This is a genomic window from Gracilimonas sp. BCB1, assembly GCF_040117685.2.
GTDB lineage: Bacteria > Bacteroidota > Rhodothermia > Balneolales > Balneolaceae > Gracilimonas.
The window spans coordinates 1-57671 of record NZ_JBEDYP020000013.1 but is presented as its reverse complement, the minus strand read 5'-3'; the positions used below and the strand labels follow the sequence as shown (position 1 = coordinate 57671).

Annotated in this window: 51 protein-coding genes (1 of these 51 running past the window's edge); 33 read left to right on the top strand and 18 right to left on the bottom strand. The window is 43.4% G+C overall.

Annotated elements, in window-relative coordinates; all coding sequences use genetic code 11:
* Both upp and ABFW99_RS09550 read right to left on the bottom strand, forming a co-directional pair.
* On the bottom strand, positions 1 to 400 hold the 5' portion of the coding sequence (gene upp, locus ABFW99_RS09555; protein ID WP_349354353.1) for a uracil phosphoribosyltransferase. Its footprint begins 227 nt before the window's first position; the window shows 400 of its 627 coding nt (coding positions 1-400); its start codon is at positions 398 to 400; its stop codon lies off the left edge, out of view.
* 2 nt (positions 401 to 402) lie between these two features.
* Positions 403 to 2046, bottom strand: coding sequence for an alanine/glycine:cation symporter family protein (locus tag ABFW99_RS09550; RefSeq protein ID WP_349354352.1), 1644 nt, complete (start codon positions 2044 to 2046; stop codon positions 403 to 405).
* A gap of 297 nt (positions 2047 to 2343) precedes the next feature.
* On the opposite strand from ABFW99_RS09550, the gene ABFW99_RS09545 reads away from it, so the two are divergent.
* From ABFW99_RS09545 to ABFW99_RS09515, 7 genes are all read left to right on the top strand, one after another.
* On the top strand, positions 2344 to 2637 hold the full coding sequence (locus tag ABFW99_RS09545) for an HU family DNA-binding protein (protein ID WP_349354351.1): 294 nt from the start codon (positions 2344 to 2346) through the stop codon (positions 2635 to 2637).
* Between the two features lie 476 nt (positions 2638 to 3113).
* Positions 3114 to 6011, top strand: coding sequence for a lamin tail domain-containing protein (locus tag ABFW99_RS09540; protein ID WP_349354350.1), 2898 nt, complete (start codon positions 3114 to 3116; stop codon positions 6009 to 6011).
* 33 nt (positions 6012 to 6044) lie between these two features.
* A complete protein-coding gene (locus tag ABFW99_RS09535) occupies positions 6045 to 6254 on the top strand; it encodes a PID-CTERM protein-sorting domain-containing protein (protein WP_349354349.1) in 210 nt (69 codons plus the stop codon).
* 71 nt (positions 6255 to 6325) lie between these two features.
* The gene (locus tag ABFW99_RS09530; protein WP_349354348.1) at positions 6326 to 7153 is read left to right on the top strand and encodes a nitrilase-related carbon-nitrogen hydrolase; all 828 of its coding nucleotides are present in this window, start codon (positions 6326 to 6328) and stop codon (positions 7151 to 7153) included.
* 79 nt (positions 7154 to 7232) lie between these two features.
* A complete protein-coding gene (locus ABFW99_RS09525) occupies positions 7233 to 8447 on the top strand; it encodes a 2'-deoxycytidine 5'-triphosphate deaminase (protein ID WP_349354347.1) in 1215 nt (404 codons plus the stop codon).
* The gene (locus ABFW99_RS09520; RefSeq protein ID WP_349354346.1) at positions 8444 to 8671 is read left to right on the top strand and encodes a hypothetical protein; all 228 of its coding nucleotides are present in this window, start codon (positions 8444 to 8446) and stop codon (positions 8669 to 8671) included. Before ABFW99_RS09525 ends, ABFW99_RS09520 begins: the two co-directional genes overlap by 4 nt.
* A gap of 56 nt (positions 8672 to 8727) precedes the next feature.
* Positions 8728 to 9426 (top strand): RsmE family RNA methyltransferase, encoded by a 699-nt coding sequence (locus tag ABFW99_RS09515; RefSeq protein WP_349354345.1) that lies wholly within the window; start codon positions 8728 to 8730, stop codon positions 9424 to 9426.
* 66 nt (positions 9427 to 9492) lie between these two features.
* On the opposite strand, the gene ABFW99_RS09510 is transcribed toward ABFW99_RS09515, so the two are convergent.
* Complete coding sequence (locus tag ABFW99_RS09510; protein ID WP_349354344.1) at positions 9493 to 10647, bottom strand: lycopene cyclase family protein; 1155 nt, start codon at positions 10645 to 10647, stop codon at positions 9493 to 9495.
* A gap of 143 nt (positions 10648 to 10790) precedes the next feature.
* Between ABFW99_RS09510 and ABFW99_RS09505 the strand changes: the two genes are divergently transcribed.
* Entirely contained in the window at positions 10791 to 11810 is a 1020-nt protein-coding gene (locus ABFW99_RS09505) for a threonine aldolase family protein (RefSeq protein WP_349354343.1), read from the top strand.
* Between the two features lie 169 nt (positions 11811 to 11979).
* A complete protein-coding gene (locus ABFW99_RS09500; RefSeq protein WP_349354342.1) occupies positions 11980 to 12435 on the top strand; it encodes a nuclear transport factor 2 family protein in 456 nt (151 codons plus the stop codon).
* A 77-nt stretch (positions 12436 to 12512) separates the two neighbouring features.
* Here ABFW99_RS09500 and ABFW99_RS09495 read toward each other — a convergent pair whose 3' ends face one another.
* Positions 12513 to 13409 carry a 3-methyladenine DNA glycosylase gene (locus tag ABFW99_RS09495; RefSeq protein ID WP_349354341.1) on the bottom strand — a complete coding sequence of 299 codons (897 nt, stop codon included), beginning with the start codon at positions 13407 to 13409 and terminating at the stop codon, positions 12513 to 12515.
* Between the two features lie 113 nt (positions 13410 to 13522).
* Between ABFW99_RS09495 and ABFW99_RS09490 the strand changes: the two genes are divergently transcribed.
* From ABFW99_RS09490 to ABFW99_RS09420, 15 genes are all read left to right on the top strand, one after another.
* A complete protein-coding gene (locus tag ABFW99_RS09490; protein ID WP_349354340.1) occupies positions 13523 to 14389 on the top strand; it encodes a UbiA family prenyltransferase in 867 nt (288 codons plus the stop codon).
* Positions 14390 to 14663: 274 nt separating this feature from the next.
* Positions 14664 to 15287, top strand: a complete 624-nt coding sequence (locus ABFW99_RS09485; RefSeq protein ID WP_349354339.1) for a thioredoxin family protein — start codon at positions 14664 to 14666, stop codon at positions 15285 to 15287.
* Between the two features lie 80 nt (positions 15288 to 15367).
* Positions 15368 to 16546 carry an aspartate aminotransferase family protein gene (locus tag ABFW99_RS09480; RefSeq protein WP_349354338.1) on the top strand — a complete coding sequence of 393 codons (1179 nt, stop codon included), beginning with the start codon at positions 15368 to 15370 and terminating at the stop codon, positions 16544 to 16546.
* Positions 16547 to 16701: 155 nt separating this feature from the next.
* On the top strand, positions 16702 to 18063 hold the full coding sequence (locus tag ABFW99_RS09475) for an NAD-dependent succinate-semialdehyde dehydrogenase (RefSeq protein ID WP_349354337.1): 1362 nt from the start codon (positions 16702 to 16704) through the stop codon (positions 18061 to 18063).
* Between the two features lie 135 nt (positions 18064 to 18198).
* On the top strand, positions 18199 to 19920 hold the full coding sequence (locus ABFW99_RS09470; RefSeq protein WP_349354336.1) for an NAD+ synthase: 1722 nt from the start codon (positions 18199 to 18201) through the stop codon (positions 19918 to 19920).
* A 99-nt stretch (positions 19921 to 20019) separates the two neighbouring features.
* Positions 20020 to 20463 (top strand): hypothetical protein, encoded by a 444-nt coding sequence (locus ABFW99_RS09465; protein ID WP_349354335.1) that lies wholly within the window; start codon positions 20020 to 20022, stop codon positions 20461 to 20463.
* A gap of 58 nt (positions 20464 to 20521) precedes the next feature.
* On the top strand, positions 20522 to 22027 hold the full coding sequence (locus ABFW99_RS09460) for a LysM peptidoglycan-binding domain-containing protein (RefSeq protein ID WP_349354334.1): 1506 nt from the start codon (positions 20522 to 20524) through the stop codon (positions 22025 to 22027).
* A gap of 4 nt (positions 22028 to 22031) precedes the next feature.
* On the top strand, positions 22032 to 23675 hold the full coding sequence (locus ABFW99_RS09455; protein WP_349354333.1) for a S41 family peptidase: 1644 nt from the start codon (positions 22032 to 22034) through the stop codon (positions 23673 to 23675).
* Between the two features lie 3 nt (positions 23676 to 23678).
* Complete coding sequence (locus ABFW99_RS09450; protein ID WP_349354332.1) at positions 23679 to 24530, top strand: PHP domain-containing protein; 852 nt, start codon at positions 23679 to 23681, stop codon at positions 24528 to 24530.
* 1 nt (position 24531) lies between these two features.
* On the top strand, positions 24532 to 25002 hold the full coding sequence (ribH, locus tag ABFW99_RS09445) for a 6,7-dimethyl-8-ribityllumazine synthase (RefSeq protein WP_349354331.1): 471 nt from the start codon (positions 24532 to 24534) through the stop codon (positions 25000 to 25002).
* 74 nt (positions 25003 to 25076) lie between these two features.
* Positions 25077 to 25904 carry an isoprenyl transferase gene (locus ABFW99_RS09440; protein WP_349354330.1) on the top strand — a complete coding sequence of 276 codons (828 nt, stop codon included), beginning with the start codon at positions 25077 to 25079 and terminating at the stop codon, positions 25902 to 25904.
* A 28-nt stretch (positions 25905 to 25932) separates the two neighbouring features.
* Positions 25933 to 28392, top strand: coding sequence for an outer membrane protein assembly factor BamA (gene bamA / locus ABFW99_RS09435; RefSeq protein ID WP_349354329.1), 2460 nt, complete (start codon positions 25933 to 25935; stop codon positions 28390 to 28392).
* Positions 28392 to 28928: an OmpH family outer membrane protein gene (locus tag ABFW99_RS09430; RefSeq protein ID WP_349354328.1), complete on the top strand. Its 537-nt coding sequence runs from the start codon at positions 28392 to 28394 to the stop codon at positions 28926 to 28928. Before bamA ends, ABFW99_RS09430 begins: the two co-directional genes overlap by 1 nt.
* A gap of 53 nt (positions 28929 to 28981) precedes the next feature.
* Positions 28982 to 29500: an OmpH family outer membrane protein gene (locus tag ABFW99_RS09425; RefSeq protein ID WP_349354327.1), complete on the top strand. Its 519-nt coding sequence runs from the start codon at positions 28982 to 28984 to the stop codon at positions 29498 to 29500.
* Between the two features lie 23 nt (positions 29501 to 29523).
* On the top strand, positions 29524 to 30072 hold the full coding sequence (locus ABFW99_RS09420) for an OmpH family outer membrane protein (RefSeq protein WP_349354326.1): 549 nt from the start codon (positions 29524 to 29526) through the stop codon (positions 30070 to 30072).
* Positions 30073 to 30127: 55 nt separating this feature from the next.
* Here ABFW99_RS09420 and ABFW99_RS09415 read toward each other — a convergent pair whose 3' ends face one another.
* Complete coding sequence (locus tag ABFW99_RS09415) at positions 30128 to 31240, bottom strand: vWA domain-containing protein (protein WP_349354325.1); 1113 nt, start codon at positions 31238 to 31240, stop codon at positions 30128 to 30130.
* A 145-nt stretch (positions 31241 to 31385) separates the two neighbouring features.
* Here ABFW99_RS09415 and ABFW99_RS09410 point away from each other — a divergent pair, with 145 nt between their 5' ends.
* Positions 31386 to 31973: a ribonuclease HII gene (locus ABFW99_RS09410; RefSeq protein ID WP_349354324.1), complete on the top strand. Its 588-nt coding sequence runs from the start codon at positions 31386 to 31388 to the stop codon at positions 31971 to 31973.
* A gap of 7 nt (positions 31974 to 31980) precedes the next feature.
* Here ABFW99_RS09410 and rodA read toward each other — a convergent pair whose 3' ends face one another.
* The 13 genes from rodA to ABFW99_RS09345 form a co-directional block, all read right to left on the bottom strand.
* Positions 31981 to 33231 (bottom strand): rod shape-determining protein RodA, encoded by a 1251-nt coding sequence (gene rodA, locus ABFW99_RS09405; protein WP_349354323.1) that lies wholly within the window; start codon positions 33229 to 33231, stop codon positions 31981 to 31983.
* Positions 33224 to 35095, bottom strand: a complete 1872-nt coding sequence (mrdA, locus tag ABFW99_RS09400) for a penicillin-binding protein 2 (RefSeq protein ID WP_440707486.1) — start codon at positions 35093 to 35095, stop codon at positions 33224 to 33226. The genes rodA and mrdA overlap by 8 nt, the downstream gene beginning before the upstream one ends.
* A 6-nt stretch (positions 35096 to 35101) precedes the next feature.
* Positions 35102 to 35572: a rod shape-determining protein MreD gene (gene mreD / locus ABFW99_RS09395; RefSeq protein WP_349354321.1), complete on the bottom strand. Its 471-nt coding sequence runs from the start codon at positions 35570 to 35572 to the stop codon at positions 35102 to 35104.
* Positions 35569 to 36411, bottom strand: coding sequence for a rod shape-determining protein MreC (mreC, locus tag ABFW99_RS09390; protein WP_349354320.1), 843 nt, complete (start codon positions 36409 to 36411; stop codon positions 35569 to 35571). The genes mreD and mreC overlap by 4 nt, the downstream gene beginning before the upstream one ends.
* A 14-nt stretch (positions 36412 to 36425) precedes the next feature.
* Positions 36426 to 37490 carry a rod shape-determining protein gene (locus ABFW99_RS09385; protein ID WP_349354319.1) on the bottom strand — a complete coding sequence of 355 codons (1065 nt, stop codon included), beginning with the start codon at positions 37488 to 37490 and terminating at the stop codon, positions 36426 to 36428.
* A gap of 146 nt (positions 37491 to 37636) precedes the next feature.
* Entirely contained in the window at positions 37637 to 39211 is a 1575-nt protein-coding gene (gene purH / locus ABFW99_RS09380; protein ID WP_349354318.1) for a bifunctional phosphoribosylaminoimidazolecarboxamide formyltransferase/IMP cyclohydrolase, read from the bottom strand.
* Between the two features lie 18 nt (positions 39212 to 39229).
* Complete coding sequence (gene purN, locus ABFW99_RS09375) at positions 39230 to 39814, bottom strand: phosphoribosylglycinamide formyltransferase (RefSeq protein ID WP_349354317.1); 585 nt, start codon at positions 39812 to 39814, stop codon at positions 39230 to 39232.
* Between the two features lie 79 nt (positions 39815 to 39893).
* Positions 39894 to 40982 carry an AI-2E family transporter gene (locus ABFW99_RS09370; RefSeq protein WP_349354316.1) on the bottom strand — a complete coding sequence of 363 codons (1089 nt, stop codon included), beginning with the start codon at positions 40980 to 40982 and terminating at the stop codon, positions 39894 to 39896.
* Positions 40982 to 41671: a regulatory protein RecX gene (locus ABFW99_RS09365; RefSeq protein WP_349354315.1), complete on the bottom strand. Its 690-nt coding sequence runs from the start codon at positions 41669 to 41671 to the stop codon at positions 40982 to 40984. Before ABFW99_RS09365 ends, ABFW99_RS09370 begins: the two co-directional genes overlap by 1 nt.
* Positions 41655 to 42716, bottom strand: coding sequence for a recombinase RecA (recA, locus tag ABFW99_RS09360; protein ID WP_440707499.1), 1062 nt, complete (start codon positions 42714 to 42716; stop codon positions 41655 to 41657). The genes ABFW99_RS09365 and recA overlap by 17 nt, the downstream gene beginning before the upstream one ends.
* 129 nt (positions 42717 to 42845) lie before the next feature.
* Positions 42846 to 43214, bottom strand: a complete 369-nt coding sequence (locus ABFW99_RS09355) for a four helix bundle protein (protein ID WP_349354313.1) — start codon at positions 43212 to 43214, stop codon at positions 42846 to 42848.
* Between the two features lie 226 nt (positions 43215 to 43440).
* A complete protein-coding gene (locus tag ABFW99_RS09350; protein ID WP_349354312.1) occupies positions 43441 to 44628 on the bottom strand; it encodes a kynureninase/PvdN C-terminal domain-containing protein in 1188 nt (395 codons plus the stop codon).
* A gap of 71 nt (positions 44629 to 44699) precedes the next feature.
* On the bottom strand, positions 44700 to 45479 hold the full coding sequence (locus ABFW99_RS09345) for a tryptophan 2,3-dioxygenase (protein WP_349354311.1): 780 nt from the start codon (positions 45477 to 45479) through the stop codon (positions 44700 to 44702).
* A gap of 643 nt (positions 45480 to 46122) precedes the next feature.
* Between ABFW99_RS09345 and ABFW99_RS09340 the strand changes: the two genes are divergently transcribed.
* The 8 genes from ABFW99_RS09340 (at position 46123) to ABFW99_RS09305 (ending at position 57552) form a co-directional block, all read left to right on the top strand.
* A complete protein-coding gene (locus tag ABFW99_RS09340) occupies positions 46123 to 49266 on the top strand; it encodes a TonB-dependent receptor (RefSeq protein ID WP_349354310.1) in 3144 nt (1047 codons plus the stop codon).
* A 31-nt stretch (positions 49267 to 49297) separates the two neighbouring features.
* Positions 49298 to 51415 (top strand): hypothetical protein, encoded by a 2118-nt coding sequence (locus ABFW99_RS09335; RefSeq protein ID WP_349354309.1) that lies wholly within the window; start codon positions 49298 to 49300, stop codon positions 51413 to 51415.
* An 8-nt stretch (positions 51416 to 51423) separates the two neighbouring features.
* Complete coding sequence (locus ABFW99_RS09330; protein ID WP_349354308.1) at positions 51424 to 52428, top strand: PorV/PorQ family protein; 1005 nt, start codon at positions 51424 to 51426, stop codon at positions 52426 to 52428.
* 15 nt (positions 52429 to 52443) lie between these two features.
* Positions 52444 to 53718, top strand: a complete 1275-nt coding sequence (locus ABFW99_RS09325; RefSeq protein WP_349354307.1) for an IPT/TIG domain-containing protein — start codon at positions 52444 to 52446, stop codon at positions 53716 to 53718.
* A 64-nt stretch (positions 53719 to 53782) separates the two neighbouring features.
* The gene (locus ABFW99_RS09320; RefSeq protein ID WP_349354306.1) at positions 53783 to 55165 is read left to right on the top strand and encodes a T9SS type A sorting domain-containing protein; all 1383 of its coding nucleotides are present in this window, start codon (positions 53783 to 53785) and stop codon (positions 55163 to 55165) included.
* Positions 55166 to 55233: 68 nt separating this feature from the next.
* Positions 55234 to 57000: a family 10 glycosylhydrolase gene (locus ABFW99_RS09315; RefSeq protein ID WP_440707485.1), complete on the top strand. Its 1767-nt coding sequence runs from the start codon at positions 55234 to 55236 to the stop codon at positions 56998 to 57000.
* A gap of 25 nt (positions 57001 to 57025) precedes the next feature.
* The gene (locus ABFW99_RS09310; protein WP_440707484.1) at positions 57026 to 57136 is read left to right on the top strand and encodes a hypothetical protein; all 111 of its coding nucleotides are present in this window, start codon (positions 57026 to 57028) and stop codon (positions 57134 to 57136) included.
* 146 nt (positions 57137 to 57282) lie between these two features.
* A complete protein-coding gene (locus ABFW99_RS09305) occupies positions 57283 to 57552 on the top strand; it encodes a hypothetical protein (protein WP_440707483.1) in 270 nt (89 codons plus the stop codon).
* Positions 57553 to 57671: the final 119 nt, after the last annotated feature.

The window sequence follows — 57671 nt, the reverse complement described above, 5'->3', positions numbered from 1 at the left end:
CAAGCATGGGGTCAACAACCAGTGTGTACGCTCCTTTTAAGCCGCCGGGAAAATTGTGGTAATAGTTTACCGGCTCATGGCTTTCTTCGTCTCTATACACCCCAATGTGCCCGACCTTAGCATCGGGCATAAAGCTTATGATGCCATCCACCAGACTAAGACCGGCCCGGAGTATAGGTATCACAAAAACTTCGGCTGCCGGCTTGTAACCGGTCGCAGTTTGGATGGGAGTTTCCACATCATATTCCTGAAGTGGGAGATCGGTAAGAGCCTCAGCTGCGAGGATAGTACCGATGGTTCCCATAGCCCGACGGAAGGGAGCGGTCTCTGTATTTTTATCCCGAAGGATACTCAGGTACCGCTTTACGACCGGATGATCTATTTCAGTGACCATGTCCATACTTAAATTTCACCTTTAGCTTCGAGCTCATCCATTTTGTTGAAGTACTTCTTACTTGCTACAGCAACAGAGCCTGAAAGGGCAAACAGGGCAATGATATTCGGGAAGGTCATCAAACCAAGTGCAATATCACCGATTGCCCAGACCGTAGCCAGCGGGAATATGGCCCCGAGGAAGTGCATCCCCAGATACACGACTTTATAGTAAATAATGGATTTGTCGCCTGCCAGATACTGTATGGATCTGTCCCCGTAGTAACTCCAACTGATGGCCGTAGAGACTCCGAATAGGAGCACGCATATGGTTACGATATAATCACCGTAAGGGAAAATAGGTGCAAGACCCTTCTTGAAACCAAGGGATGTAAGCGGGGCTCCGTTTTCAATAATGCTTGTGTAGATATTATCAACTTCTTCACCGGCTTCATTGGTGAAAACACCAACACCGTCAACCATCACAAGGGTACCTGAGAAGGCAGTAGTCTGATCTTCATCAATAAAGAACTTACCGGTAGCGAAATCATTTCTCTCAACGGTACCGTTAACAGGCTCACCATCTTCAATCATCAGGGTATTGCTTCCATCGGTAATTTCAACCGCATTATTACTGTTTCCGGGCTCATAAACCATGTCGTGGCGCTCTTCCCAAACTCCGGTACTTACAATTACCAGTCCGGTCATAGTACAAACTACAATGGTATCAATAAATGGTTCAAGGAGTGCTACCACACCTTCACGAACAGGTTCTTCTGTTTTTGCAGCACCGTGAGCAATCGGGGCTGAACCCTGTCCGGCTTCATTGGAAAATAGTCCGCGCTTGATACCCCAAACCAAAGTAGTAAGGAATAATCCTGAACCCACACCAAACAGCCCTGCTTCAGGAGTAAAGGCAGAAGTAAAGATGGTTCCAAAAGCGGGGATCACGTCATCTGCATTGATAGCAAGAATAATAAGTGCACCCAACACATAAATAAGGGCCATAATTGGCATCAGGCGAGAGGTAACCTGCCCAATACGCTTGATACCACCTACAATCACGATACCTACAAAAGTAGCGGTAAACAATCCGGAAGCCCAGCTTGGGATCTGGAAGGTGCTGTACATGGTGTCAGCAACGGTGTTGGCCTGAACGGCATTACCGGTGAGGAATGAACAAATTACGGCCATGGCTGCGAAAAAGACGGCCAGCCATTTCCAGTTAGAACCGAGTCCCTTTTCGATATAATACATAGGACCACCGGAAACGGAACCATCGGCGTTTTGAATTCGGTATTTAACAGCAAGGGTACATTCTGTGTATTTAATAGCCATACCAAAAAAGGCGGTAACCCACATCCAGAAAAGAGCACCCGGTCCGCCATAATGGATGGCAATAGCTACACCTGCAATATTACCGATACCTACGGTTGCTGAAAGAGCGGTGGTGAGCGCCTGGAAGTGATTGACGTCACCGGTATCATCAGGGTTATCATAAATTCCCATTACGGATTTTATACCATGGGCAAAGCGTCTTATTTGTACAAAACCAAGACGAAGGGTAATGAAGATTCCAAATCCCAACAGCACCACAACCATGATAGGAAATTGTTCCGGGGTTGACCAAACCAGGTTGTTTAGCCAGTTTACAACTTGTTCAAATACTTCCATGAATAAAATTTTATAGGTTAAGAATATGTTAAGAGGGCAGGCTGAAAGTAAAAAACATTTGGGAATATTAAAGGGTTAACATTTGTGAAAGCTTTGGAGGGTAGCAGCGTGTATCAACGTAATACATTGTTAAGAGTAAACGGAATGGGGAAAAGCAGTGTTTACTCTCAGTGAATCATAAAATGACAAAGTTAACTCCGTATTTTGTTCAAGTACGTGAACGATTTCTCGGAAGCTTTGTTTTCATTATTGTATTTTTAAAAACCATAGATAAATTAATAAACAACCTTTTAGATTATGACTAAAGCAGATATAGTAGATGTAATTTCTTCATCTGTAGGGTTAACGAAAGTAGAAACTGAGGCGGTGGTTAACGGTTTTATGGAGACTGTTATTGACGCAATGAAGAGAGGCGAGAATATTGAGCTGAGAGGATTTGGCAGTTTTAAAGTTGTTAAACGAGCTCAGAGAGTAGCCCGTAATCCAAAAACAAATGAAGAAGTTATTGTGCCGGAACAATTTGCACCGGTGCTGAAAATGTCTAAAGATTTTAAAGAAGCAGTTAACGAAGCACACATGGTTGAAAATTGATTTAGAAAACCTGATAAAACTTCTTATTTTCTGAATTGTTCGAACAACAGTAATTTTTATAAAACAATATGTAGGTGAGTATTTATGCCAAGCGGTAAAAAAAGAAAGCGCGCCAAAATAGCCAAGCATAAGCGTAAAAAGCGTCTGAGAAAAAACAGACACAAGAAGAAAAAGTAAGATTTTATAAGGCTCCGGTACGGAGCCTTTTTTGTTTATTAAATATTAGAATTGAAAACCGGATAGCTGATATCCGGTTTTTTTGTTTTGGACAGAAAATCCCTAAAGACTCGCAAAGTTTTATTAGAACTCTATAATATTTGTTCGGGAGAGGGATAATAATGCTGAATAGTGTTTTTTTAGTAAGGGTAATGAACAACCTTGGGCAGTAAAACGAGTGTTGTCTTTCAAAATCCGGTTATACATCCTCTTCAAAATCTAAGAGGGTTCAGGTAGCAATCACTATTCAGATCATTTCTATGAAAAATATTACGAAACTGCTTTTTACACTTTCACTGCTTCTAAGTTTTTCTTTGGGGGTGCTGGGGCAAGTGAGGATAAATGAGATACGAGCAGATGATGCAAGTTCTGATGATATTGAATTTATTGAGTTGATTGGAGTCGCAGGAACTGATATTACCGATTATCAAATTTACCATGTAAATGGCAGTGGTGATTCAGAAATATTTACTCATACCATAGGGTCATTTACCATTCCGGATGATGGCATCACGGACAATGATTCGAATTCATTAGGTTTTTATGTTTTGGGTGCAAGTAGCTTTTCTACAGGTACTGATGAATCTACCTCTGGTTCGTTACAGAATGGACCGGACGGTATAATTCTTTACAATGCATCAGGTGATGTAATTGACGCTGTAGCTTGGCAAGGTGCCGGTGACATAAGCACAGATATTACGACCACAGGTAGTTCTTCAGCTGATAATTATTTACATGTTACCAGTGATGATGATAGTGGAGATAATAGTCTCCAAGCACCGGATGATGTTGTTGGAGATGATGGCAGTGGGTGGACTTTAGCTTCAGCAACAATCGGGTCTTTAAATGATGGTCAAACAAGTGGCTCGATCGTACTTGAGTCATCTGTCAAATCAGAACCAGCAAACCACGCCTCTTCTTTCTCAGCTTCGGGGTCTATAAATTCTGTAGATTTATCGTGGACTGATGCAACCGGCTCCCCATTACCGGATGCCTATCTGATAAGGGTAAGTGATGTGAGTTTTGGATCGATTTCAAGTCCGAGTGATGCAACAGCGGTTACTGACGATTCGGACCTGTCCGATGGATCAGGTGCACTGAATGTGGCTATTGGGGAAGAATCAGCTTCTTTCACAGGTCTGGATGAAACAACAACCTACTACTTCAAGATCTTCCCTTACACAAATTCAGGTTCCGATATCGATTATAAAACAGATGGTACGGTTCCTGAAGATGATGCCACTACTTTAGAAACTCCGGATATTATTTTTAATGAAATTTTAGCCGATCCTGATGGTTCAAGTGGTGATGCTAACGGGGACGGAATCGTTGATACCGATGATGATGAATTCATTGAATTGGTCAATTATGGGGCTACGGATTTAGATATCAGTAATTGGGTTTTTTCTGATAACAATACCGATAGATATACTTTCCCAGCTTCGACTACATTAAAGCCTTTGCAAGCGGCAGTAATATTTGGTGGAGGTACACCGACAGGAGATTTTGGGAACAGCTTTGTTGATTCTACTTCTTCATTAGGACTCAACAATTCAGGTGAAACAATAACTCTGAAAAATGGGTCAGGAATTGAGATTATTAGTTTGACCTATGGTTCAGAAGCCAACAGCGATGAGTCAATCACAAGAAACCCTGATTTAACGGGTAGTTTTGCACAGCACGAAACCGCTGATACCAAAGACGCCTCCTCCTTTTCTCCCGGAACCCGAATTGATGGCACTTATTTTCAGCCATCTACCGTAATTACCGGCAGTGCGGGCTGGCGTTTGCTTTCCCTTCCGGTTGAGGATGGAACCGTAGCCGATATTTCGGATAACACCGCGGTTCAAGGGGTATCCGGTGGTGATAATTCAGGATCAGATCCTAATTTCTTTTACAACCCTGCTTTTGATGGTTCCGATCAGTCAGACTATTTGGTTCCAACTAATACAACTACTCCATGGGGGGATGGGTTAGGCTTTTTCCTTTATTTCTTTGATAACTCCACAGCAGGAAGTTCACCGCTGCCGATCACCCTTGATGCTTTCGGGAATGCACCTGATACAGATGTACAAGTAACAGTATCCGATACCTGGACACTGGCCGGAAATCCTTATAACAGTAATCTCTCCATCGATGATATTTCAGGGGATGATGGTGGTAATGGCGTAAATGACGGACTAATGAGTCCTGTTTACCTCTATGATTCGTCAGGCTGGGTGACAGTCAATTTGGGAAGTGGTTATGTAATAGGAGACTGGAGTGGTTTTTTTGTTCAAAGATTTAGCAGCTCTACCACTCAGTTAACTATGCCGACTTCAGCTGCTACAACGGATACGGTTAAACTTTCCAAGCTGGATACCGGCACTAATTTCCGCCAGGTTGACCTGTTACTGGAGGCTCCGGGCGGTTTATCGGATCAAACCAATAAGCTCTACTTTTCGGACCATTCTACTTCAGGAAAAGATGGTTTTGATGGAGGGAAATTAACACCCATGAATGGTTCGCCTTACATGGCTTTTGAAAACGATTTTGGGAATGGGAAAGAACTGTTGGTTCAGGATGCACGTCCTCTGAATCCGGCCGAAGAAATGTGGTACGAACTGGTTATCGGTGATAACGGAATTTCCGGTACTTATACCCTAACCTGGCCGGAATTAAAGAATATTCCGGAGGATTGGGAATTTACTTTGAATGATTATGAAACCGGCGAATCCGTAATAATGGCTCCGGGTACATCCTATACTTTTGAAGTAGAAGCAACACAGAAACAAAAAAAGACGAAGACTTTTCGGGTCTCAACTGCACAAGCAAAGCCAGAGGATGTTAGCTCGCGATTCTCAATTGTTTTGAAAACCAGTACAACAACAAGCACAGAACAGGTGGATACCCCGGAATCTTTTGCACTTCGACAAAACTACCCGAACCCGTTTAACCCGAATACTACAATCGAGTATAGTGTGTCGGAGCCGGCACCGGTTATACTTACCGTGTATAATGTGATGGGACAACAAGTTGCCACGCTTGTCAATGAAACAAAATCGGTGGGCACTTACCGGGTGAGCTGGAATGCAACTGATATGGCAAGTGGTATATATCACTACCGCCTGCAGGCCGGAAACCAGGTATTGATTCGTCAAATGACCTTAATTAAGTAATTGCAGTTAGTCTGCTCTAATTATTCCCTGACTATGAAATCACTGATCTATTTTTCTTTAGCTATTGTGTTCACTCTTCTGTTCACTACTGTTCTATTTGCTCAGCCTTCTGCACCCATGAATCCAACGCAAGCACCTATTGATGGGGGCTTAAGCCTGCTTGCAGCAGCCGGAGGAGGGTACGCCATCAAAAAGCTCAGAGACCGAAAAAAGAGATTGATGAAAGAAGAGCAGAAGTTCTGATTCATTTCTACATAATGTTTTTTTCTTATTAGCTTCCCCTACACGATACGATTCATTTATTCCCGTTTTATATGAAAGTTGCCCTCATTCAACAATCCTGTTCTGAGAACAGAGATGAGAATCTTAAAAAAGGAATTGAGTTGGCAAGGAAAGCAGCCAAGGCAGGTGCTAATGTCATTTGTTTTGCTGAACTGGCTTTTGAGCCTTTCTATCCTCAGTTTCAAAATCCGGAGAAACCATCTGAGCTTGCAGAATCCATTCCGGGAAAAACTACAGATGCCTTTTCAGAGCTGGCAAAAGAATTTGGCGTGGTTATTATCTTAAACCTGTATGAGAAAGATGGTGATGATCTTTACGATAGCTCTCCGGTTATTAATACAGAGGGCTCTATTATAGGAACAACGCGGATGGTTCATATCACCGAATATGCCTGTTTCCATGAGCAGCAGTATTACACGCCGGGTGACAATGGAGCTCCCGTATACGATACGCCTTTTGGAAAAATTGGTATAGCCATATGTTACGACCGGCACTACCCGGAGTATATGCGAGCTCTTGCCTTGGCCGGAGCGGACATAGTTTTTATTCCACAGGCCGGTTCAGTAGGCGAGTGGCCGGAGGGATTGTATGAGGCTGAGGTGAGGACGGCTGCTTTCCAGAATGGATATTTCGTGGCTTTGTGCAACCGTGTGGGGGAAGAGCCTAAGCTTACTTTTGCCGGGGAATCATTCGTGTGCAATCCTGCCGGTGAAGTAATAGCCAGGGCAGGTGAAGGAACGGAGGAAATATTATACGCTGAGCTTAACCTGAAAGAGATAACCGAATCTCATGCTAAGAATTTATTTTTAAGAGATAGGCGCCCCGAATTGTATGGTAAATGGCTAACCCAACAGAAATGAAAATGGATATTCACTATTCAATATTGAATATTCGGGTGTGGTCGTTATCTTCAGTCGAAAATAAGCACGCTATTTGACTATGCCCGAGACTCTGAAAGAAGTTCAGCTTCGCACAAAAGGAATTTTACCGGTCCAAAAACTCAAGTTACTTCATGCACTTGGTATCATTTCATCTGACTCAAACTACCCCATTCAGGATGATCAGTTTCAACCCAACTCCATAGATCTGCGCCTTGGTGAAGTGGCCTATCGTGTCCGCTGTAGCTTTCTTCCCGAAAATGATTCCGTGGAAGAGAAGGTGGAAAAACTGAAAATGTATGAAGTGCCCATCACCGATGGAGCTGTTCTTGAGCAAAATTGCGTGTATATCATTCCTCTGCTTGAAGAGCTGAACCTCCCTGAATCAAACAATACGATTCAGAAAGGAATGTTGAACGGGAATAATGAAAAGAGTGAGGTTAAACTGGGTATGGTTGAAAATCTTTCTGCTAAGGCAAACCCCAAAAGCTCAACCGGCCGGTTGGATGTATTCACCCGTGTGATCACCGATTATTCCCATCGTTTTGAAGAAGTGACCCCGGGTTATTGTGGAAAGATGTACCTGGAAGTGGTACCCAAATCATTCTCAATTAAAGTGAAAACCGGGCAAAGGCTAAATCAGCTGCGCGTTCGGCATGGATTTGAAGTACTTCCCGACCAGGATTTACTACGGGTACATGCAGCAGATCCTCTCTTATTTGATGAACACAGAGAGCCTGTTTCCATGGAGAAGATCAAGGTTAAGCAAGGCCTTTTTATGAGTGTAGACCTGAAGGGGAAGAAAGGTGACATCATCGGATACAAGGCGAAGAAGCATAACAATTATATTGACCTGGAAAATATCGGCCACTACGCGGTAGAAGAATTTTGGGAGCCGATTTATGCCCAACAGAACGATCAGCTTATTCTGGAACCGGAGGCTTTTTATATTTTTGCATCCAAAGAACGAATCCGGGTTCCGGCTCATCTTGCCTGCGAAATGATGGCCTATGATACCGGGTCGGGCGAATTACGAACACATTACGCGGGGTTTTTTGACAGCGGCTTTGGCGGATCGGTTGAAGATCAGGGAGCAAGAGCGGTACTTGAAGTCCGGTCGCATGATGTCCCCTTTATGATTGAGGATGGCCAGACCATGTTCAGCATGCAGTTTGAACCCAATGCTGAGAAACCGGATTTTGTGTACGGTGAGGAAATTGACAGTAACTACCAGGGGCAGGATTTAAAGTTAGGTAAGCATTTTAAGCAACCATGAGCCGATATTTAGTCAACCGATGTATTTGCCACAGCAGAAGCTTCGAAGAAGTTAAGTTACATGCTGAAGAGAACGGGATTACATCCGTTGAAGAACTTCAGGCTGATGACTTCTGTAGCTGCGGGTGCGGACTTTGCATTCCCTATATCGAGTTAATGTTCGAAACCGGTGATACGGAATTTGAGCCCGGAGCGTACTACAAAAAAGCTTCAAACGCAGATTAACTGCTCTGCTCGGTGATCCGGTGGTTTCCCGATTTACATTAAGCTTAGTGAATTGAATGATGGACAACGTATTTTTTGCACATCCTGAACACGTATCTGCAAACCGACTGGAATTGGTTGATCAGGAAGCAACGCATGCCTCCAAAGTATTGCGGTTTAAGGCAGGAGACGAGTTGTACGCTTCTGATGGCAAGGGGAATGTGTATAAAGCTCAGGTTTCATCCATCTCCAAGAAATCAGTATTCGCGAATATCCTGGAAACCCATTCGGAAACGGAGCCAACGAATAAGAAAGTGCTGGTTTTTGGAGCTATAAAAAAAAGAGACCGGCTGGAATTTGCTGTTGAGAAGGCGGTGGAACTTGGAGCATGGGAAATATGCATCTTTAATGCCGATCATTCCGAGCGATCCAGAATAAATGAAGACCGAATGCAATCCATCGTATTAAGTGCTTTCAAACAAAGCAAAAGAAGGTGGCTGCCTGAGGTTACCTATCAAAGCTCCCTGGATGAGGTTCTCGAATATTATACCAACTACCATACAATCATGGCCCATGTGGAAGCAGATGCTCATCATCCTGAAAGCTTAAGTCACGATAAGAATTTACTACTTGTAGGACCGGAAGGAGGCTTTTCTGAAAGGGAAGTAGAGTTAGCTAAGAAGAAGAATACTCAAATGATCTCTTTAGGGAAGAACAGGCTCAGGGCAGAAACCGCAGCACTTGCCATGCTTTCTCAGTTTTTGTTTACTACATAAAAAAACCGGCTGTAACCGGGTTTTTATTTGTGAATTCAGCCAAATTATCTTTACAGGCTTATCATTTCATAAATTCTTCCAGATAGCCTTAAAAAAGGGGATATAAGGTACGGAGGACATTATTTTTAAATCCTGACGCAGATTGGTGTCTTCACCAAGAAAACGAAAAATTTCATCAAAATTATTCTTCTTGAAAAGGGACCTGAACACTCTGAGGCTGTCGTTGGTAGAGTTGGAAAGGATATGGAGCAGCAACAGATCGTAATACCGATACTTTAGCTTAGACTGTTGAGGAGGAAGCGGTTCAAATCCCTGAATAAGGTTCTGTGCCAATTTTTGAGTGTAGTCCTGAATGCGGGTAAAAGTGTAGCCTGTGCTGGGTTTGGTTTGTCCTCCTACCGAACCCAGGTTGATGATGTTCTTGTCATAATAGGGTAAATGAGGACGGTCTTCCATAGGAATTTCCCCATATTCTTTACGTCTGATCTCATAATGATCTCTGTCAAGCCCGAGCTCATGCAGGAGGTAATGCTTAATCTTCTTTTTATATTTCTTCTTTTTTAGCACGTCTTCCGAAAAGACCGTGAACTCCAACAGAGCTTTGTTCTGTGTGTATGGCAATACGTACATAAAACCAACGCCGGGTTCAAAATCATTGTCAAAATCCATGATGGTAAAGGTCTCCGGGTCAAAAGCCGGCTCAAAGGTTTTGATTTCCCATCCCAAAAAATGTTGTATAAGCGGGTATTTGATTTGCGACCGGTCAAGGTCTTTGGGTTTCATGATGCTTTGGAAAATATGGTTGGCAATGTAACTGTCGCCTCCCTTGGTAAGCATAACCGCCTTACTTTGATTGGAAGAAAAATCAAGGATGTTGTCTTCAAGGAGATCAAAGTTTTTGTGCTTCTTTAACTCACTAAGTACATATTCCCTGAAATCCCCGCTGCGTATGCAGTAATAGCTGTATTCATTGAGGTAGCGGAAGGTGTTGTAGTCTAAAACCGAAACCCAGGTTTTCTTCCATTTCTTGTAGATGATATCACGGAATGGAGGTTCTTTGTTAGTCCAGAAACACCAGGTTTTATCATTGGTGGGTGCAAAGGTTGAGTCCGTTACCAGTACTTCCCCTTTGTAGTTCCCTTTAGCCAGGTACCAGGCAAGGCTGAGTCCGGAGAGTCCTCCACCTGCAATTATTACATCGTATTTGGCTTCAACCTTCAATACAGATAGCCTCCGGCTTTACTGAGTAACCCGAAAGAGTGAGCTGAATTTTTATACTTTTTTTCATGAGCTGAGTGAGCGTTACTTATGTTCGCGTCAGGTATTGATTATATTCCTTGAAATTGAAAAAGCAAAATGAAAGTATGATTGATTTACGCAGCGATACGGTAACACGACCGACTCCCGAAATGCTAAAGGCTATGACAGAGGCAGAGGTTGGGGATGATGTGTTTGAATCTGATCCGACGGTAAATAAATTTCAGCAGAGAACAGCCGCTCTTTTTGGGATGGAAGCCGGACTGTTTGTGCCAAGTGGAACCATGAGCAATCAGCTGGGCATTAGGGTGTTAACCGAGCCCGGAGACGAAATTCTGATTGATGAAAACGGTCATATTTTCAACTATGAGACCTCGGCAGCTTCAGCACTATCAGGGGTTCAGGTTACCACATTACAGGGTAAACAAGGGAAGTTGAGTCGGGCTGTTCTGGAAGATAAAGTCAGAGGTAATTTTGACTGGGAGCCCAGAACAAAGGTAGTATGTATCGAGAATACGACTAATAAAGGAGGGGGTGTTTGCTACTCAAAGGAGGAATTGAGCGAGATTAAAGACTTTGCGGATGAACATAATCTGGCCGTTCATCTTGATGGGGCGCGTATCTGGAACGCCATGACTGCTACAAATATCGGCCCGGAATATTTTGGTACCATTGCCGATACCATCTCGGTTTGCTTTTCGAAAGGATTGGGGGCTCCGGTTGGGTCTATGCTGCTCTCCTCAAAAAAGAACATTGCCAAAGCCCGGCGCTACCGTAAAATGTGGGGCGGAGGAATGCGACAAGTCGGGCTGCTTGCAGCCGCCGCTGAATACGGAGTGGATAATCACTGGCCGCTTCTCAAAGATGATCATCGGAGAGCCCGGGATGTGGCTGAAACCATTTCCAACTGTAGCAAACTCTCCATCGATATGGACAACCTGCAAACCAACATTCTCATTTTTGATGTATTGGAAGGGAATGCGGTTTCTGCTATCGAAAAACTCCAGGAAGAAGGCATTGTTATGATTCCTTTTGGCCCCAAGACCATTAGAGCAACCTTCTATTTCGAAATTGGTGATGAAGAAGTGGAACAACTAAAAGCCGTTTTGAAGAGATTATTCGGGTGATAGGGTGAGGGAGCTGTTATTAATAATATAATTTGAACAAATTCACCTTATCACCTTATCACCTTATCACCTTATCACCATATCACTTTATCACTTTACCAACTCATGTAACTATTTGGTTCGTACAACGTGTTGAAATACTGTTAACTCTCACCAAATCTACATAACTATGAAAAGATCTCTACTGATAAGTTCTGTTTTTGTGTTTGCACTGCTGCTGGTTGGCATAAATGCCACCGAATATATTGCCAAGGAAGAAGAAGCTGTTAAAGAAGTTATTCTGAACGGCTATGTTCACGGGGCATTCAATGAATTGAATCCGGAAGCGATGGCAGAAACCTTTCATAAAGATTTTGCCATCTTTTCTGTAGATGGAGAAGAAATCGGCAGGTACCCGATCTCGAATTGGATTGAAAGCACAAAGAACCGAAAAGAAAGTGCTGAATTTGATCCGGAAAACAATGTCTGGGAGCCGGAATTCACAAACATCAGCGTGACCGGAAATGCCGCATCCGTAGAATTGGAATTACATCACAAAGGAAAGCACGTGTTTACCGATTACCTGTCGTTGTTGAAATTTGAAAGCGGCTGGAAAGTGGTAGCCAAAGTGTATCACAGGCATTAGTGATGTGGTGATAAAGTGATTTGGTGATGGGGGATTCGAAAATTATCACCCAATCACCACTTCACCATATCACTCAATCAATCCACTTTTTGTAATACTTCTCTCATCTTCTCAATGATTTTCTCGCGGATTGGGAGCCCCTTTCGAAAGATCATTTCCTGCTTTTGTTTGTATTCCTTTCTGCCGGCTTCCGTCTCAATTTTGATGGGCTCCAGCCCTTGCTCTCTTAAATCGTAGGGGCTGGCCTGCATATCGATGTGCCTCGCTTCAACAGCCAATTCAAAGGCATCCAGTATCAGTGAACTGGAAATCCACGGGTACATTTTGAACGCCCATTTGTACAAATCCATATTGGAGTGAATACAGCCGGGCTGCTCGGTCTCATGAAAATTATCCCGTGAAAGTTCAAAACGGTTCATCGGTTTTGCAGGACTTGTGAAGAAGCGGAATGCATCAAAATGAGTACAGAGCAACGGGCGGGATTCCACAAATTCAGCCAGCTCATCCGGCTCCATACGCATGGGAACCTGATCGTGACGAGGATTGTCGGTTTTATATACCATGGCCCATTCATGCATCCCAAAACAGCCAAAGGATGGCCGGCTGGATTGAGTGTTCTCGAGCATCTGTAACATCCATTTCAATGAGGAAATACGTTTTTCAGGAAAGAGGGAAGGATCAATGAATGCTATATCGCCGTCATCGGTAAGCTCACTTACTTCCGGCAACAAATCGAAACTTGAAAAGGAAAGAGATACCCCCATTCCGGGCGACCACCTCCGTAAACCCGAAGGCCGAAAAGCATAGTATTCAAAAAGAAAATCCATGACCGGGTTTTTCTCCTGTCGGGATCGCGCCTCCAGGTAATCATCCAGCAACTCATTTACTCGTTGTTCATGAGCTTCCTTTTCCTGCAGCCATTCGGACTCAGCAACCAGTTTTTGATTCTCAATTTGTTTCGTCTCTGCTAACATGTCAGAAAGATAAGGAATGATTATTCAGGAATTAAAAAATCAGATTTAAAATGATAGATTAGAATAAACTTTGATACACTATCAATCATTTAAATCAATCTGGACCGGTAAATTTGAAACAGATACTCAATTTCTTTATTCATCTTCGGCTGCACTACCAGTTTTTTATTCTTTCCGGGGGATATTTAATCGCTGCACTTTTTGTGGATTCCGTGAAATGGGATCAATTCGGACTTCAATTCTTGAATGTGCATGTGCTGTTATTTGGGGGCGCTACGGCCTACAATTCCTGGTGGGATAAGGATGAAGGACCCATCGGCGGACTGATATCACCCCCGAAAATGAAAAGCTGGATGTGGCCGGCTTCCATGATTATGCAATACGCAGGCTTAGCGTGGGCGATGACGGTTGGGTGGAATTATGCGATCATTTATGCCGTCAGCATGTTGTTTTTTTGGTTGTATTCAACCCCGCTTGCCCGGTGGAAAGGGAAACCAATCCTTAGTATTGTAGCCATTGGCGTCAGCACCGGAACAAATTCGTTTTTTTTGGGATACCTGGCAGCAGGCGGCTATCCGATTACTTTTTCTGAAGATCTTATAGCCATCGGAGTGGCTGCAATAATTCTGAGTTTGTACCCGGTTTCACAGATTTATCAAACAGAGGAAGATGAAAATCGTGGCGACCGGACTTTTGCAGTTCGGTATGGAATACAGGGAGTGAAATATTTTTTTAGCCTGATGTTTCTTGCGGGAGCTTCCATGCTTTCTGCGATGTTATATATTCAGAATGAGCAGTTAGGTCTGATTTTTGGAGGAGTGACTTTATCAGCCTATGCAGTGCTTAGCACCTTTGTTTGGAAACTGGAAGGCAATCAGGATGAATATGATACCGTGATGAAAATGAAATTTTTTGCTTCTCTTAGCTTCGTCGCTTTCATAGGCGGAACGTTGGTGCTACAAATTCTTTTTCAAAACTAAGTTCGATTGGCAGTTGCACCTGATTTATCTCCCGGCCCTATAAAACCCTTCCAGAATTATGGCAACCTGTTTAATTCAAGCGAATGGGCTTAACTCTGGAAGGGTTTTAGGGTATGAACGCTTTTACTTCTTCATATAATCTCCAAATATATTCGTTTTCATTGAGTACGATTGAAGTAAGAAAACAGCTTGTAGAAGCTTCTAAATAATCGATTATTTAATGAAGTGACATACCAAATCAAATACATTTTAAGAAAGACGACTTACAAATAGCATGAAAACAGCAGTAGATTCAATAATAACGAGAGAGCTCATTGAGAATGCGCATTCCTTTGAGGAGTACACCGACTTGGTACAGCAATTATTTGACGATGGCCGGACAACCAATGATGATAACCGTCCTGACATGCTGGAGTACACCAAGTTGAATATTCACCGCTCTTCTAAATGGAATAAGAGGGCAAAAATCTCAGAGGAGCTGCAGAGGGAGCTCAGTGACTTTCCGGGAAAGATGATATGGCTGGTCATTACTGAAGGCTGGTGTGGTGATGCCGCTCAATCGTTACCTTTCATACACAAAATGTCCGAGTTATCAGACAACATCGATCTTAAACTTATTCTGAGGGATCAATACCCGGAAGTAATGGACGAGTTTCTGACCAATGGGTCACGATCTATTCCCAAGGTAATCGCGTTGGATCATGAAACGCTGGAGGTTCTGGGTACATGGGGTCCCCGGCCAAAAGAAATCCAGGAAACTTATATGGGTGAAAGAGCAAACCCTGATATCGAAAATAAAATAGCTACTCAAAATCTGCACTTGTGGTATGCCCGAAACAAAGGGAAGGCCATGCAGGAAGAATTCCTCCAGCTTCTGGATGAATGGAAGAAGGACTAGCTGAACCTGAATCGGTAAGACACTTAATTTATTTTGTATTACTTGGCTATCTTGGAGCAAATCATAGCTAAATCCCAAAAGTGTTAGACAAATTCCTCAAGTACATAGCTCAAACCAGTGATGCACCCATGGGACTGGAAATTTCTCATGCCGAAGGTCCCTTTTTTTATACCACAGACAATAAAAGATATGTTGATTTTATTTCCGGGATAGCAGTGAGCAGTCTGGGGCATCGCCATCCCAAAGTAATTGAGGCTATACACAAGCAGGTAGATAAGCACCTCCACGTGATGGTATATGGCGAATTTGTTCAAAAACCCCAGGTAAATTTTGCCGGTCTGCTAACGGCCAATCTTCCCGAACAGTTGAACCAGGTTTATTTTGTAAACAGTGGAACAGAGGCTACCGAAGGGGCGCTGAAGCTTGCGAAGAAATACACCGGTCGTACTAAGCTCATCGGTTTTAAGAACAGTTATCATGGGGATACGCATGGTTCGTTGAGTGTGACCGGGCGGGATGTTTACAGAGATCCATATTTACCGCTCTTGCCGGATGTTCATTTTCTATCATTTAATTCGAAGGAAAATCTCGACTTGATAGATGACGATACGGCGGCTGTAATCATGGAACCTATCCAGGGAGAAGGTGGGATCATTCCCGCTGATAATCAGTGGTTGCAGGAAGTCCGCCAAAGATGTGATGAAGCAGGTGCCTTACTCATCTTTGATGAAATACAATCCGGCTTTGGTCGCACAGGAAGCCTGTTTGCCTTTGAGGAATACGAAGTAGTCCCTGATATCCTGTGCCTGGCTAAAGCAATGGCAGGAGGAATGCCGATGGGGGCCTTCGTTTCATCCGCCGAAATTTTTCAAACCTTTAAGTACGACCCGCCACTGAATCACGTAACTACTTTTGGGGGACACCCGGTTTCTGCGTCTGCCGCATATGCTAACCTGAAAGAACTACTATCGGGCAATTATTTACAGCGAGCCAAGGAAATAGAGCAAATCACCAAAGAAAAATTGAGGGGCATCGGAATTGTGGAAGTTAGAGGCAAAGGAGCTATGCTTGGGCTTCAGCTGGAAAGTTGGGATTTAACCAAAAAGGTTGTTGAAGATTGTTTTGAGAATGGCATTTTACTTGGATGGACCCTTCACTCCAATACCCTAATCCGCCTGGCACCGCCTTTAATTATCGAAGATGATTTACTTCACGAAGTACTGGATAAGATTTTGGAATCCGTAGGAATGCATTCCTGACAGATCATGGATAACACTGCACAAGACTATTTTCCGAATCAGGGACATCCTGAAATCCTATAAATCATGGTTCAACTTAAGGAACACAGCAGTGGAATTTCCGTTGTCTGCCAGATGTTAGGGAATCAAGAAATAGAATTCACAAATCTAAGATTATGAAAACCATCAACCCGACTACCGGAAACGTCATCAAAGAATATGATGAGATGAGCTTTGATGAAGTGGATGAGATTATTCAAAAAGCGAATGCAGCTCAGGCTGACTGGAAAAAAATCGCTTTTGAAACTCGAGGATCTTATCTCAAAAAAATTGCTAACATTCTGAGAGAGCAGAAGGAGGAGTTGGGTAGGCTGATGGCCGAGGAGATGGGGAAGCCTCTTCAACAGGGTATCGGAGAGGCCGAGAAATGTGCCTGGGTTTGTGAATACTATGCTGAACATGCCGAAGAGTTTCTCAAAGATGACGCGGTAAAAACCGATGCATCCAAAAGTTATGTGACCTTCAATCCGCTGGGTGTGGTGCTGGCTATCATGCCGTGGAATTTTCCATTCTGGCAATTATTTCGGTTTGCAGCACCGGCGCTCATGGCCGGGAATGGCGCTGTTCTCAAACATTCGGAGAATACTACCGGCTGTGCTTTAAAGATTGAAGAAATCATCCATGAAGCTGGAATTCCAAAAGATTTATTTCGAACGATTGTGCGGGATAAATCCACTATGAAAGAGGTCATACAACACGAAGGTATTGCTGCGGTAACCCTTACCGGAAGCACCCGGGCCGGAAAAGCAGTAGCAGCCCAGGCCGGTGAAATGCTGAAGAAAGCCGTCCTCGAGTTGGGAGGAAGTGATCCTTCCATCATCCTGAGTGATGCAGATACTAAAGCCAGCGCTGAGACCAGCGTAAATTCAAGGCTGCTGAACAGCGGGCAAAGTTGTATTGCGGCTAAGCGTTTTGTTGTGGTAGAGGATGTGTATGACGAATTTCTGGCAGAATTCACAGCATTAATGAAGTCCAGAAAAGTAGGGGACCCTTTTGAGGAAGATACCGATGTAGGTCCACAGGCAAGGATTGACCTCAGAGATCAGCTTCACGAACAGGTTCAGGAAAGTATAAAGAATGGAGCTGAATTAGTGTTGGGAGGAGGAAAACCGGAGGGTAAAAGTGCTTTTTATCCGGTAACTATTCTCAGCAACGTGAAACCCGGTATGCCGGCCTATTCGGAAGAGTTGTTCGGTCCGGTGGCAAGCATCATTAAAGTGAAGGATGAAGAAGAAGCCATTCGGGTTGCCAATGACACAAATTATGGATTAGGTGCTTCGGTCTATTCACAGGATGTGGAACATGCAGAAGAAATTGCAGCTACAAAACTGGAAGCCGGCTGTTGCTTTGTAAATGATTTTGTTAAATCTGATCCCCGCCTGCCTTTTGGGGGAATTAAAAATTCCGGCTACGGAAGAGAGTTGGGACTGTATGGTATCCACGAATTCGTAAACACCAAAACGGTTTATGTTAAGTAAAAAATAATATGGTGATTGGGTGATAAGGTGATTTGTTTTGATCGTTCACTCATCACCCTAAATCACTTTATCACTTCATCACCTTATCACTTAAGCCCCAAACTCCTTATCTTGAATCGAATTAATTAAGAGACTGTGCGCATACGACTTCAACAACTCAACCCGACGATTGGGGATTTAACCGGAAATCAGGAACTGATTCTGTCAGCCATTCGCAAAGCTGAGAAAGACGGAATTGAATTATTATTGCTTCCTGAATTAGTAACATGCGGCTACCCGCCAATGGACCTTATGGAGCGCAGGGTATTTAGGGAATTGCTTTACAAAATGAATCGCGAAATCATTGATTCTACGGGAGAAACTACGGTTATATTTGGATCAATTACGGAGAATATGACGGGTAAAGGCCGAAGCTGTTTTAATTCAGCTATTGTGGCACAGCATGGAGAAGAGGTGACAAGAGTTCATAAAGCGCTGCTTCCAACCTATGACGTGTTTGATGATCTCCGTTATTTTGAACCCGGTAATGAATTTGAACCTGTGGTAATAAAGGGTTTTCCATTCGGAATTACCGTTTGCGAGGATATCTGGTTTAACGACAATGATATTCAGTACCACATTTATGATGTAAATCCTGCTGAAGTATTGGCTAAGAAAGGGGCAAAAGCCATTATTAATATCTCGGCTTCTCCGTTCAATAAAGATAAGCCGGTATCAAGAAAAAATATGCTTCAGAACCATGCCCGGAAGCTGGGTACTCCTCTTTTTTATGTGAACCAGGTAGGGGGGCAAACTGAACTTCTGTTCGATGGAGATTCCCTCGCTTTTAACGGCTCGGGTGAGATGAAAGCACGTTCAAAGAGGTTCGAGCCTGATTACGTTGATGTTATCTTCAATAAAGAAAATCAAACAGTTGAAGCAGTAACAGATGTTGAAGCCAATTTCGAAACTCCGGCTAAAGAACAAGTTATGTTCGAAGGGTTGGTGATGGGGGTGCGAGACTATCTGAAAAAGTCTAAAGCAGCAGATAAGGTAATTTTAGGCTTGAGTGGCGGAATCGATTCGGCGTTAGTCTGTACAATAGCTAAAGAAGCATTGGGTGCAGATAATGTGAAGGCTGTAACGATGCCGTCTGAGTTTTCATCAGAGGGTAGCGTATCGGATTCCGAAAAACTGGCACAGAATTTGGGAATAGAAATGCTCGAAATCCCCATAAAGGGTATTTACGAGGAATACCTGAATGCCTTATCCCCGGTTTTTCAGGGAACAGATTTCAATGTAGCAGAAGAAAATCTGCAAAGCCGTACCAGGGGCGACTTATTGATGGCAATCGCCAATAAGTTCGGCTACATGCTGTTGAATACAGGCAATAAATCTGAAATGGCTGTTGGCTATTGCACGCTGTATGGGGATATGGCCGGAGGATTATCTGTTATTTCCGATGTGTATAAAACCGAAGTTTATGATATTTGCCGCTGGTTAAATGAAGAGTATTATGGGAAAGAAGTAATTCCGGAAGCCATTTTAACCAAAGCCCCAAGTGCTGAATTGCGACCCGATCAAAAAGATTCAGATTCTTTGCCCGACTACGGAACTTTAGACACCATTCTGAGATACTACCTGGAGGAACAACGATCGAGAGAAGAAATCATCAGCAGCGGTATAGACGAGCACATCGTAGATAAAGCCCTCCGATTGGTAGATTTAAATGAACACAAACGATTCCAGGCGCCGCCCGGGTTAAAAGTGTCTGCGAAAGCCTTTGGAACCGGACGCAGGTGGCCATTGGCACAACAATGGACCGGACAGGAGAAGAAAATCATTCAATCCGGAAAAATTCGAAAAGAAGGGCGCTAATTCCGTGTTTTTTACGTTGATGGTGCCGTGAGTTCTACTCTCCCAATTCTATACAATAATTAGTACTTTAGACAATCATTTTAAAATCATCTCTAATACATGTTTAAGAAGTTACGAAAAACGGCTATTGCCATAACCTGTTGTATGTTTATTGCCCCGGGCATTTCTGCTCAGGACACCACTGCAACACTCGATTTGAAAGAAATGCCTTTGCGGCTTTTGGATTACAAAAGTCCTATGCAAGGCTTGCAGGAAGGTGATGGTATTACCCAGCAACCGGCCATGCAGGAACTGGATAACTTCCAGAAAGATATTATGAGCCGAATTTCAGATATCTACCGCATCCACATAAAAGCGATGGAAGCTCAGGTTGGTAACGACCCTCTGGAGGCAGAAGCACAAATAAATGATGCTGTAGCAGCCACGCAGGGGCTTTTGGATGATTATCCTGAAATTCGGGGTGACCGGAGATTTACCGAACTCTACCGATCTGTAATTTCAGAATACCGCCAGTTTTTACGGGATTACGGAAGTTGGAAATGAACCTGAAGGAGAGATTTTTGCAATTCAGGAAGAGCTTTTTTCCGAAGATGACAGCTGGATGAACGAAGACTATGACTTCCCGGACGACCTGCCATTGAATAAGACGGACGTTCCTCTCATCCAGAATGATAAGGTAAATCGACACCTGGTTTATTATACACTACGCCGCCCCGAAGTAATGGAGACCTGGTTACAGCGTGCGGTTAAGTACCAGCCCATGATGCGCAAGATATTCAGAGAAGAGGGCGTGCCTGAAGAGCTAACTTATTTAGCTTTTATAGAAAGTGGCTTAAACCCAAGCGCACGTAGCTGGGCAGCCGCTGTTGGAATGTGGCAATTTATCCGGGCAACCGGTTCTGTTTATGGGCTGGAAGCCAATTGGTGGATTGATGAGCGACGTGATCCTGAAAAAGCAACCCGTGCAGCCGCACGTCACTTAAGAGATCTATATAATATTTGGGGTGACTGGCATCTTGCAATGGCGAACTATAATATCAGTCCGCGTGGGCTGAAACGAGCTATTAACAGAGCGGGTGGTGTTGAAGATTATTGGGCAGCTTATCCATACCTGCCAAGAGAAACCCGTGGATATGTCCCCGGTTTTATAGCAACTACTATGATTGGGATGAACCCGGAAGAGTTCGGCTTTCAGAAAAGCTACCCCGGCGAGCCTTATTCCTATAAAGTTGTGGAAGTAGATGGCTTGATGGAATTAGCTGACTTAGCGGATGCTGCCGGTATCACAACCGAAGAGTTGAAAGAATACAATCCGGAACTACTTCGGTGGGCTACACCTCCGGGCGGGAAGTATCCGCTAAAACTGCCCGTTGAGACTGATCAGGAAGAGTTTTTAGCTAACTACCAGGAAATTCCTAAAGAGAGCCGAAGCCAGAATATTACCATGCATACCGTTCAGAGGGGAGAGTCGCTGGGAATCATTGCCCGTAAATATGGAACTACGGTAGCCGGGCTGTATGGTTCCAATGAAAACCTGTCCAGTACCATTTATCCGGGACAGAAGATTGTAGTACCCCTCCCTCAGGGAAGTGCCACACAAATTTCAGCCAACAAACCCACCAACCAGCAGCGAAGTGTAACCACCAGAAGATCATCTTCATCTCAGGTGAGTGCTCCTGCAAATTCAACAGCAGTGACCTACAAAGTGAAAACAGGAGATACGGTAGGGCATATTGCCGAATGGTATGACGTGAGGGCCTGGAATATCCGTACATGGAACGGAATCGGGAACACCATTCGGGTGGGGCAGTCGCTTACCATTCATGTGCCAAACAGCCGAAAGAGCCATTACGAAAAAGTAAACGAAATGAGCTACTCTGAGAAGCAGGCTATAGAGCGTAAGCAGCGTCGCGGAGAAGATATTTTCATCGCATCCGCCACCTCAACAGACAGCGACAATTATACCACCTATACCGTTAAGCAAAACGACACACTCAGTGAAATTGCTGAAAGTTTTGGGGTAGGCCTGAGTCAGTTAAGAAGCTTGAATAATATTTCCGGTAACCGGATTTATGTAGGTCAGACCCTTAGAATATCTGCCAATTGATTTTATGACCAGGAAAGGGAAATATAAAGCCACGTTTGCTACTGCACTTATTGTGCTTGCTTCAGCGGGGATTGCCGCACAACAAACGGATATCTATTTCCTGATCAAAAAAAACTTCAGCATTTTCAGCAATGCTTATGAAAATGTGGCTCTTGAGTACGTGGATGAAGTAGATCCGGAAATACTCATGCGAAATGGTATTGATGCCATGCTCGAGACATTGGATCCGTACACCGTTATGTTCAATGAATCTCAGAATGAGCAGGCTGAAATCATGTCGAGAGGTAATTATGCCGGTATTGGTATAGAGGCCGGTTACAGGGATGGTGAAGTTGTTGTGATAGCGCCAACTGAAGGCGGGCCGGCAGAACAAGTCGGTATAAGAGCAGGAGATGTGATTGTTGCCGTTGATGGAGTGTCTACGGAGGGTCTTCAACCTGAAGAGGTAAATGCACTTACCAGTGGTGAGGTTGGCTCTGATGTGACCATTTCCATAGAACGATTTGGGCTCGATCAAACGCTGGATTTCACGCTTACCCGCCAGCGGATTGAAGTCAGTAATATTTCTTACTCCGGACTAATCGGCGAGCAAAATAAAACCGGTTATGTGAGGCTCACTCAGTTTGGTAGCAATTCTGCCGAAGAAGTAAGGCAGGCTATGATCAGTTTAACCGAAAGTACTGATCTTGAGGGTTTGGTGATTGATTTACGAGACAATCCTGGTGGTATTTTACAGGAAGCTGTAGGCATTATTGATAAGTTTATTGAGCCGGGAATTACCGTTGTTGACATTCGGGGAAGGGTGGCTGAGTATAATCAGACGTTTGCCACACGAGAGCCTGTAATGTTTGACAAACCGGTGGTGGTTTTGATGAACGGAGGTAGCGCAAGTGCATCTGAAGTAGTTGCCGGAGCGCTTCAGGATCTGGACCGGGCATTGATAATCGGAGAGCAGAGTTTTGGAAAAGGACTGGTGCAGGTGGTTAAACCATTGCCCTATAATACTTCTCTGAAGATTACTATCTCCCGTTATTACATCCCAAGTGGCAGGAGTATTCAGTCTATTCAGTACACGCATCAGGGCAGGAATTCGGCTGTGATGAATAAGGGTTCATCCAAAAGAGAATTTAAAACCCGAAATGGAAGAACGGTTTATGAGGGTAGAGGGATTGAGCCTGATGTAGAGTCCGGTAAGGATGAATTGAGTATTCTGGAAGTGGCCCTGCTCCAAAAGGGTATGTATTTCGATTTTGCCACTGAGTATGAGGCTACACATGATTCCTTCCGCTATGAAGAGTTACCTGATCAGGTCTTTGAAGAATTTAGAAATTACCTCACTGAAAATGACTTTGACTTCACCACCGACTCCGAGAAATTACTCGATGAATTGTCTGTCCAACTTGAAGGCATTGAAAGAGCTGAAAGTCAATTAAACGGGCTGAGAACAGCTATTTCCAGAGAAAAAGAAAAACAGTTTACAGAAGATGAAGTTGACATCCGCAGAAATCTGTATCTCGAGTTGGTTTCCCGGTATGAGGGGCAAACCGGAAGGGTGGGGGCCGGACTAAAATCTGACCCTGATGTACTTAAAGCTCTTGAGTTTATAGCCAACGAAGTGGAAATGAGTAAGCTGCTGTCAGGGGAATAACGAATGCCTCTCAAAGCAGACTTACATATCCATACCACCTGCTCTGATGGACGCTTAACACCCGAAGAAGCTGTGCAGGTGGCGAAGGATAAGAACCTTGCCAGCTTGGCGATAACAGATCATGATACCTGTCAGGGCTATTTTAAAGCTGTTGATAAAGCCGATGAACTGGATATCGAACTCATTCCCGGTGTGGAGATTACATCCGTTCTTGAGGGGAAAGAAGTCCACATTCTTGCCTATTATTTTGATCCGGATACCAATTACCTGGAAGACTTTCTGAACGAGCAGAAGAAAGCCCGAAAGAACCGGATCAAAGGTATTATTAATACGGTGAAGAAATCCGGTATTGATGTTGAGTATGATGAAGTTTGGGCGGAAGCTAACGGAGCCAATATAGGCCGCCCTCATCTTGCACGGGTTCTAACCCAAAAAGGATATGTGAGTAGCCCTAAAGAGGCTTTTATTAGGTATCTGAGCAATCAGAAGCTGGGTTCTATTGAAAGCACCTATCCGGATTACCGCGAAGTGATTGAAATTATCAAAAATGTGGGCGGAGCCAGTGTGGTTGCACATCCCGGAAGGCTTTATTCTTCCGATGAAATGCAGGCCTTCGTTGATGCGGGTATTGATGGTGTTGAATGTATTCATCCCAGCCATAATTTCAAGCTTCAGAAAAAGTACACCGAGTTTTGTGAAGAGCATGGTTTATTGATGACGGGTGGCAGTGACACCCATGAAGGAACCGGTGCCGGTTATACCAATATGGGAGTAGTCACCATTGCCTACAAGCATATTGAGAAGATGAAGAAAATGACGGAACAACGAAAAAAAATTACGGAAATAAAGAGTTAGTATGGCAGTAGAGTTAATAGAAGGGGAAACAAATCCCGGAAAAGTGAAAATTGGCATTGTGGTATCAAAATGGAATTCTATGATTACCGACAAAATGCTGGATGGAGCTTTAAAAGCACTGAAAGGAAATGGGGTTGCCGAATCGGACATCACTGTGGTAAAATGCCCCGGGTCCTATGAAATACCCTTAACCGTACAAAAAGTACTTGAGCACCGCGATGTGGCGGGTGTAATCGCCCTTGGAGTTGTAATAAGAGGAGGGACACCGCATTTTGATTACGTGTGTGATGCAGTAAACCGTGGAATTACCGATTTAATTTTAAAACATAATAAACCCGTGGCCTTTGGAGTTTTAACTACCGATGATGTTAAACAGGCTATGGAACGAGCCGGCGAGAAGGGGAATAAAGGCGGAGAAGCCGCTTTGGCCCTTTTGGAGATGATATCAATGGAACAAAAACTAACTTCCTGAAAAGATTATTTACCTTGATAAAGGACAAGCAAAGCTCTAATTTTCAAAGCTTCAAAAACAGCCCGAAAAATCACTTGAAAGAGCTTACTTTAACAAACACTGTACAGACTGAAGACGATAAGAAGAATCAGGATATCCTGAAGGACTCAGGTGAAATTCCTCTTCATATTGCCATAATTATGGATGGCAACGGTCGGTGGGCGAAAAGTAAAGGGAGTATCCGGCTACATGGCCATAAAGTCGGAGTTGATTCGGTTAGAGACATTACAGAATCGTGTGCTCAGCTGGGTGTTAAATATTTAACCTTGTATGCTTTTTCAACAGAAAACTGGGGTCGTCCATCTGCCGAAGTACAGGGCTTGATGAGATTATTGGTTTCTTCACTCCGAAAAGAGGCTGAAAACCTGAATAAAAACGATATCAGGCTGGCAACTATTGGCCAGATGGATCGCTTTCCGAAGAATTGCCAGAATGAGCTTCAGGAGGCTATTGAGCTCACCAAAGATAATAAGCTGCTGGAATTGTGTCTTGCGCTGAGTTATTCAGGACGTTGGGATATCACCGAAGCAGTTAAGAAAATAGCCCATCATGTAAAGGAAGGCCGCTTAGATCCGGATCTTATCAATGACCAAATGATAAGTGATCACCTTTCGACCGCAGATGTTCCTGATCCGGATTTGATAATCCGTACCAGTGGTGAGTATCGAATCAGTAATTTTCTATTATGGCAGCTGGCCTACTCCGAACTCTACATTACGGAAACCTACTGGCCGGATTTCAGAAGAGATGAATTATACGAAGCGATTCGTTCCTACCAGCAAAGAGACCGAAGGTTTGGGAAAATTCCATCATCCAAAGACGAAAACTCCTATTCATCTCGTTTAGTTAACAAAAAATCATAAGCATTAACCAAAAGGCGTGTTGTTACTTTTGAAAAGACTACTTTTTGCAACTTTATTGACGTTCGGCTTCACTTCTCATCTTTTACAGGCTCAGGATATTGAAATAACCGACCCGACTACCCTTACCCCGACCGAATATCAAATTATGGAGGTTACGGTTGAAGGAAATAAAAATACCCGCGAACAATTCATCAAGAACGCAAGTACGTTGGTTGAAGGAAGCTCCATTACCTATCCCGGTGGTGATAAACTTACGAGGGCAATCAGCCGTTTATACCGATCCGGGCTATTTTCTGATATTCAGATTTTTGTAACTGATCGAACATCTACCGGGATCAGTTTTCTAATCAAAGTAGAAGAACAGGCTCGTATTCTGGAGTACAAACTAAAAGGGATCAAGCGGTCGGAACGGCGAGACCTGGAAGATTTGCTGGTATTAACCCCCGGAACAGTAATTACCGAATCTGCCATTGGTCAGGCCAAGAACACGATCCGGCGTTTTTACGAAGATAAGGGATACTGGTACACCGAAATCGAAACCAGCACTAAAGAAGTGGAAGGGGTGGAAGACCGGGTTCGCCTCATTTTTGATATAAAACCGGGAGACAGATTAGAAGTTAAGGATATTGTTTTCAAAGGTGCTGATGAGTTCAACAACAGGAAGCTGCGTCGTCAAATAAAGCCACTGAAAGAAGATGCCTGGTGGAAAATTTTTGGTAAAAAGGTATTTAAAGAAGAAGAATTTGAAGAGGGTAAAGAAAGCGTCTTAACCTTTTACCGGGAAAATGGATTCACCGATGCCCGAATTATTAAAGATTCGGTGTACACTTATGAGCATGACGGACTGTTCAAAGATAAGACGGGGCTCAGAGTAGTTGTAACAATAGAGGAAGGCCCGCAATATAAGGTTCGGGATATCACCTGGGATGGAAATACGGTTTATTCCAATGAAACCCTCACACAGGTACTGGGTTTTGAGAAAGGGGATATTTTCAACCAAAATAAATTTGAAGAAAATTATAGCTTTGGCGAAAGCAGCGTAAGCAGTCTGTACCAGAACAACGGGTACCTGTTTTTCCAGGCCGTTCCAAATGTAACGAAGGTTGCAGAAGACTCTCTGGATATCCACTTTGATATTTATGAGGATGAGATTGCCACCATCCGCCACGTAAGTTTCTCCGGAAATACACGAACTCACGATGATGTGGTTCGCCGTACGCTGAGAACAACGCCTGGAAATCGCTACAGCAGAGACGCTGTTATCCGAACTATCCGTGAGCTTGGAACACTCGGCTTTTTTGATCCCCAAAACATTCAGCCCGACATCCTGCCAAACCGAGAAGATAAAACCGTTGACATCAATTACCGCTTAGACGATAGCCAGAGCACAAGTAACTTTGAGTTTTCAGGTGGTTACGGTGGTCCGAGCATTGGTGTGATTCTCTCTGCCAGGGTTAACTTCAATAACTTCTCGTTAAAACGTGCTTTTGAAGATGGCGGCTGGACTCCGATTCCTTCCGGCGATGGTCAAAAATTATCGTTGGGCGTTCAGGTTACAGGAACCGGTTATCAGAGTTATAGCTTCGGTTTCCAGGAACCATGGTTTCGGGGCAAGCCTACTTCAGTTGGGGTGAATGTATCCTACAACTTGCTGAACTACAGAGGTTCTACCGAAAGAAATGAGCTGTTTTCAAGCTCCGTATCTATGGGTAAGCGATTGAAGTGGCCGGATGATTATTTCTCAACACAGTCCATAATCGGATACCAGCTATACAATATCGAAGGAAACTCATCTTTCCTTGCTGACGGAACTTCCAGTCTGTTAACTTTTGAACAGGTGTTGGAGAGAAACTCCGTTGATAATCCTATATCACCGATGACGGGTTCTAAGTTTACACTCTCGTTTGAAGCTGCACCTCCACTGCCTGGATTCTCTGAGTATTACAAATTCAGAACAGCCTACCAGCATCACGTACCGGTTGTTGAAAAATTGGTGTTAACCAGTCAGGTGCAATACGGATACATCGGTTACTTTACTGATGACAAGCGAAGTGAGCTGAATAAATTTTTGGTTGGTGGTACACAGTTACAACAGCGTCAAAGCTTTTTGTATGATAACATTGACCTGCGTGGTTACCCCGGTGGAACCACAACCAGTATTTCACCCATTGTAGATGGGCAGAAAGTGGCAGGTACTATGTTTAGTAAGTACTCACTGGAAATGAGATATCCGGCCGTTTCAAACGAACAAGTCCAGATTATTCCATACGTTTTCACCGATGCAGGTAACTCATATCTTGACTTCAATGATTTCGATCCCTTCCGTGTAAAAAGGTCGGCTGGTTTGGGAGTTCGGTTATATCTTCCTGTGTTGGGCTTGGTTGACCTGAGTTACGGTTACCGACTTGATGGTGTAACAGTACCAAACAGTGCTAATGTGCAGCCCGGGAAATGGGAATTCTTGTTTAATATAGGAGCACCATTCTAATGCGATTGTTTAAGTATATACTTATTCCTTTTCTACTGGCCGGACTTTCTCAGTCTTTATGGGCTCAGGAACAGAAAATCGGATTCTATGAGTCAGATTATATTCTTCAGCAGATACCCGAGTATGAAGGGATTCAGCAGCAGCTTGATTTATTGAGCACCCAGTGGAAGGAACAAGTTGAAGAATTGGAAAATGAAATTCAGCAGCTTCAGGAAGATTACGAAGCCAAGGAAATACTATACACCGATGAGATTCGTAATCAAAAGAAGCAGGAAATTGCCCAGAAGAAGAAGCAGAAAGAACAATTTCTTGCTCAAAAATTTGGTCCGGAAGGTGAGTATTTTTCAAGGCAGCGTGAATTGTTAGAGCCTATCCAAAGGCAGGTATTTACAGCTGTAAGAGCGGTAGCTCAGCAACAGAGTTTTGATTTTGTATTCGACCGTTCGGGCGACATTTACATGGTGTATGCCAATAATGAATACAATTTAAATGATGATATTTTGTTGGAACTGGGAATCGAGGTTGAAGAACAGTAACGACAAATGACGGAAAAAACTTTTAAATTAGAAAAAACGACAGACCCACAAACATGAGTAAAAGAATTACTGCAATTATCCTTTTCTTGAGCGTTTTTGCGCTCCAGGATGCTATGGCACAGGTTAAAATCGGATACACCAATCCAGCCCGTGTTCTTAGTCAACTTCCTGAAGTAGAACAGGTTGACGAACAAATTAATGCCCTGATTGACCAAAGAGATGAGGAGCTTGCTTCGAAAGCTACCGACCTGCAACAGATTTTCTCTAACTATGAGTCTTCCATGGCTAATCTTTCTCAGCAGGAAAGAGCGGTTAAAGAACAGGAGCTGATGGAAATGAATCAGGAGTTTGAGCAGGATCGTGAGACCATGATGAATGAAATTCGCCAGAAGCGAAATGAGTTAATGGCTCCGATTATCGAAAAGATGAACACAGCTATGGAAGAAGTTGCTGAGGAGATGGACCTTGATTTGGTACTGAACGAAGGGACTTCTTATGGAGACGCTATCATCTTTTTTGCAGATAACGAAGGTCTTGACATTACCGACAAAATTATAGCAAAATTAAAATAATCAAAGCCAATAAAACGATACTAATGAAGAAATTAAGCTTATTACTTGTTTCCTTTTTGATTGCCTTTTCATCTATAGATGTTGCCAAGGCACAGGAAGCAGAAATGAAAATCGGTTACGTAAACCCGCAAGCTGTACTTGCTAAAATGCCTGAAATGGCTGCGATCCAGAAAAGACTGCAAAATTTTGCTGAGCAGAAGCAACAGGAACTGCTGCAAAAAGAACAGGATTTCCAACAGCAGGTTGCTGAGTATGAGCAAAAAGCCGGTGTAAGAACTCAGGAAGCAAATCAAAGAGAGCAAGAGCGTTTGGCTCAACTGCAGCAGGATTTAAGCACTGCTCAACAACAAGCCGAGCAAGCGCTACAGCAACGCCGCCAGGAGTTGTTAGGTCCTATGTTCACTCAAATTGGAACTGCGATTGATGCAGTTGCTAAAGAGAAAGGCCTGAGCTATGTACTGAACACAACAACTTCCAGTGGTGATCTGATCATTCTGTATGCTTCTGAAGAATATCAGGCTGAATATGATATCACTGATGCGGTAATGCAAGAGTTGGGCGTGTTCAACTAAGCCATTATTTAGTTAAGAATAGGTTATAAGCCGTTCATAATTGGACGGCTTTTTTTTATTTCACATTCTTTTTACGATTCTGGATATAGTCTTCAAAGATATATCCGCCTAAATTATCAAGAGAGGCAAAATAGGCTTTTCCTTTATTAGCTTCGGTCATTTCGCGGACAAAGCTTTGCAGGTATGGATCCTGGGCAATCATAAAGGTGGTAATAGTAATTTGGTCTCTGCGGCATTTAACGGCTTCATCCAGCACCTTATTTACGATTTTACGATCCAGCCCAAAGCTGTTTTTGTAAAGCCTGCCATTCTCAATAATACAGGATGGCTTTCCGTCTGTGATCATAAATATCTGTTTATTGGCGTATTTCTTTCGCTGCAGAATATGACGTGCCACTTCAAGACCTTGTTTGGTGTTGGTGTGATAAGGTTCCACTTTTAAATACGGGAGGTCATCTACCGAAATTTTCCAGGCTTCGTTTCCAAAGGCTACGATGTCAAGGGAATCCTTGGCATAGTTGTTCATGATAAGTTCTGAGAGGGCCATAGCCACTTTCTTAGCTGGCGTAATACGGTCTTCTCCGTAAAGTATCATAGAGTGGCTCAAATCGATAAGCAGAACGGTTGCGTTGGATGTATAGTGATCAGTTTCATAGACTTCAAGGTCGTCTTCCTGTAGGTTGAAGGCATCGATGCTGCTATGGTTCAACATGTTCAGCATAGTTCCCACGCTGTCTATTTGCCCGATATCGTCGCCCCGGTTCCATTTTCGGGTTTCCGGTTGACGTTCCATGCCCTTTCCTGTGTGGGGTGTTTTATGAGACCCCACTCCGCCTTTTTCCAGGTTTTTGAATATTTCTTCCAGCGATCGTTTTCTGAGGCTTCGTTCAGTTTTTCTGGTCATGATGAAGCCGGTACTGTCTTCATCGCTTTCTATATAACCGCGTTCTTTAAGCTCATCGATGAAGTCTCCCAGAGAATAACCGTCATCAAACTGTCCGGTAATATCATATTCGTTATCGAGATCGGTAAGCCATTTCAGAGCCTGCTTAACATCCCCACTGGATATGGTGAGCAGCTGTTGAAATAAGTCCCACAAAGTATCGAACGGAGATTTACCATTTGTCTTTGCAAACCGTTCATCCCACTCGAAATATTTAAAATGCATAATCGGATCCCTTTTTCATACCAAATACGAAGCGGGGCAGATGAGTTCCATTAATTCAGAAAAGAATTAATTACATGAATATATTCTATGTGAAATCAAGCAACGAAAAAATACTATCATCGACCGGTTAAAATTTGAACGACAGTTGTGGGAGGAAGGCTACACGCATGTAATGGGATTGGATGAAGTAGGGCGCGGATGCCTTGCCGGTCCGGTTGTAGCTGCCGGAGTAGTGTTCCATCCGGATACTAACATTCCGGAGATAAGAGACAGTAAAGATACGGGAGAGGAAGAGCGATTAAGACTGGCCGAGCAAATTAAACAAGAGGCTTTGTTGTGGACGGTTCAGGAGGGAAGTATTGCTGAGATTGATAAGTTGAACATTTTGTGGGCTTCACTCCATACTATGCAGAAGTGCGTTGATGCAACTAAAATCACTCCGGATTATTTATTAGTTGATGGAAATCGATATATCAGTTCTTTGATTCCTTACACATGTTTAGTAAAAGGGGACGACCGGTCTATGAGTATTGCAGCAGCGTCAATTATTGCAAAGGTTTACCGGGATGATTTGATGCGAAAACTCCACGAAGAGTTCCCGGAATATGGTTGGGATACAAACGTTGGTTATCCCACGGTTGCTCATAAAAAAGGGTTAAAAGAGTTTGGTTATACAGCCTATCACCGGACCTCCTTTAAGTTGGGCACTTCCATAAAGAGATCGTCAAAGTAGACCAGCTCTACCGGTAGATGCTGAAATCCCGTTTATAAAAATCCATATTTAAACATATGGCAAGCATAAGGGTGTTGGTGATGAATGCTGACCCACCATAACTTACAAATGGAAGCGGCAAACCAATTACAGGAAGAAGGGCAGAAGCACTACCCACATTGATGAAGAAATGGACAAAAAAGACCGAGGCAATACTTACAGTTACAAGCTGTGCAAAAGGATGCTTATGACTTCCTGCCATGTTCAACAGGCGTATGAATAAGAAGAGAAAAGTTATAATTACAATAGCGGCCCCGACAAAGCCAAACTCTTCCCCGATCACACAAAAAATAAAATCGGTCCACTGTTCCGGCAGAAATTTGAGCTGAGTTTGTGTTCCCTCTAAAAATCCTTTGCCTGTTAATCCACCTGATCCAATTGCTGTCTTAGCCTGAATCACATTCCAGCCGGCTCCTGTAGGATCGTAAGCAGGATTTGTGAATGCTGCAATTCGGGCAATTTGGTGAGGTTGTAATAGTTGGGTAAGCGCTAATTGTACCCCTGAGGTAGTCAATAACCCGGTGATGAGAGACGTAATGGATAACCAGATCCGCCGTTGAATAAAGAAGATTGCAGCTGTCAAAATTACCGCTGCAATCACTCCATAATACCATTCTATAACCGATAAATAAGCGATTATGGCCGGAGAGATGATGAAGAGGGAAACTCCGTAGGGTAAACCTGACCAAAACAGCATGACGGGGATGAGTGTGAGGAAGATCAACGCTGTTCCAAGGTCGTTTTGCATAAAAACGAGAATGGTTGGTATTAAAATTATAATAACGGAAATGACGGCATAACGCACATTCTCTGCTGTGATATCCCGGCGGCTTGTCAGGTAATTTGCTGTAGCCAGGATCGTGGCAATTTTCATCAACTCACTGGTTTGTAAGTTAAAAGGCCCAAATCGCAGCCAGCTTTTGGCACCATTAACTTCGGTGCCGAAGTAAAGGGTTATTACCATCAATACCAGGCTGATGGCATAGAAGGCATAGGAAAGCTGGATAAAGCTTCTGGGAGATATAAGCTGAACAGCGGCCAACATAAAAATAGAAAGCGAGACAAAGATAACCTGCTTGTAAAAATTATTCTGGATGTATTCGGGCAGAAATTGGGATACCGGCCCTTGTGTAGCGCTATAAATGGCTACAATACCAATAGTAAACAGTATCACCCAAGCGAAAACCACTGACCAGCTAAATTCTCTGATATTATTCATTCTCTATGGGTTGATTAGGTAGTGGGGTGGGAGTAGGTTGGTCTTGTTCCTCTTCTTTTGGTTCGAAATTCAATACGTAATCATATACGTAAGGACGGGTAGTTTCGCCTTGTAAATACTTCTCAATAACCAAAGAGGCAATAGGTGCCGCTGATGTAGAAGCAAAGCCTGCGTTTTCAACGAAGGCAGTAACTACAATTTGCGGGTTCTCAAGCGGAGCATAGGATGTGAACCAACCATGATCCATTCCATGGGGATTTTGAGCCGTACCTGTTTTACCGGCAATCTCTATTTCAGGATGGTTGGCATACCAGCGACCGCTCCCTTCGGTAACTACACCGCGCATTCCGGCTTGTATTACATCAAGATATTCCTTCCGTAGCCAATCTATTTTAGTTCTTTCAGTTTGTACACGGGTTATAGAACCATCCGGATGTTTGAAAACCTGAACTAAATGAGGCTTAACCCGGTACCCCCCATTGGCGAAGGTGCTTGTCATTTGCGCAATTTGAATAGGTGAGACAGAAACCATTCCCTGGCCAACTCCGAAATTAATGAGGTCTCCCAGTCCCCACCTTCGTTCTCCAATACGTCTGTTTAGATAGGTGCTGTCAGGAATAAGCCCGGTATTGGCATTAGGTAAATCCACTTTACTTGATACTCCAAGCCCGAAATCTTTAATCAAACTACTCCATTCATTAAGTTTGCCCTGAGTTGCAATCTTATCCATTAGTGAGAAGAAATAGGTATTACTGGAATAGGTAATGGCTTTTTGGAGATCATATTCACCTACAGGTGCTAAGTCTCTGTATGCCCGTCCGCGTATATACGCTCCGCTGTTATAAATTTTTGTTTGCGGGGTGATGATACCCATATGCAGACCAATGATGCCCATTAATGGCTTAAAGGTAGAGCCGGGTGGTTGCCGGCTTGATATAGCCCGGTTATATAAGGGAGTAGTTGAGTCTGCATTGATGGCCTGCCAATAATCCTGATCCAGCCTTCCGGCAAGTTTACTTAAGTCGTAGGTGGGAGAGCTGACCATGGCAAGTATAGCCCCGGTATTAGGGTTCATAGCAACCACAGCGCCACGTTTGCCCTCCATAAGTTTTTCAGCAAAAATCTGAAGTTCGGTATCAATAGTGGTTATGATATTGGTTCCCTGCTCAGGAATTTGACCAAGTTCATTGCCATCAAACTCCCCCAAGGCCTGTCCAAAAGCATTTACCTTGAGATATCTGATACCCAAATCGCCCCGTAACGAATCTTCATAGATCATTTCAAGCCCGCTTTTACCAATCTTGTCGCCCAGGCGGATCTTTTCGGATTGCTGATATTCACTTTCATTAGCTTCTCGTAAATACCCAAGTAGATGTGAAGCTTTCATCTGGGTAGGGTAGTGGCGTTTACTTTCTATTTGATGTCCAATACCGGGTAGTTGCCAAAGATTTTCCTGCACCGCCGAGAAAGTGGGGAAATCGATTTCTGTAAACAATCGGGAAGTACGATACCAGGAGTATTGCTGAGCCTCCTGAACTTTGACCGTCAACAGGGAATCAGAAACCCCAAGTAAATCAGCCAGTAAGGGAATGTTACTTTTATCAAAAAGGGAAGGGGTGATAGTGATCGAGAAAATAGGTTCATTATCTACAATAAGCTCTCCATGCCGATCATAAATCAAACCACGGGCTGGATCTACATATTCCTGGCGAACCGAGTTTTCCTGGCCCAAAGCAGCGTAAACTTCATACTCCACTATCTGCAGATAGAAAATCCGGCCCAGCACAATAAGAGTAAATGTAAGGATGATTACCTGAAGTGCCCGGATAGAAGTTCTTGTTCCATTTGTTTGACCGGTTGACATCTGCGTCTAATTTCCTTTAAAAATGAAAAGCATGGCTCCGAGTAGTGCAGTATATAAACTGTTTCCAAGGATAAAAATTATAGGAATAAATCCGGTTGTATATGCTTCAATGAAACTGCTCAAACCGAGGAATATGAGGTTATGAAATATAGCTGCTACAGTAATGACAACAAATATTTGCCACAAAAGTAAGCGACCTTCCTTTCGTTGCTTTACGAAATTAAAGAAGACGAAACACATGAGGGTTTTGGCAAACATGTGCAACCCCCAGAAGTCAAAAAGCGCATCCTGAATAAGCCCGAAAGCTGCTGCAAATAGAACCAGTTTAATACGGTCGTATTTCATGGCCAGCCAAAGAAGATAAAGTATCAGCGGATCGGGAGTGGCTCCGAATAAGCTTAGGTGCTGAAAAATGAGAACTTCAGCCAGAATAAAGCATAAGCCAATCAAAAAATCTTTTAGGGTTTCTGCACTCATTCAAAAAGCTGGTTATAATCTTGTTGAAGGTTGACAATACTTGTATCGGGCTGAAACTCGATGACAAAACCCTGGGCAATATCAGCCAGCAGAACAAAGGGTTCTAAATAAATACGTTGTGTTTCCCGACCCGGCTCCGGCTCAGACCGGATTACCTTCCCAATGGGAATTCCACCCGGAAATTGATTGCTGTTTCCTGATGTTTCAACTACAAAACCACTGTCTATCGGTATGGTTTTGGGCACAAAGTCCATCACCAGTTCGCCATAAATTTCGCCAGGCCAGCTCACAATTCCATGAGCTTGATTCTCCTGAATGCGGGCGCTTACCCTGAACAGAGAATTATAATAGGGCATCACCTGGGAATAATAGGAGCCGGTCAATACAATTTTTCCAATCAATCCATCTGAAGTAACAAGGGGCATTCCGTCTTCTAATCCATCAGAACTTCCGGAATCAATGGTGAGGGTATTATTTTGTCCGGTTAATTGTTTTCCGACAATAGAGACAGGGCTCAATTCAAATTGGCTGCTTTCTTTATATCCCAAAAGTCGGCGAAGTTCACGATTTTCTTGTTCAATCGATCGGAGCCGACTGAGTTCATCCTGAAGTAAAATATTCTGGCGTTGCAGATAGGTATTCGTGTTAAGAGCCTGCCGGTAAACCCTGATGTTAGCCAGGGGTTCTTCGAGCAGGCTCAAGCCCGTAACGGAAATCTTTCGCAGGGTGTCAATACCACCCTGATGCCTGCCAATCATAATAGCAAAGGCAAAAAGCAAGATAAGAGCGGTAACTATATAATCTTTAGCATCACTTAAATTGAATGATCTAAATCGCATTCATTTCCAGGAGATTAGGAAATTACCGGACGGTAATATTCGAGATTTTCAAGTATGGCACCGGTTCCGCGAACTACGGCTGTTAACGGATCTTCGGCAATGTGAACAGGCAGATCTGTTGTTTCCATGATCAGCTTATCCAGATTCTTTAACAAAGCTCCACCTCCGGTTAGCATGATTCCCCGGTCTAAGATATCAGCTGAAAGTTCAGGAGGGGTTTGTTCCAGAGATTTCGTGATCGACTCTACAATAGTATTTACAGATTCAGCGATGGCTTCACGAGCATCTTTGGATGTAATATGACGTGTTCTCGGAACTCCGTTTACAAGGTCACGACCTTTGGTAATCATCTCCAGCTCTTCATCAAGGGGAGCAGCGGAGCCGATTTCACACTTAATTTTTTCTGCCGTTCTCTCACCGATTAACAGGTTGTGGTTTCTGCGGAAATAATTGATGATATCTTCGTTAAGCTCATCGCCGCCTAACCGAACCGACTGTGCATAAACAATTCCGGAAAGCGCAATTACGGCAATTTCTGTAGTACCACCACCAATATCCACGATCATACTTCCCACGGGTTCGTGTACATCCAGCCCAATACCAATGGCAGCTGCCATGGGTTCATCCACCAGGTAAACTTCTTTGGCTCCGGCATGTTCGGCGCTGTCTCTTACAGCCCTGCGCTCCACTTCCGTAATTCCGCTTGGCACACAGATTACCATTTGCCGGGTGGTAGAGTACCATTTCATTTTCACTTTCTTGATCATCCCGCGGATCATTTGCTCGGCAACTTCAAAATCAGCAATTACGCCATCTCTTAATGGGCGAACGGTTCTGATTTTATTGTGTGTTTTCTCATGCATTAACCGGGCTTGGTGACCGGTAGCAACCGGTACGTTCTGCAAGTTGAGGGCTACGATAGAGGGTTCATCCAATACGATACCTTCTCCCCGAGAGTAGATCAGAGTGTTTGCCGTTCCTAAATCTATGGCTATATCGGTGTAAAGAAAATCTAAAAAGCCCTTCTGAGCTTGTTTTTTTGAGTTCTGTGAAGGGTTTGCTCCGCTGGAATCTGACATTTGCGATGATTAAGTAAATTGAACTTTAATGGGATGATATAATCATGAGAAAATACAATATTGAAATTGTATTTGCGAATGTATAAACAACGAATATTTTGGAATTTATAAAACGAAAATATCCGGTCTTTTTTAAAAGTTGAAAATCAGTGTTTAAAGTGGCGTTTTCCGGTGAATATCATTGCCATGTCATACTCATCTGCTTTGGCAATCACTTCTTCGTCGCGGATACTTCCTCCGGGTTGAATGACGGCTTTTGCACCTGCTTTTGCAGCGGCTTCCACACCATCGGCAAAAGGGAAAAAAGCATCGGAAGCAATGGCAGAACCTGCTAAATCCAAACCTTCTTTTTCAGCCTTTACTACAGCGATTTCAGAAGAATCTACCCGGCTGGTTTGGCCTGAGCCTATTCCCAAAGTCCGGCCGTTTTTTGCATACACAATAGCGTTAGACTTTATATGGCGAACTACTTTCCATGAAAAAAGTAAGTCTTTCATTTCCTGCTCTGTTGGCTTTCGCTTACTCACAATTTCAAATTCATCCGGGTTTGAAGGCTCCAAATCAGCATCCTGATTCAGCAACCCCCCAAAGATAGACCGGAATGATGACGCTTGTACTTCACGAACCGACTTTTTGATCCTGATTAATCGTCTGTTTTTTTTCTGCTTTAATAATGTGAGTGCATCTTCAGAATAATCAGGAGCAATGATGATTTCGGTGAAAATTTCATCAATTGCTTTTACGGTTTCAACATCCATTTGCTGATTTACAACTACGATGCCTCCAAAAGGAGAAACACGATCGGTGCTGAAGGCTTTCTTATAAGCTTCGGTCAGGTTATCAGCAACACCCACACCGCTTGGAATGGTGTGTTTGATAATGGCGCAAGCAGGTTCATCCTCATTAAAATCTGAGATGATATTCAGAGCGGCATCTACATCCAGGTAGTTATTGTAACTAAGCTGTTTGCCATGAAAACAATCAATGAAGTCGTTTTGATTTCCATATACAGCTGCTTTCTGATGGGGGTTTTCCCCATACCTGAGTTCCTGTGATAGCGGGAGGGAGGTATTGAATTGACGGGCAGGTTCTTCCTCAATCAAACCCGTAAAATAGTTGGCAATGGCACTGTCATAATCAGCGGTGTGGGCAAAAGCTGCTTTTGCCAACTTCTGCCGGGTCTCAAAAGAGATAGTCATCTTTTCTTCCAGCTCTTCAATAAAATCAGCGTAATGATCCGGTGAACTAAGAATGGAAACATGAGCAAAGTTTTTGGCTGCAGCCCGGATCATAGTTGGTCCGCCAATGTCAATGAATTCTGTTGCATCTGCAGCAGTAACATCAGGTTCAGCAACTTTATTTTTGAAAGGGTACAGGTTCACAACAACCAATTCGATGGGAGTGATACCCAGTTCCTGGATCTCATTCACATCCGGTTCGTGAGACGTGCGGGCTAAAATTCCGCCGTGAACCATAGGATGCAGGGTTTTTACCCGACCATCGAGGCACTCCTGAAACCCGGTAACCTCGGAAACATCTTTAACCGGAATTCCTTCTGCTTCAATAGCTTTGGCCGTGCCGCCTGTTGATATAAGTTCTACGCCGGCGCTATGAAGGGCTTTGGCAAGTTCTGCTAACCCGGTTTTATCAGAAACAGAAAGTAGTGCGCGATTGATGTTAATAGGTGTTTTAGGAAGGGATGAGAGAGGTTTAAGAGCCACGGTTTTGGGTTTTGTAATTTATAAGTTTTGAATGTGCTTCTGAATAGTTTTCGGATAAAGGAGGTGCTCCTCCTTTAAAATTCGCTTAGCTAAATCTTTCGGTGTATCGTTTTCATGTACCGGGACTTTAGTTTGGGCAAGAATGGGGCCTTCATCAAATTCTTCAGTTACTATATGAACAGTGCAGCCCGATTCCTCTTCCCCGGCTCCAATTACCGCCTTATGTACATTGGATCCATAAAATCCTTTACCCCCATACTTGGGAAGCAAAGACGGGTGGATATTCAGAATTCGATTGGAGTACTTCTTGATAACAGAAGAAGGTATCTTTTTGAGGTAGCCCGCTAAAATAATCAGGTCTGCATCCCAGGCTTCCAATTGTTTAAGAAGTGCTTCTTCAAACTCTTTTTCTGAGTTAAGCTCTGCGGGATTGATAACATTTGAAGGGATACTGCTTTTTTCGGCCCTTTCAATAGCGCCGATTCCGGCTTTGTTAGTTATAAGCCCTGTTAGGCGGGCAGTTAGCTCATCACGCCGTACAGCGTCAATTATAGACTGGAAATTGGTGCCCGAGCCGGAGGCAAAAACGACAATATTCTTCAAGAAAGTGGCGATGGATTTTGCAGTGCCTGATTGGGCGTAGAAGATAGTAAATGTTTGGGTGGAATGAAGGACTTTCTTGCTAACCCGGCGGACCTGCTGACTGAGAAATGTCTCGCCTGAAAACCTGGTAATTGTTAAAGCTCCAGCTTACCTGTGTAATAGTAATTTTTATCACTGTAGCTATGGGTATAGCAACCAGCATCCCTATAATTCCGGCCGTTTCTGCTCCAATCAAAATGATGAAGAGTATAGCAACAGGATGCATATCGGCTGACCGTGAGAAGAGCATAGGCTGAAATACGATATTGTCCAGCATCTGAACCACAAATATGGCCAATATACAGGCTGCCACTAAAGAGAAGTTTCCGGTTTCTATAATGGAGACAATGATAGATAAGAAATATCCAAGAATAGGTCCGAAGTAGGGAATAGTATTCGCAAGTCCCACTGCAATACCCACCGACATTGAGTTATCCAATCCGGCAATACTCAGGGTTGTCCAGGAAGACAGGGCGACCAAAAAACTTTGAAAAAGTACACTTCGAAAATAAAGTCCAAGTCTCTGCTCAATCTTATCAATAACAGTCAGCGTGGTTTCAAAGTACTTATTGGGCACGAGTTGAAGCAGATCGCGCCGAATTTTACTTCCATCCTTTAGAAAAAAGAAGGCTGCAAATGGAACTACTAATACAGCTGAAAAGATGTTGGTGAAAATACTGAGGGCATCGCTGACGATGGTGGAGATCTGGCTTACATTAAACAGTTCATTCATCACTGCTGTGATGTTTTCTTCCAGGAAACCATCCGGCAGAAATTCGAACTTAGTGGTTAGCTGATTCTCTACCTGCACGGCAATACGGCGAATGTTTTCAATGCTAAGTTGGGCAGTCAGCTCAGCCATTTGATTGGCAATAATGGGAATTACGCTGGTGGAAATAAAAACGAGAATCAGAATTACGGTTGCCAGAATAAGCGTAATTCCAAAAGTCCGGTTCAGTCCTGCCGATTGAAGTCGATTGGCAAAAGGATCCAGAATATAGCTGAGTATCATCGCCAGGATAAGGAATACAACCAGGGTAGAGTAATTATATAGAATCAGCAGTGCCACAGCTATGGCCGCTGCCCCGATAATAAACTTAACTACCCGTTCTAATGTGATATTTCCCATTATGAGATGATATCTAAAAGTTCGTCCAGATGCTTTAAAATATTTTCTGAATCATACCCTTTTCTCATTAAATAATCGAAAACTTTCTTCCGGCGTTTTTCTTGCAGTTCTCTCTGGTATCTTCTTTTTCTTTTGGTGATTAAAGCCATCATACTTTCTTTGATTGCCTGATCCCCGAAAGTGTTGCTGATTACCCGTTCGGCAATTGGTTTTGAAATCCCTTTTTTAAAAAGCTGAGTTCTGATTTTATAGGGCCCCCAGTCGTTGAACTCAAACTTGTCGGCAGCATATTTTTCCGCAAATTTTTTGTCATTGATGTATTCTTTCTGTTCGAATTCATCCAGAATTTCATCAATAAAACTCCCTGAATATCCTTTTTTGTAGGCCTTATCTTTTAATTCTTTCCGGGAGTGGTCGCGACGTGAGAGAATCCGGAACATATACTCGCGTGCAGCCCACCGGTCTTCCTGCTTCTCAATTTGCTGCAAAAAAGAAGGCGTTATTTCAACGCCTTTCTTTAGATTTAGTTTTGTAAGAGTAGAATCGGAAACCCCGATCAGAAATTGGTTTTTAACAAATAAAGAATACCGACTGCTGTTTTTCTTTTGAACCTGAATTTCGGAAACAGGGGCCGGAAGAAGCTTGAAGGCTTCTTCCGAATACCGCTGGTATTTATCCTTCTTCTTCAACGGCTTCTTTTTCTTTCTTACTCTTCTCCTCTTGCTCTTCCTCCGGTTCTTCTATTCCCATAAGCTTTTTGCGGACTTTCTCCTCAATTTTCTTCGCCAATTCAGGATCTTCTTCCAGGAACTGCATAGCGGCATCGGAGCCTTGCCCAATAGGTTCACCATCGTAACGGAACCAGCTTCCGCGTTTCTCAATAATATCATACTCTACGGAAAGATCGAGAATCTCGGAAATTCGAGAAATCCCTTTTCCATACATAATATTAAACTCAACCACCTTGAAAGGAGGGGCTACTTTGTTCTTAGCTATTTTGACTTTGGTTCGGTTACCAATTACTTCATCACCGCTTTTGATGGAGCCAATTCTACGAATATCAATACGAACGGAAGAGTAGAATTTAAGAGCACGTCCACCGGTCGTGGTTTCCGGGTTGCCAAACATCACCCCGATTTTCTCACGAACCTGGTTAATGAAAATGCAGGATGTACGGCTCTTGTTAATGATTCCGGTAATTTTTCTCATAGCCTGAGACATCAGCCGTGCCTGAAGCCCCATATGAGAATCTCCCATTTCTCCCTCTAATTCTGCACGTGGCACAAGTGCGGCTACGGAATCAACCACAACTACATCGAGTGCGCCTGAACGAATCAGAGTCTCGGTGATTTCGAGCGCCTGTTCCCCGTTATCGGGCTGGGAGACTAATAGTTCTTCTACGTTAATTCCCAAGGCTTTAGCATAGCGTGGATCAAAGGCGTGTTCAGCGTCAATAAAAGCGGCATATCCGCCTGCTTTCTGTGCTTCTGCAATTACCTGAAGGGCGAGGGTGGTTTTACCACTGGCCTCCGGTCCATAAATTTCGGTTACTCTTCCGCGTGGAATTCCCTGTACCCCAAGTGCATAATCAACCATAATAGAGCCGGTGGATATAACATCGATATCCTGTACAGCTTCGGATCCGAGCTTCATGATGGTTCCCTTGCCGTGTTGTTTTTCTATTTGCCCTACGGCAATATCGAGGGCTTTTATTCGATCGTCTTTTGACATGATTGTATCCTGTTTTATTAATAGATATCCGTGGTGTTAATGACTTGGGTGTTTCAAGTTTAAATCACAAATTCAAAATCCCAAGCTCCAAATTCCAAGCTCCAAACCTCAAGTTTTAAAATATACGTTTCGTTAAGATGATTTTGTTCTTCGGTTTTGAATGATTGTCGAGAATATTTTCACAAACTCTGAAGCCTCTACCGTAAGTTTCTTCCTTCTATGCTCAAGTTCTGCATCATTAAACAAATGTATTAATCTTAGCCAATAGGCTGACTCTTTTGCTTCTTTTCTGCAAATCTTAATTCTGTAAATAAAGTCTTTATCACTCAGAGATTCATTAGCTTCAATGTAATTAGCCCCAACTGAATCTGAACTTCTCACTAATTGCTTAACATCTTCAATATTACAGATATCTTTTGGAACATTACGCGCAAAATCTCTTATTGAATGAGCAAAACTATATGTCCGTTGTTGTAAATCATATGTCTTGGCTGTACCCATCAATTTTGTAATTTGAAATTTGGTGCTTGGAATTTCTTTCCGGGAACAAACTTACAAAGCCTGAATGACAGAACATGTCACCCTCTGAACAAACAATATCAATATATGTTCAATATATGTAACAGGCAAATTTCAGTTGTTCTAATTGCAAGTATTTCCCCAAAAAATTGTTTATGTGTGATATATGTTAGAGCAACTGAAAAGGAATTCCTTACAAAAAATTTTTTTAAAGGAGATTTTCGACAACTTTTTTTAGCTGATCCATAGCCTGATCGATCTGAGAAGTTGATATATAAGGGGCAGGCCCAAACCTTAGAATTTTACCACGGGCGTCGGTAAGTACGTTATTTTCCATAAGGGCCGCTCTGATTTCCCGGGCGTAGGGAGAGGTAAGTGAAAGGAATCCGCCGTTCCGTTCCAGGGGCTCTTCGTGGGTGAGGCGAATCACCGATTTGTCAAACTGATGGGCAAGGAATCGTTCTCTTAACATGCCAACCTGAGCCAAATATTGTTCGCGCAAAACGTTGGGAGATAACCCATGTTCTCTGAAAAACTCAACCACACGTGCCGCCCGGAACTGAGAGGAGGGATCGTAGGTGCCGCTGGCAAAACGCTGGTTCCCATTATCATATTCCACTGGCGCATCGGTTCGGGGTTTGTCGAGAGAGCTGAACGCGGCAAACCATCCCGTAATCGCGGGGCGATAGTTACAGTCTTTGGGGAAACGCAGAAAGCAATTCGCTTCTCCCCACTGCAAATACTTATAGCCACCTATCAGGATAAAACAATCTTCCAGCCCGGCTTCCCGGATAGAAAGAGGAACTACATTGGTACCATGATAATCATCAATTAAAACAGGGATGCCTTTTTCTCTGGCAGCAGCAGCAATTTCTGTGAGGTGGGTATTAATAAGACAAGTCTCAAAATAAACGCGAGACAACATGATGGCCGATGTCCGGTCATCCATTTCATCGATAATTCGCTCTGCAAAATTATTATCGGGTTCGGTTGCCACTCGTACAAACTCTAAGCCCTCTTCTTCCAATCGATGCAGCTGACGAAACAGCGAATGAAATTCGCCATCTGTAGAAACAACCTTGGGTTTGTTCTTCAAATCCAGACTGCTCATCCAGCTTACAAACAGCACATGGGTGCTTTCTTCACGACAATAAAAGCCATCGGGATCATCATAAAAATCACGCAGGTAGTTTCTGAGGACTTCCGTCTTTTCAAAGGCGACATCCCATTTATTGTCCACGTGCTTCGCGCACAAATCAAAATATTCGGTTTGTCCTTCCCGGGCTACATCCGGCCAGGCCTGATGGGAGTGACCGGTAAACAGGAGTCGGTTAGCTACATCAAAGTGAGAATAATGTGGGGAGAGCTTGTTGGCCAGAAAATCAATATCAGACATAAAAATAAGGGGTGTACGTGAAGATCAAAGTGCTAAGTTAACTGTTTTTAAAACCTAAAAGTTTGGATAAATCAAAACTTGGAACGAATAGCCCAAAGGTCAGGGAAAATCGGGTTGTTCAGTGTTTTATGAAGATATTTGGCGCCATCCGACCCCCCCGTTCCTTGTTTGGTGCCTATGGTTCGTTCTACCATTTTAACGTGACGGTAGCGCCACTCCTGCAGCCCTTCATCATAATCAACAAACAGCTCTGCGATTAAAGCTGCTTCAGGGTCGTTTTTCATTGCTTCAACCAAGATATCCTGAATTTCTTCAGAAGGTTCATGAACCAATCCTTTTTCATTATCCCTTTCAGGATGGATGTCATATCCGTGGCTTCGAAGAAAGGCGCAGAAACTTTCCCATAGGGTAGATTCCTCCATGCGCTGTTCCAATACCTTTATATGTTGGGGCTGATCTTTATGAGCTTCTTTCATCAGAGGGAAACGAAGTCCGCAAATGATTTCCATTTCCCGGAACTGCAGGGATTGAAATCCGCTCGACTGACCCAGAAATTTTCGGAAGCTGTTGAACTCAAGGGGAGTCATGGTTTCCAGGATATCGATTTGGGAAACCATGGTTTTTAAAATGGTAAGTACCCTGCGTAATGTTTTAAGGGAGGCCCAGGTGTTACCGTCTTCCAGGTTTTTGCGAAGCTTCCCAAACTCATGCAATATCTGTTTGAACCACAGCTCATAAGTTTGATGGATAATAATGAACAAAGTTTCATCATGTTCAGGCGGGTCAGATTTAAGCTGCTGTAGTTCAAGCAGTTCGTTGATTTTCAGATAGTTGGTGTATGTAAGGCTCATAGTATGAATTTGATTCAGCCGAATAATATACAGATCAGGTGATTGATGCTAAAGTTCAATTTGGAAAGGAATGGATGATAGATTCTCCCGGATATATGCCTGAGTCTTTTGAAATCCGGAACGGTTTTGACCATGCGCGCTCAAAATTTATCGCCGAAAGGTTTTAAAAAATGTTTTTTGTTTTGGCTATGGAAGTTTTTCATCAACAAAATAACTTAAGGTCATGCAGAATTCACTATTTCATTCTGACGCACAGCGAACAGGTAGAAGTGCTTTGGTTTATCAGCTAATCCTATGATTGAGGAAATTCTGATTACAGAATAACCATTCATCTGTGAATAAATTCTTCATATCAAGTCAATTAAAATTCAGAAGCTTAAAGCTTAAGTAGCCACCGGAAGTTATACGAAAGAAAATTTTTTATAAGGGTAGCAAGGGTGTCCGGGATATAGTCAGGAGAAAGAGGTATATAAATGAAGGCACTGCATGGAGTATGAATTCATGAAATTCGGGCCGTTTACCTGTTTGCTAAAATTCCTTCAGCAAAAGTTTATTTCTTAATTAGAATTTTATACTATGCGGTTTCAGTCAACACTGAAAAATCCTGTTCGGGATTTCTACTGTTAAAATAATTTTTCAGTCTATGGATGTTAAAAAGCTACTATCATTCTTCTTCTTTTTACTTATCTCCCAATCTATTCTCGCTCAAACCGGTAAGATATCCGGCTTTGTTACTGACACGAATGGCGAACCGCTTCCGGGAGTTAATGTTGTAATCGAAGGGACAACCCAGGGGACGGCCACTCAACCCGATGGATATTATCAAATTCTGAATGTGAAGCCGGGCACTTATTCCCTGAGAGCTTCTTTTGTGGGATTTACCCCGGTAGTAATTGAAGAGGTGGAAGTAAATATCAACCTGACAACCGAGGTTGATATCGAAATGACTGAACAGACTTTTGAAGGGGAAGAAGTTGTTGTAGTGGCAGAAAAACCTGTAATTAAGAAAGATGTTTCTTCGAGTCAGGCAAACATCAGTAAAGAAAATATTGACGCACTCCCGGTAGCTAGTGTATCTGATGTAGTGGGTCTTCAGGCCGGTGTCGAAGGTTTAAGTATTCGGGGTAGTGGTTCCGATGAGATCTCATTCAACCTGAACGGATTTACATTACGTTCCGGACGAGACAATAGCCCGTTTACCGGTGTTAGTGTTACTTCTGTTGAGAATGTACAGTTGCAAACCGGTGGTTTTAATGCAGAATACGGAAACCTCAGATCGGGTTTGGTTAATGTAACCAGTAAAGAAGGTAATGCTGATCGCTACACGGTAGATGGATTGATTCGTATCACTCCTCCGCAGAAAAAAAATGTGGGGCAGGATATTAACAGTCAAAACTCCTATTGGTTGCGACCTTACCTGGATGATGATGTGGCCTGGACGGGAACAAGTAATGGAGCCTGGGACCGATACACACAGCAAGATTATCCTTCTTTTATCGGGTGGAATGCTTTTTCACAAAGCCTGCTTGCCGATGACGACCCGACTAATGACTTAACCCCGGAGGCTGCCCAGCAAGCCTTTTTATGGCAACACAGAAAAGATTTTGCTATCACCGAACCTGATTATGAAATTGATTTAACCGTGGGTGGTCCAATTCCCGTTGTTAGTGAGAAATTGGGCGATTTAAGATTTTCATCTTCTCTGAGACAAACACAAACCATGTATATGGTTCCGCTTTCCCGCGACCGTTATGAGCAAACAACTTTTCAAACAAAACTGACAAGCAATGTTGCTCCCGGCATGAAATTGTCGATTGACGGTTTATACAGTAAAGAGACAGGAACAGGGGCAAGTCAGTCTGGTAACCCGGGTTTCTTTGTATCACCAGGAGGAATTGCGAGCAGTATGGACAATGTGAGTTTCATTGAGTCTCGATTATATTCTTCTGACTACTGGGCTCCATCTGAAAAAGTAAGTGCAAATATTGGAGCTCAATTCACACACTCAATCAGTAATAACACATTTTATGAGATAAAGGTTAATAACTATTTTTCAAGAAACAGTACCAATCCCGGTGGGTTTCGGGATACATCCGATGTTGTATCAATCGGAGGGGTGGGATTTAATCAAGCTCCATTTGGTTTCTTCGATGAAACATCCTTTGGGTTGGCTTCCGGCATGCGAATGGGTGTTGGTATGAGTACTTCTCGAGACAGCAGTAAAGTATCTGACCTGAATGTGAATTTTGCGATTACCAGTCAGTTAGACCGATTTAACCTCATTAAAGCCGGAATTGATTTCAGCCGAACCAATAGTCAGGTTAATTATGGTTCATTTGATAAAGTGTTACCATCCGGCCGTACCCGTTCAGTTTGGAATACTACTCCTTACAGAATTGCTGCTTATGTACAGGATAAGCTGGAATTTCAGGGAATGATCGCCAATCTGGGTCTTCGGTTAACCTATAACGACCCGAACGTAGAATGGTATGATTATGAGCCTTTCACTGATTTATTTGCGAGTGGAAACGCTTCCGCACTGGATACTGCTGCTACTTCAGATGTTGAGCCTCAAGTGATTCTCCAGCCGCGATTAGGAGTTTCCTTTCCCATTACCGAAAGTAGTAAGCTATTCTTTAATTACGGACATTTCGTTCAGCTCCCTGATCCGGAAAACCTGTATTTAGTACGTATTGAACCTTTTACGAATACCGTAACCCGACTTGCTGCACCTGGCAATAGTCTTCCGAAAACAGTGGCTTATGAGCTTGGGTATGAACAGAATTTATTTGAGAATTACCTGATACGAATAAGCGGTTATTACAAAGATTTGACCGATCAGCCTATTCAGGTTTCTTTTACCGGGCGAGACAACAGCAGTTATACTGTGAGTCGCGCGTTTTCCTATGAGGATATTCGTGGTATAGAGTTAACGCTAAGAAAGCAAACCGGTAGATTTTTCTGGGGAGAAGTTAACTACACCTATGATGTTCAAACAACCGGTTTCTTTGGAACTCTTGAGAACTATGAAAACCCATTTGAACAACGACAATACGAGCGCCTGACCGCAGATAATGATATAAATAAGTCCACTCCCCGACCTTATGCACGCTTACAGCTTTATTTCCAGACACCACCGGAAATTGGTCCTGAGTTTTTGGGCGGGTATCCATTAGGCAGATGGCAAATTGTACCATTAGTTACCTGGAGAGCTGGGTATAGATTCACCTACACCGGTGGGGGATCAATTCCCGGGATCGTGGATAACCTCAAGTACAAAGATTTCTGGGGAACCAGCCTGCGCTTAACGAAACGAGTGGATCTGGGGGATGGGTCTAACCTCCGATTCTTTGCTGATGTGAGTAACGTCATCAACCGAAGAAACTTTGATATTTCTACCTCGGGTTTGATTGACGGAAATGACTACCTGGATTACATGGGCTCACTTCACCTGCCAAAAGGAAAGCTGGAAGAAATTAACTTGCTAAGCTCCAGAGTTCCCGGTAACGACAAGCCCGGAGATTACCGTCCGGCCAATGTGGACTATGTGCCTATTGAAGCTACCACAGACCTGGGAACCATCAGTAACCCCAATGGACGAGCACTGTACTACAACACCCAGGAAGGAAAGTATTATCAATTTGACAACGGATCTTTTGTCGAAGCGGATAAAGGGTATGTCAATAAAGTGTTAGATGACAAAGCGTATATCAATATGCCTAACCAGCGATACTTTAATTTCCTTGATCCAAGGACGATTCGTTTCGGTATAAGATTTTCGTTTTAAATAACAGAGCAGTAATAATAAAACAAGCGTAATGAGTAGAAAGAATTTGTATAAGAGTATCTGTGCTTCGCTGCTAATAGCCTTTGGGTTATCTGCTAATGCCTATTCGCAGGTAGAGAACAGATGGTTATCAGCGGGGTCTTTTCACAATTTTTATTCCAGTATAGGCTCTGAAATTGAAGAAGGCTTTATTAAGGAGCAACAAGGCGGATGGCAATGGCCGGCTATTTACAGAGGCCAGGATGCCCAGGCGATGAAAGCCCTTTGGTTAGGTGTTACTGACTACACGGATGAAAATGGTACAACCTTCGACCGCAGAGTTGTTCACGTTGGCCCAAGGGTAACCGGACTTGGTGAATTCTACCCGGTGAGTATGGAAACGGTAAGTAAGTTTCAGCCTCCGTCAGTCAATGTTGATGGATTGGATTCATTTTCCAAGAGTGTGCAGAACGACCGCATAGATCCAAACCTGGAAGCCGATCGTGAGATAAGAGTGGTCACAAACACCCTGATTGGTGTAACGGTTAAGCGAACCATTAAACAATTCAGCCAGCAGTACCACGACAACTATCATGTCATCGAATATACTTTTATAAATACGGGTAACACCGATGACGATCCTGAAATTGAGATGCAGGGCCAGGATATAACCGGTTTCATCCCATACTTTTTAAACCGAATGGCGCCGGTTAAGGCTTCCCGTTTTACCATCGGTAATGCTACCGGATGGGGTATCAACACCATGAACGATCAGCGGGGAGATGGGGCCCGGCCGGGTGAGCCTGAGGATTTCAGAGCTTCATTTGCATGGCACGGGTACTTCCCAAGCTTTGCCAATCCGAATTATGATAATATCGGAGCCCCGATTTTTGTTCCGAATACCAGCGGCGGGTACCTTTCAGCCGATGATACTACGGGAAGGCTGGCAGCCTACCACTTTGTGGGAACCGTGACATTACATGCCGATGCATCTTCAACCGACGCAACCGATGATCCCGCTCAACCATTTACCATGTCGTATGAGCATAATGATGATCCGTTGTACAGTAACAACGATGCGTTCAATGTGACTAAAATGGAAGGTGAGTATGACATGATGAGCAGGGGACGGGTAACCCCCCGCCATGCATATGTGGTAGAACCAAGTGGATTTGATGGCTTTGTGAGTCCTTCCAACGACCCTTCGCTGGGTGAAGGTGGTGGACAGGCTTACACCTATGGATACGGTCCTTATGACATTGCTTTCGGAGATAGTGTTACGATTGTAATTGCTGAAGCGTCATCGGGTATTTCCCGCGAGCTGGCCAACGAAACCGGTGCTGCATTCAAGCGAGGTGACATTGATGCGGAGCAAAAGAACCGTGTTGTATTCCAGGGAAGAGATTCTTTATTCCAAACTTTTGAGAGGGCCATTGCCAATTATGAATCAGGGTATGCGATTCCTGAAGCACCTGAGCCACCAAGCTTATTTACAGTAACTTCTGCAGGTAATGGAATCGATCTGGAATGGGAATATACCGGTGATACGTCCAACCTTTCAGGGTTCAGAATTTATCGTGCTTCGGGCCGGTTAGACAGTACGTACAGGCTGCTTTATGAGGCTGACCCAAGTGAGAATTTTATTAAAGACGGGGATGTTGACCGTGGACCGGAATATTTATTGGATCCACCTATTCGTGGCTTAGATTACTATTACTACATAGTAAGCGTGGGAAATGTTAATAATGATGGTACCGGCCAAACGCCTACAAATACACAGCTGATCAGTAACCGTTATTACATGCAAAGTTATGATCCGGCTCGTCTGCTTCGTCCGGCAGGAGAGGCCATGGCAGATATTAGGGTGGTTCCTAATCCGTACCGGGCCAATTCCCCTGTAGAATTGAAATTTGGAAGTGTAGCCAGTGAAGACCGGGTGGCCTTTTTCGAGGTACCGAGTGTTTGCACCATTGAAATCTACACCGAGCTGGGGGAAAAAATAAAAACTTTGACAAATACCAATGGCAGCGGCGACATCTATTGGGATGTTAAAACCGATTTCCGTCAAAGAGTAGCCAGTGGCATTTATATAGCCAGAATTATCAATGAAGACCCCAATGATGATGAGTTTGGCAGCGTAGCTACAAGAAAAATTGTAATCATACTATAGGTGTAAAAGTGAGATTAACCAAAGCAATATTCCTCTGTATTTTAGCGCTTCTTTGTACCACAGACATATATGGGCAAAAGAAAAGAGCGCAAACAAGTATGAAATTTTTAAGCGTGTCGCCCTCTGCCAGAGCATCTGCATTATCCGGTGCAGTTACATCTGTAGAGATGGGAGCCTATTCTGCCTTATATAATCCTTCAACCATGGCCTACATAAATGGCACGTATACCGCAAGTGTAGGAGCCGTTCAATGGATTGCAGATATCAATCATAATTCAGCAACGCTTGTTTATCAGCCGGCCGATGGTAAATTTGGTGTGATAGGGGTGAATGCGATTTCCGTCGATTACGGGGACATCCTTTCCACAGCCCGGGCAGACAACGAGCAAGGTTATGTTGATCTTGGAACCATTAACCCAACCGCTTTTGCGGTAGGTTTGTCGTATGCTAATGCGATTACAGATCAGTTTTCGGTAGGGGCTAACTTCAGGTATAGTAATCAGAATTTAGGAAGTGCTGCCATCAGTACCGACGGGGCAGGGAACTATGAGATGCAATCATTTTCTGCCGGAACCGGGGTTCTGGATTTTGGAGTGTTGTATAAAACAGGGTTCAGAAGTCTGAATTTTGGAATGGCCCTCAGGAATTTCTCGCCTGAAGTAGATTATGATGATGAAGGAGCCGAGCTCCCGCTCACATTCAAGATCGGGGTTTCAATGGATGTGCTGGATTTAACAGACCTGAATCCGGATGTTCATTCACTGTTGGTAAGTATTGATGCAAATCGCCCGAGAGACTACGACGAACAACTCCTGTTTGGACTTGAATATACCTTCATTGATCGTTTTGTACTTCGCGGAGGATATGGATTTCCGAAAGATGAAGAGAAACTATCTTTTGGTGCCGGTATCAAACAACCTATCGGTCCTTTAGTGCTGAGTGTTGATTACGCTTATACTCAGTTCGGCGTTTTTGGAGAGGTAAACAGATTTAGTGCTCAAATAGGATTTTAAATGACATCAGTAAGTATGAAGTTCAGAAAAATAAATCATCTCGTTTTAGTGGCCGTTTTAGCTACCGGATTGATCTCCTGTAAAGAAGGTAACAGTGTGTATGACCCGGGTTATGAACCATCAAGGCCAAATCCTGTAGTTACCAACATCACTCCTGAGGACGGATACCTTGCCGGTGTGGATTCGGTGATAGTAATAGGAGAGAATTTTGCCTCACATCCCGATAGTGTAATTGTGAACTTTGGCGGTTCGGCAGGCGTGGTTAAAAGTGCTACCGAAACACGGTTGGTGGTACGTCCCGGTACTATCTGGGGAGATAACCTGGATGTAAGAGTAGGGGTTCGTGGTGCCGAGTTTTTCAGTGATTCCTACCAATATGACCTGATCCAGCCCTTTGGATTCTACCCCGGAGTTGATGACAGCAACACCCCAACTTCTCCTGTAGCCGTTGATGCGCAAAACAATATTTATACGATTATTAATACAAACGGAGTTGTTCGGTATACAAGAATTGCTCCCGATGGTACCATCACTACCGACATGACCAGATATCCGGGTGAGTTGGATGACAATGACAATCCATATCCGAGCGACAGCACCATGCGTTTTACCGCTTACTCAACCATGGAGGTGGGGCCGAATGGGGATTTATTTATGGCTCAGCAAAACCTGCGTGCTATTTTTACAAAGGAGTTTGGGAATGATTTACAGGAAGATGTGTGGGTGGCCTCTTCATCCGGTAACCTGAAAATCCGTGATTTTGTTTTTGACAATAACGGATATCTCTGGGCGGTAGGAGCAGACAGTGATCAGATTCACAGATTCAATACGGCTAACAAAAATGAATCTAAAACCCCATTTGCAGGCCCCCTCTCTTCAGTAGCTTTTTTCAGCGACAATAATGAGCTATTTGTAGGTGGTGAAATTGATGGCGGACAAAAAGTATGGAAATTTACTATTGATGGAGGTGGAAACCTGACACAAGGAGGCCTCTATTTTGATTTCGGACAGTATTACGGAGGCACCGTTTCGGATATGATATTCGCTTCGAACGGAGAATTGTTAATTACAACAGGAAGAGAAATTGATGATGTTTCCAAGCCAAGTATGGTCAGAGTTTATCCGGATGGTCGCCATGAAGCATTTTATGAGGGCATGCTAAAACCCGGTACTACCAGTATTACCTGGAGGGATGATGAGTTTGCCATTGTTACGGTTCGCGGAGAAGAAAACAGCATTAACTTCCTGAATACTTACGACCGCAGAAGAGCCGGAATTTTCGGATTTTAACTGAAACCACAACACCAATAATAATCCAATAAAACCTATCGATAAACAGATACAAAGGAGATATATGATGAAAACGAATAAAATAATCGCCTTGCTTAGCTTGGTGCTGATTCCTATGATGGCCAGCGCTCAGTGGACGCAAGACACAACTTTTAAAGCAACGGATGGAGACTCATTCTTTGAAAATCACGGTGTAGCCGTTGATGGGCAGGGAAGAGTTTGGATTCAGTCTTATTACTGGGTTACTGAAGACTTAATTACTCAGCGAGATTTAGGCGATGACGGGGTACCTGATACAATTAGCACAGGTGCTATTTATGTCTATAATCAGGATGGTACACCAGCTGACTTCTCGCCACTAATTGACATTGAATATGAAGATGAATCTACTCCTGCAGATACGCTGTATAGAAGATGGAATGGAGAATCTTATGAAGCAATGTCTGGTCGTGGTATCGAAGCAGATTATAATGGTGATATTATTATTTCGTCATTTGACCGCTTGATAAAAATTAGTCATGAATCTGTAAAAGCAGTGGCAAAAGTAGTAGTCAACGGTTCTTCATTGACTGAAGCTTCAGCAGACAGAGATGGTAACATTTATGTCTCTAATGTTGCGGCAACAGATGCACCTATCTATAAGTACGATTCAAACTTAGAAAATCCTGAAGAACTGGTTACGTTAACATCAGGGTTCTCAAGAGACTTTCAGGTATCTCCCGATGGAAATACCATTTGGTGGGCCGGTTATACTGGACCCGGTGTTCTGGAATACAGCCGTGAGGATGAGTTCAGTAGTTTCCCTACTGTTCCTGATACTGTACTAAGAGGCTATAAAGTGGAAAGCTTTGATCTTCACCCTCAAACCTACCATCTGTGGATCGGTTCTGGTTCATTGAATGATGTGCCGGCTGAAGGTATTCAACCACAAACATGGTATGCCTTTGACTATGCTACATTAGGTTCCGATGAAACACGAATGGATAGTATTCAGTGGGCTGCGGGAGCTGATATTTCTGCTGGTTATGATGAGTCTCGCCCCAGAGGTCTTGACTTCTCAGCTGATGGTCAAACTGCATTCGTAGGTGTTTTTAATGGACTATCAACTGAGTTTGATGTTCAGAAGTTTACGACTGAGCAGGTTTACACTTCTAACGAAGATGAGAATAAAAACGAGATTCCGGAAGGCTTTAGCTTAGAGCAAAACTATCCGAATCCGTTTAACCCAACGACTAACATCGAGTATACAATCAACCAGGCCGGACCTGTGACTCTGAAAGTATATGACATGACCGGTCGTGAAGTGGCAACACTTGTTAATGCACGAATGAGTGCAGGTGAGCATGTAGTTTCTTTTGATGCTTCAAACCTGTCTTCAGGCGTTTACATTTACTCGCTACAGGCAAATGGCGTTCGTCTAACGAACAAAATGACGCTGATTAAGTAACAGGCAATTCGCCGATAAAAGGCAGCCTTGTGCTGCCTTTTTTTTTACACCTATGAAAAATGAATATTATGTCGATTAAGAAATCAATTCTACTGCTAATGGTAAGTTTACTTGCCGGCAGCACATTCGCTCAACAAAATGAGCCCCCTAAAAAAGAATTCAGAGCCACATGGATGGCAACGGTTATTAACCTGGATTGGCCCGCCTCTGGAAATGTACCCGTTCGTTTTCAAAAACAAAGTTTAATCGACCGTTTGGATGCCCTAAAAAAAGCCGGAATTAATACCCTGTATTTTCAGATAAGAACGGAGGGTGATGCTTTGTATGATTCTGAAATTGAACCCTGGTCAAAATATCTGACAGGAGAAGAAGGCGTTGCTCCGGATCCATATTGGGATCCTTTAGAATTTGTAATTGAAGAAGCGCATAAAAGAGGAATGGAACTTCATGCATGGCTGAACCCTTACCGTGCAATGCGAACGATTCCCGATGATTTTTCACAAAAGATGTTCAACGATGAAAGCATTGATGAAAGCCTGAAACCTATTTTCGGCAGATACTATGATGCGGATTCTAAAAATAAACTACCCGGAACTTCAGCACGGGATTCCATGCACGTAGCCAATAAGAATCCGGAATGGCTGTTTGTGATGAATGACAAGATTGCCATTATGAATCCCGGACTTCCGGAAGTGATGGAATACAATGTAAAGGTGGTGATGGATGTAGTAAACCGATACGATGTAGATGGAATCCACTTTGATGATTATTTCTATCCCTATCCACCCAACCACATGGCAAGCAATGATAATGACACCCTTGATGATGCTACTTTCGAGCAATATCCACGAGGTTTTGATAATAAAGACGACTGGCGAAGAAACAACATCGACCTTTTTGTGGAAATGCTTCACGATAGTATTCAGGTGGTAAAACCCTGGGTGAAATTTGGTATCAGTCCCTTTGGAATTTGGAAAAGCGGTACCCCGCAAGGCACGAGTGGTATGGATGCCTATAGCGTTATTTACGGTGATGGAATAGCCTGGCTTGAACAACGAACCATTGATTATATAACCCCTCAATTATATTGGGCATTTACCCGATTCGGAACGGCACAGGATTATGGTAAGCTTGCCGACTGGTGGGCAGATCAAGCAGCGGCCAATGACCGTCATACCTATCCGGGACACGGACTCTATCGTTCAAGCAGCAGTACCTATTCCAATACCCTATTTGATGCCGACGAAATTCCCAGTCAAATTCGACATAACAGAAATAATGAGAACATAAGCGGTAGTGTGTTTTTCAGGTCGAGTAATATTTCTACTTACTCATCTAAGGGCTTTGCGGATTCACTCAAAAACAATTATTACAAGCATGCAGCGCTTCAGCCTACTATGGCCTGGAAAGATACGACTGCCCCGAATACCCCTCAGAACTTAGTTGTAAACAGGGATTCCGAAAAGGAATATGTATTTGAATTGAGTTGGGATAAGCCGGAGGTAGACATGGTTGCAAAGGCATCCGCTGCCGGACATGTTGATACGCTGATCAAATATGCGGTGTATAGGGTGGATACGGGTTCTTCACCAAATAGCATGGAGGAGATGGAAAGTCCATATAACCTGATTGCGGTAACCGGTGAGACGTCATATACCGATGTTACTCCTCCTTCCGAAGAAAGTCATTGGTATTTTGTTACTGCTGTTAGCAGAAACAACGTAGAAAGTGAGCCAACCGAAGCTGCCGAAGGCGGAATAGTGGTTTCGAACGAGGAAAAGGCAGGAGACCCCGGAGCAAATTTCCCTGTCTCAAAACTATCCGAACCCGTTTAACCCGACAACCAGAATTTCTTTCGATTTGCCGAACAGCGGTTTTACTTCGCTAAAAGTATATGATATGCTGGGCAGGCAGGTGACCGAGTTGGTCAGCCGAAATATGACGGCCGGAGAGCATACAGTCAAACTTTGATGCCTCGGAATTGTCATCGGGCATCTACATTTATCAGCTCAATATGGGTGATGTTTCCCTGACAAGAAAAATGACGCTGATTAAATAATGACTACACGCAGATCTTTCTTAAAAACGTAGGACTTGGTGCCCTGGGAATGGGCACTTTGTTCAACGGAACACATTCTGATGAAGAAAGCTTTCGAATTGTACACCTGACCGACCAGCATGTTACTTCAAGAAGACAAGGACATGAGGGATATAAAAAATGTATCGAATCCATTAATGCGCTTGATCCATCGCCTGATTTGGTTTTAATGGGCGGGGATATGGTGTTCGACGGTTTGTACACGGAACTTGAGACTTATGAGGAGTCCATTAGGCTGTATCGAAGTATTACTAAACAGCTGAATGGCCTTACTATCACTGTTGGGTGAAGCGGCGCACGAAAAACGCGAAAGCGTTTCACGATAAATGCGAAAACCTAGATGTTCAAAGCTGCACCAGTGGTTAATATCGGTGGCTGCATAACTGAACGAAGTAAGTTACATAACAT

What these genes read in the sequence shown, in the direction of transcription:
- ABFW99_RS09550 (WP_349354352.1), bottom strand. Translation starts at nt 2,046, where the DNA reads ATGGAAGTATTTGAACAAGTTGTAAACTGGCTAAACAACCTGGTTTGG.
- ABFW99_RS09545 (WP_349354351.1), top strand. Translation starts at nt 2,344, where the DNA reads ATGACTAAAGCAGATATAGTAGATGTAATTTCTTCATCTGTAGGGTTA.
- ABFW99_RS09540 (WP_349354350.1), top strand. Translation starts at nt 3,114, where the DNA reads ATGAAAAATATTACGAAACTGCTTTTTACACTTTCACTGCTTCTAAGT.
- ABFW99_RS09535 (WP_349354349.1), top strand. Translation starts at nt 6,045, where the DNA reads ATGAAATCACTGATCTATTTTTCTTTAGCTATTGTGTTCACTCTTCTG.
- ABFW99_RS09530 (WP_349354348.1), top strand. Translation starts at nt 6,326, where the DNA reads ATGAAAGTTGCCCTCATTCAACAATCCTGTTCTGAGAACAGAGATGAG.
- ABFW99_RS09525 (WP_349354347.1), top strand. Translation starts at nt 7,233, where the DNA reads ATGCCCGAGACTCTGAAAGAAGTTCAGCTTCGCACAAAAGGAATTTTA.
- ABFW99_RS09520 (WP_349354346.1), top strand. Translation starts at nt 8,444, where the DNA reads ATGAGCCGATATTTAGTCAACCGATGTATTTGCCACAGCAGAAGCTTC.
- ABFW99_RS09515 (WP_349354345.1), top strand. Translation starts at nt 8,728, where the DNA reads ATGATGGACAACGTATTTTTTGCACATCCTGAACACGTATCTGCAAAC.
- ABFW99_RS09505 (WP_349354343.1), top strand. Translation starts at nt 10,791, where the DNA reads ATGATTGATTTACGCAGCGATACGGTAACACGACCGACTCCCGAAATG.
- ABFW99_RS09500 (WP_349354342.1), top strand. Translation starts at nt 11,980, where the DNA reads ATGAAAAGATCTCTACTGATAAGTTCTGTTTTTGTGTTTGCACTGCTG.
- ABFW99_RS09495 (WP_349354341.1), bottom strand. Translation starts at nt 13,409, where the DNA reads ATGTTAGCAGAGACGAAACAAATTGAGAATCAAAAACTGGTTGCTGAG.
- ABFW99_RS09485 (WP_349354339.1), top strand. Translation starts at nt 14,664, where the DNA reads ATGAAAACAGCAGTAGATTCAATAATAACGAGAGAGCTCATTGAGAAT.
- ABFW99_RS09475 (WP_349354337.1), top strand. Translation starts at nt 16,702, where the DNA reads ATGAAAACCATCAACCCGACTACCGGAAACGTCATCAAAGAATATGAT.
- ABFW99_RS09465 (WP_349354335.1), top strand. Translation starts at nt 20,020, where the DNA reads ATGTTTAAGAAGTTACGAAAAACGGCTATTGCCATAACCTGTTGTATG.
- ABFW99_RS09460 (WP_349354334.1), top strand. Translation starts at nt 20,522, where the DNA reads ATGAACGAAGACTATGACTTCCCGGACGACCTGCCATTGAATAAGACG.
- ABFW99_RS09455 (WP_349354333.1), top strand. Translation starts at nt 22,032, where the DNA reads ATGACCAGGAAAGGGAAATATAAAGCCACGTTTGCTACTGCACTTATT.
- ABFW99_RS09450 (WP_349354332.1), top strand. Translation starts at nt 23,679, where the DNA reads ATGCCTCTCAAAGCAGACTTACATATCCATACCACCTGCTCTGATGGA.
- ribH (WP_349354331.1), top strand. Translation starts at nt 24,532, where the DNA reads ATGGCAGTAGAGTTAATAGAAGGGGAAACAAATCCCGGAAAAGTGAAA.
- ABFW99_RS09430 (WP_349354328.1), top strand. Translation starts at nt 28,392, where the DNA reads ATGCGATTGTTTAAGTATATACTTATTCCTTTTCTACTGGCCGGACTT.
- ABFW99_RS09425 (WP_349354327.1), top strand. Translation starts at nt 28,982, where the DNA reads ATGAGTAAAAGAATTACTGCAATTATCCTTTTCTTGAGCGTTTTTGCG.
- ABFW99_RS09420 (WP_349354326.1), top strand. Translation starts at nt 29,524, where the DNA reads ATGAAGAAATTAAGCTTATTACTTGTTTCCTTTTTGATTGCCTTTTCA.
- ABFW99_RS09415 (WP_349354325.1), bottom strand. Translation starts at nt 31,240, where the DNA reads ATGCATTTTAAATATTTCGAGTGGGATGAACGGTTTGCAAAGACAAAT.
- rodA (WP_349354323.1), bottom strand. Translation starts at nt 33,231, where the DNA reads ATGAATAATATCAGAGAATTTAGCTGGTCAGTGGTTTTCGCTTGGGTG.
- mrdA (WP_440707486.1), bottom strand. Translation starts at nt 35,095, where the DNA reads ATGTCAACCGGTCAAACAAATGGAACAAGAACTTCTATCCGGGCACTT.
- mreD (WP_349354321.1), bottom strand. Translation starts at nt 35,572, where the DNA reads ATGAGTGCAGAAACCCTAAAAGATTTTTTGATTGGCTTATGCTTTATT.
- mreC (WP_349354320.1), bottom strand. Translation starts at nt 36,411, where the DNA reads ATGCGATTTAGATCATTCAATTTAAGTGATGCTAAAGATTATATAGTT.
- ABFW99_RS09385 (WP_349354319.1), bottom strand. Translation starts at nt 37,490, where the DNA reads ATGTCAGATTCCAGCGGAGCAAACCCTTCACAGAACTCAAAAAAACAA.
- ABFW99_RS09370 (WP_349354316.1), bottom strand. Translation starts at nt 40,982, where the DNA reads ATGGGAAATATCACATTAGAACGGGTAGTTAAGTTTATTATCGGGGCA.
- ABFW99_RS09355 (WP_349354313.1), bottom strand. Translation starts at nt 43,214, where the DNA reads ATGGGTACAGCCAAGACATATGATTTACAACAACGGACATATAGTTTT.
- ABFW99_RS09350 (WP_349354312.1), bottom strand. Translation starts at nt 44,628, where the DNA reads ATGTCTGATATTGATTTTCTGGCCAACAAGCTCTCCCCACATTATTCT.
- ABFW99_RS09345 (WP_349354311.1), bottom strand. Translation starts at nt 45,479, where the DNA reads ATGAGCCTTACATACACCAACTATCTGAAAATCAACGAACTGCTTGAA.
- ABFW99_RS09340 (WP_349354310.1), top strand. Translation starts at nt 46,123, where the DNA reads ATGGATGTTAAAAAGCTACTATCATTCTTCTTCTTTTTACTTATCTCC.
- ABFW99_RS09335 (WP_349354309.1), top strand. Translation starts at nt 49,298, where the DNA reads ATGAGTAGAAAGAATTTGTATAAGAGTATCTGTGCTTCGCTGCTAATA.
- ABFW99_RS09325 (WP_349354307.1), top strand. Translation starts at nt 52,444, where the DNA reads ATGAAGTTCAGAAAAATAAATCATCTCGTTTTAGTGGCCGTTTTAGCT.
- ABFW99_RS09320 (WP_349354306.1), top strand. Translation starts at nt 53,783, where the DNA reads ATGATGAAAACGAATAAAATAATCGCCTTGCTTAGCTTGGTGCTGATT.
- ABFW99_RS09315 (WP_440707485.1), top strand. Translation starts at nt 55,234, where the DNA reads ATGTCGATTAAGAAATCAATTCTACTGCTAATGGTAAGTTTACTTGCC.